Below are 57,671 nucleotides of genomic sequence, written 5' to 3'. Positions count from 1 at the left end.
TTTTAGAAGCTCTCTTCTTTCTTTTTCGTTCTGATGCACACGATCGATCTTTCTTCCTTTGTAGATGATCTCACCGGAGGTGGGTTCTTCAAAGCCGAGGATGATCTTGGCAGTCGTGGTTTTTCCACAACCGCTCTCTCCAGCGAGGGTGAAGATCTCTGCTTCGTTTATATCGAAGTTCACGTTATCCACAGCCACTATTCTCGTTCTGGAGAAGATGCTCCCTATGGTGAAGATCTTCGTCAGATTTTTTATCTCAAGAAGCGGCATTCTTTCCCTCCTCTACTAACCAGCATGCAACTCTGTGGCCCGGCAGGTATTCCTTGAGAGGGGGTACTTCTTTTTTACACCTGTCGAACGCATGTGGACATCTTGGATGGAAACTGCATCCTGGTGGAAGATCGGCGAGTGATGGAGGACTTCCAGGAGCGCTTTCTCTCCTTCCTTTGTCTCCAAACTTTGGAAGCGAGTAGATCAGATACTTCGTGTAGGGATGCATGGGGTTTTCAAAGATCTCTTCTGTTTTCCCTTCTTCTATGATCTTTCCTGCGTACATGATCGCTATCCTGTCTGTCACGTTCGCATGGACCCCCATATCGTGTGTGACAAGGATGATGGTGTTCTGTCTTGAAGATTGTATCTCCTTTAGAAGTTGGACCACACCTCTCTGAGTTACAACGTCGAGAGCGGTCGTTGGTTCGTCTGCTATGATCACCTTCGGTGACAGAACGGTTGCAAGGGCGATCGTCACCCTCTGCCTCATTCCACCGGATAGCTGGTGTGGATAGGCGTTCAGAATCTCTATTGGAAGCCCCAGCTCTCTTATGTGTTCTTTTGCCATCTCGTACGCTTCTTCTTTCGTCTTTCCAGTCGTGTGGCTTTCTATGAAATCCTTGAAGGTCTCTTTTATCTTCACCACGGGATTGAGAACGCTCATCGATCCCTGTGGAACGTAAGAAATGAAACTCCATCTGAGCCTTCTTCTCTCTTCATCGCTCAGGGAATAAACATCCACTTCTTTTCCGTTTTCTCTGTAGAGCACTTTTCCTCCCACTATTCTCTGTGGTGGTTCTATTGCAGCAAAGAGAGCTCTCAAAAGAGTGCTCTTTCCACATCCGCTCTCTCCTGCGATACCGTATATCTCGTTCTCCATGATCGAGATGTTCACGTCGTCCACTGCCTTCACTACTCTCTTTTTTCCGAATATGTCCAGAATGTAATAAGATTTGAGATTTTCTGTTCTCAACACTTCCACCGCTATCACCTCATGCCTGTCCTATTCTCTGTATCCTCATCCTCGGATCCAGATACTCACTGATGCTGATGGAAATCAAGTACAGCGCTATGAACAAAAAGATAGACGTTAAAACAGGAGTCAGCACCCACCACCAGTATCCTAAAAAGAGTGCTTGAAATTTCAACGCCCAGCTGAGCATTGTCCCAAGAGTTGGTATTTCAAGATTAGAAAGTCCAAGGACCCCTAGGGTTATCTCCATTCCAATTGCCCAGGACATGTTGCCTATGAGAGTGGCGAATATGAGCGGTATCAGAAACGGCAGGTACTCTTTGAAAACAATCGAAAGGGCTTTTGATCCAGAGAGAAGAGCGGTGTAGGTGAAATCTCTTTCCCTCAAACTCAAAACCTGAGACCTGATCACTCTCGCATCCCATGCCCAGCCAAAGACTCCAAGGAGAAGCCCAAGCATTGGAAGACTTAACTGGCCTTTTACTAAAGTTGCTACTAATATAATGATTATCAGCAATGGAATTACTATCAGACAATCTGTAAAAAACATAAGAATTCTATCCACAACTCGTCCCTTGTAACCTGCTATAGTCCCTATAGTGAAAGCTATCATTCTGGAGACAAACCCTGCTATAAATGCCATGGTGAAAGAATTTTTTACAGCGAAAGTGAGCCTCCAAAAAACATCTTGTCCCAAAGCGTTCGTACCCAGAATGTGCGGCCATTGAGGAGGAAGATTTTTAGGTGCTTGACTCCATTGAGATGAGTCGTACGGTGAAAAGAAAGACAGGATGGAGAGTGTCAAAAGTACCAGAAAAACTATGAAGCCAAATCTGAAACGTGTATCTCTCAACAGATCCTTCAACACCTGCATTCTTTCCACTCCCTTTTCATCTGTATCTCACCCTTGGATCGAATAGAGGATATAAAAGATCAACCAGGAGGATACTAGTTGTAACTAAACCAACTGAAAAAGTACTCACTCCCATCAAAAGGTTATAATCTCCCATAAATATAGAATTGTACAAAAGATAGCCTATTCCGGGGTAGGAAAATACAATTTCGGTGATTAAAGCCCCACCAAAGATACTACCTAAGGAAAGAGCAAGTCCTGTGATTTGTGGAAGTATAGCGTTTCTTATTACATACTTTTTAACTATTTTATTTTCAAAAATCCCTCCCGCTTTCGCAAATTTTACATAATCCTCGGACTTGACGTTCTGAACCAATAACTTCATGCTTTGAAACCACCCACAGATTCCAATGATTACTAATGATAGAGCAGGTAAGAAAGCATGTTTCAACAGTATAATAAGATTCTTTAAATTAAATGTAAACTGAGAACCTATTGCGAACCCCCCGCCTGATGGGAAAATGGGTAATATATACGCAAAGAGAATTAATAGCCCAAGAGCAAGAATGTAGTACGGCATCGGTCTTATAACCATCGCTATACCATCGAGTACTTTGACCCATTTTCTATTTGAGAAGTATCCAGCAAGACCTCCGAGTATGTTACCAACAATCCACGAAAAGAGAGTTGTTACTAAGAGTAACCCTGCGGTCCAAGGGAGGGATTGTTTTATCAATGTCATCACAGGAATTGGAAACTGCGAGAAGGAAGGCCCAAAATCGCCTTTTAATAATCGTCTCCAAAAATCTACATACTGCTCCCACAAACTTCCCTCTAAACCATAAAGTTTCTTCAACGTCGTTACCAACTTCTCATATTGTGACGGATCCAGGTACGCTCCCTGACTTGCGAGACGACCTATAAATTGTTGAACAGGATCTGTAGGAAGGAATCTTGGAATAAAGAATATCAAAGTTAGACCTACCCATATAACTAGGAAGTATAACAGTATCCTTGGCAGTAAGTATCCCCTAAGAAATCTCAAACTTTATCCCTCCTTGAACTAAATCAATATTAAAGCCGAGGGACCAAGCCCCCGGCTATAGATTACTTTTGCGTAGATTTCAAAAATGGGAGGACATACTTAAAGCAGCCATAGTTGTGGAAAGGAAACCAGTAGTAATTCTCAGCACTTGGATAATTGGTCCAATAGTATTCATCCCAAACTATTCCAACAAAAGTGTTGAAAGTTGGCACTATTGGCATTTCTCTCACCAGTAACTTGAGCCCCTCGAGCCCCAGCTCTATAAGCTTTTCAGTATCGTCGAGTGGTGTATTTTCGAGAGCTTCTATTATTTCGTCCATCTTTGGACTACTCCATCTTCCATGATTACCCCATGGAGCGTTTTCGCCAACTGGTACGACATATTTGGAGTGGAATGGTTTAAATACATTCAACAAGTCTAATCCTAAACCACTCCAGCCATTTGGCCAAGCTGTCGAAACATCAAAATCACCTGTAGGACTGATAACCCACATCATATCGGTTGAGTCTATGTTGACTTCTATACCGAAATTTCTCCAAGATTGAGCGGCAATGAGAGCACTTTCGTAGTTAACAGAACTAGGTGACGTTGCAAGAATTGTGATTTTCCAGAGTTCGCCACTAGGCAGGTGCCACTTTCCATCTTTGTCACGATAGAATCCATGTTTTTTCAATAACTTCTCCGCTATGTCCGGAGCGTACTTCCACCAACCTGGGCCAAACGTTCGCCTGATTTCTTCTGGATTGTTGGAAATCTCGTAACCCTTTTTCTTAGCAAGCTCTGCTAGTCTGAACCCTACTGTTGGGTCATACGGTTTAAATTTTTCACCATTCCCAAGGTCGAGTTCAAAGTTCTTAAGCCAATCCTCAAGTTTTGTAAAATATCCTTCATACAAAGGAGCAGTAAGCGCAATATGAATCGGATCAATCGTTGCAGCTCCATCTAATACAACATTGACACCATCTACAATATCTATTGCAAGAATGAGTGCCCACCTTACATCTGGATTGTCGAACGGTTTCCTCGCGGTATTGAAAGTCAATCCAAAGACACCTAAATCGACATTTGTTGGTATCCATGGAAAATGCCTAAAGAAACTCCTAGCAGTCTTTACCCTTTGTAAAATGGCTTTTACTGAATCAAATGGTACCCATGCAATATCCAATTGATGTTGTGCCATTGCTAATATCTGTTGCTCACTTGTACATAGTAATGTATGTCAAGATTTTTCGGAGATATTTCTATCAAAACTCTTGATTATTATGATATATACATGATAATATTTTGATTAAGGGGGTGTAATTGCCATGGAAAAGGGAAAAATTTTTAAAGAACTGGACGAGTTGAAGTTCGAACTTCCCTCCTGGGCGTTCAGCGATGCAGGAACGAGGTTTGCTGTCTTCCACGAAGAAGGAGCCGCCCGGAACGTCTTTGAAAGGATAGAAGACGCTGCTCTTGTTCATCGTCTCACAGGTTGTTGTCCTTCCGTTGCCCTTCACATTCCCTGGGACGAAGTGGAAAACTGGGAGGAACTGAAAGAGTTTGCTGAAGAGAAAGGCTTGAAGATAGGTGCCATCAATCCGAATCTGTTTCAGGATCCTGATTATAAGTACGGAAGCCTCACGAATCCCAGCGAAAAGATCAGAAAAAAAGCGATCGCTCACGTGATGGAGTGCGTGAACATAGCCGAAAAAACTGGTTCAAAGGTGATCAGTCTGTGGCTCGCGGACGGAACGGACTATCCCGGTCAGGACGATTTCCGCTCCAGGAAGAAAAGGCTCGAAGAGTCCCTGAGGTACATCTACGAGAACATGCCGGCCGACATGTATCTCCTCATAGAGTACAAGTTCTTCGAGCCCGCTTTTTATCACACAGACATTCCAGACTGGGGAATGAGCTATCTCCTTTCGGAAAAATTGGGAGAACGTGCTCTTGTACTCGTCGACCTAGGGCATCATCCCCAAGGAACGAACATAGAGTACATCGTTGCAACACTTCTGTCTGAGAAGAAACTCGGAGGCTTTCATCTGAACAACAGGAAATACGCAGATGACGATCTCACGATCGCCTCCATAAATCCGTACGAGGTGTTTTTGATCTTCAAGGAGATCGTCTTTGCATGGAGAGATCCTGAACTCTCTGATTCTGCAAAGAAGGTGGTTCTCATGTTCGATCAGGCCCACATCACAAAACCGAAGATCCTCGCAACGGTACAATCCGTCGTGATGGCCCAGGAACTCTTTGCGAAGGCACTTCTCATAGATGAAAATCGACTGAGAGAAGCTCAAAAAAAGTGCGATGTGGTGGAGGCCGAGGAGGCTCTGATGGATGCCTTCCGAACGGATGTGAGGCCACTTCTTAGGGAGTACAGAAGACGAAAGAACCTTCCAGAAGATCCGATAAAGGTGTTCAGGGAAGGAAATTACATGGAGAAAAGAAGGAGAGAGAGAAGATGAAGGAGATCGTGAAGGAAATTCAAAAGGTTGCTTACTGGCTCGCTGTAAAGGGTCTTTCTGAGGCGAACGCGGGAAACATCTCTGTCAGGATCGATGAAGTACCATCCAGTTATGAAGTGAAATCCATGGAGGCGTACGGTTTCGAGTACGACGGCCCTGAGATGTACCTTCTGATCACGGCTACAGGGTCGAGAATGAGGGAGATCTTCGAAGATGAAAGTAAGATCTGTCTTCTTCACATCCTTCCTGGAAGGTACTATGAAATCCTGCACGGTGAAGGAAAACCCACCAGTGAATTTCCAACACATCTCATGATCCACGCACGGTTCAAGGAGATGAACTCAGAGAAAAGAGCGATCGTTCACACACACCCGCTAAACCTCCTCACTCTGATGAACCTGAAAGATTTCCAGGAACTCCTTCCAAAGATGATGAAGATTCACCCTGAGGTTCTCATCTTCTTTCCCCAGGGGATTTCCGTTGTCGAGTTTGAAAAACCAGGGAGCGTGGAACTCGGTTTGAAAACCGTCGAAAAAGCTCGGGGAAAGGATGCCGTCCTGTGGGACAAACATGGAGTTGTAGCGTTTGGAAAGGACGTAGCAGAAGCCTACGACAGGGTTGAGATTCTGGAGAAAGCAGCAGAGATCCTTCTGAGGGTGCTCAGCCTTGGAAGGGATCCAACGGGTGTTCCGGAGGGATGGTTGTGAAGGTGCTCGCCGTGGATCTTGGTGCAACGAACGGGAAGATCTACGAGGTGGAACTGAGGGAAAAGTTGACGGTGAGGGAGCTGAAGAGGTTTCGAACGGAGGGGATTTTCCTTCCGGGAAGAGACAGAGATCACTTTTTGTGGAATCTTCCGAAATTCTATGAGGAAATAGAGAGTGTTCTTGAGACCTCCGACACGCAGTCGGTGGGAGTGGACACGTGGGGTGTGGACTTTGCGCTGTTTGACGAGAGGGGAAGGCTCATCTCCCTTCCGTACCATTACAGAGACATAAGAACAGAGGGAGTTATGGAAAAAGTCTTCGATATCATCCCAAAGAAGTACATATTCGAGCGAACGGGGATACAGTTCATGGAGATAAACACCCTCTATCAGCTCTACTCGATGGTTCTTTCGAAAGATCCTTTCCTGAAAGTGGCAAAGAAGATCCTGATGATACCAGACGTGTTCAACTTCTGGCTTTCCGGTGAGGTGGTGAGTGAGTACACGATCGCAAGCACTTCCCAGTGCTACAGTGTGCCGGAGAAAAGATGGGCGTTCGATCTTCTCGAAAAACTTTCCATTCCCACTGAAATCTTCCCGGAGGTGGTCTCACCGGGTACCGTCCTGGGAAAATGCAGGGTAAAAAGGGAAATGAACGTGATCGCCACCACCTGCCACGATACCGCATCCGCCGTTGTGGCCGTGCCGTTCGAAGAGGAAGGGATCTACATCAGTTCTGGAACATGGTTTCTTGTGGGAACGGAACTGGAGGAACCTCTTCTGACGGAAGAGGCGATGGAAAGAAACTTCACAAACGAAGGTGGATACGGAAAGATCAGGTTTCTCAAGAACGCAACCGGTATGTGGCTTCTTGAAGAGTGCAACAGGATGTGGAAAAAGAACTACTCAGAGATCGTGGAGATGGCAGAGAACGCACCTTCTTTCCAGGCGTTTCTCGACCCGGACAGAGAAGAGTTTCTTCACCCCGGGAACATGCTGGAGAGAATCAGATCTTATCTTGAAAAGACAGGACAGAGAACACTGGGGGGAATCGGAGAAATTTCCCGCCTCATCTTCGAGTCCCTTGCGTTCAACAGCAGGTGGATCGTGGATCAGATCGAAGAACTCACCGGCAGAAGGTACGAAAAGATCCACATAGTGGGTGGAGCCGTGAAGAACGATCTTTTGATGGGTTTCATTGCCGATGCAACAGGAAAGATCGTGGTGGCAGGCCCTGTGGATGCAACGCCCATCGGAAACGCCCTCGTTCAGTTCATCGCCATGGGTGAGATAAAAGATCTCGACGAGGCAAGAGAAGTTGTGAGAAAGTCCTTTGAGTTGAAAATCTTCGAGCCGAAGAATCCGGAGTTGTGGAGCGAAAAGTACGAAGAATGGAGAAGGTACAAGGAGGTGAGAGTGTGAACCTGAAGGATCTGGAAAACCCTGGAGTGTGGTACAGGCCCGCACCTTTCTGGAGCTGGAACGACAAACTGTGCGAGGAGGAACTTCTAAGGCAGATAGACGAGATGCATGAGAAGGGTTACGGAGGCTTCTTCATGCACTCGAGAGTGGGGCTTGTAACGGAATACCTCTCTGAGGAGTGGATGAGACTTGTGAGAAGCTGTGCAGAACACGCCAGAAAACTCGGGATGCTCGCTTGGCTTTACGACGAGGACAAATGGCCTTCCGGATTCGCTGGAGGAATCGTGCCCCTCGAAAAACCGGAATACAGGCACAAATACCTCATACTCTTGAAAAAGGATCGGCTCGAACCAGAAGATGAGATCCTGAAAAAGATAGAAAGAGACGGTGAAGAATTCTACGTGGTAAAACGCGTTATGAAGCTTGGTGATCCATGGTTCAACGGAACCTGCTACGTCGATCTGCTCTCAAGAGAGACCACAGAGGCGTTTCTCAGATCGACACACGAGAGGTACAAAAAATCGTGTGGTGATCTTTTCAGAGTCTCCATCCCCGGGATCTTCACCGATGAACCCACCTATCTGAGAGTGCATCACCCCAAAGAACCCACACTCCCCTGGACAGAAAGATTTCCAGAGGAGTTTTTGAGGCGAAAGGGATACGACATCAGAGACCACTTAGAAGAACTCTTCTTCAACACGAAGGACTACATGAAGGTGCGGTACGACTTCTTCGATGTTGCAACTGAACTCTTCATCGAAAATTTCACGATACCATATGCGAAGTGGTGCGAGGAAAACGGTATCTCCATGACGGGCCACTACATGGCCGAAGACACGCTCAGGGGCCAGGTCGAATGGATAGGTGCCGCGATGCCACACTACGAATACATGCAGATACCGGGAATAGACAAACTCGCCAGACACCTGGAACAGGTGGTCACGATAAAGCAGGTTTCATCGGCGGCAGAGCAGTTAGGGAAGAAATGGGTGCTCTGCGAAACGTTCGGTACAACGGGTCAGCACGTGAGTTTTCTGCACAGAAAATGGATAGCGGACTGGCAGGCGGTTCTCGGTGTCACGTACATAAACCCGCATCTCAGTCTTTACTCGATGAGAGGAGAGAGAAAGAGGGACTACCCACCGAATCTCTTCTATCAACAGCCTTGGTGGAAGAACGAAAGATTCCTGTCGGATTACTTTGCAAGACTGAACCACATCGTCACACAGGGAAAGAGAGAGGTCAAAGTGCTCATGATACATCCCATCTCCTCAGCGTGGTGTGTGTATTCTAAGTTCGATGACGAGATCGATAAGCTCAACGAGCTCTTCGATACGATCACAAAGGAACTCGTTGCGAACAAGATAGACTTCCACTTCGGCGACGAGATGATCCTCTCAAAACATGGAAGAGTGAAAGAGGCAAAACTGAGAGTAGGAGAGTACGAATACGAAGTCGTGGTGCTGCCACCGCTCCTGAATCTGAAAAGTTCTACTGTGGAACTTTTGAACTCACTGGCAGAAAACGGTGGTAAGGTCTTTGTTTTGAAGGATTTCAGGTACGGCAGGTTCTTCCCGGAAAGAGTGGAAGGAAAGAAGGGAAGAATCGAATTCCTCAAAAAGGCTCGTGTTTTTGAAACGCTCGAAGATCTCATCGAAGAACTCAAACCCTTCTTTTCTGTGGATGTTCTGGATACGAAAACGAAAGAGAATGCAAAAGCGGTGATCGCGCAGAAGAGAGTGCTGGAAGACGGATCTTATCTTCTCTTTCTTGCGAACACGGACATCGACCGGGAAGTGCACTGCCATCTGGAACTGAAGGAAAAGAGAAAACACACGTACGCGATAGACCTGTTCGATTTCAAATTGGTGGAGCTGAAGGAAAACGAGTTTGTCATGTTCCCAGCGTCGAGTGTTTGTATCTGGGTAACGGACGAGGAGGTTCCTGCGGAAGATGAGAAAGTGGTTTCAACAGGAGTTCTTCTGGAGAAAGAATTCGATTTCGAGACGGCACTGAACGATTTCGAAGTGAAGATGAACTCTTTCAACGTTCTTCCAGTGGACAGGGTGGAGTATTTTGAAGCGGGTGGAAGGGTTTTCAGGAACGAGTTCGTCTCGAAGATCTGGTACGAGTTCTACAGATTACCGGATGGTACACCGTTCAGGGTGGAGTACTCTTTCGAAATCAGGAAAAAGCCTCAAAAACTCTTTCTCGTCGTTGAGTGTGCGGAAAATCTCGACAGAATCACGGTGAACGGTCGAGAGGTGAGGTACGAAAGAAAAAGCTGCATTTTCAACGAGGAACAGAATTTCCTGGATGTGAACTTTGGAAAGATGGAGATCACAGATCTCGTCAGAGAAGGAAAGAACACGGTTGTTCTGGAGGGAAGAAAAGAAAACAACATCACAGGCCCGGGGTGTCACACGAGGGTGAAAGATCCAGAGAATCACAGGCCAACAGAGGTGGAGACGATATATCTTGTGGGAGATTTTTCACTTGTGAACGTGGACGAGACGAGGTACGTGATCGATGCACCCAAGGTACCGGATCACAGGGACATCACACGGGACGGGTACCCGTTCTATGTGGGATCCTTCACGCTCAAAAAGATATTTGAGTGTAAAAAAGACCCGGGGAAAAGATACTTCCTCAAGCTGAACGGTGTGGAGGCGGCCTCGGTCGAGGTGATTCTGAACGGGAAGTTCCTGGGCGTTCTTTTCTGGAGACCTTTCATGATAGATATTACAGATGCTCTGAGAAACGGAAAAAACGAACTCCAACTCGTCCTCACAAACACACTGTTCAACCTCATAGAGGCAAACCACAAGGCCGATGTGCTCGAAGAAACGTTCAGAAGACCGAAGAGCTTCATAGATTTCGAGCACCACACGGACAGATACATCCTGCTGCCCTTCGGCCTGGAAAACGTCGCCGTTCTCAGCTCTTCTTCACGATGAACTTCGGTTTTCTTCTGAACTTGAATATCTTTCTCAGAAAGAGCAGAAGGGGACATCTGAAGGCCATAGTCTCACTCCTTTCTGGCATCGACCACCTGAAAGGTGCGAAGTTTGTTGTTCTTCGATTCTCTCCACTCGATCTCGATGGGGAAGGCGAACTCCGGTTGAAGCCTTCCCTCCTTTATCCACTTTCTTGACTCTTCGTTCCTGTAGATCGCGGGACTGGCCAGAACCACGAGTTTCATAGGGCCATCGACCACGATGACCCCGTCTATCGTCTCTTCTGCGGAGAGCTTTTCGACGATCTCGTTCATCACCTTTTCTGGTGGAAGAGGTTTCACATTCACGAGGGCGATGTTTCTTGAAAGCGGCCCGATGATCTTCACGTTGGCGAGTTCCGGCTTGAAGCCATGTTCTTCGAGAACTCTGAGAAGGATCTCGTTTGCAGTAGAAACAGCTTTTCCGTGGTAATCCGGGTTTATGAGCATCTTCAGAAGGTGTTTCAGTTTGCATCCTTCTCTTCCCGCAGACTCACCGATCTTCTTCACTTCCAGTCCGAGGAACTTCAGCATCTCGTTTATCTCTTCTTTCCCGACCCTGTAGAGTGGTGAGTAGACACCGTCGAAGACCTTCAGGCCCGTTTTTCCCCAGCTGTCGGAGGCGTTTGCACCGCTCGCAACGAGGTGACCCTGAGCGTATCTCTTCACCAAAACGGTCTTCACGTCGCGGGTGCAGGCGTTGCAGGACGGCCCGTGTTTCCAAACCTTCTCCTGCATCCTGTTGGAAGGAATGAAAGTGTGCCTCAGGCCGTGTTTTTCTGCGAAGTTTCGAACAATCTCTCTCGATCTCTCGTAGGTGTAAGGGCTCCAGTCCACGGTGACGAGCTCCACCCTTTCTTCTCCGAGGGCCATCTTCGCCAGGATTGCCACCAGCGAACTGTCCTTTCCCCCGGAGAAGGCAACATAGAGCTTCCCGTCTTTCACGGTTTCTCTTATGTCCTCGACGATCTCTTTTACAAGGTCTTCAACTCGAATCGTACTTCACCCCCGTCCAGTTCAAGGACGGCGTAAGAGCCTTCAGCGAGGCTTCCCGGGTTCAGAAATCTCACACCCGATTTCACCGTGTCCTCCGGTTCGTGGGTGTGTCCGAAGAGGATCACCTGAGGTTTTTCGTTGAAGACCTTCAAAAGACGGTCTTTCAGATCCCACGGAGCGCCCCATCCGTGACACATTCCTATGGTGACGCCTTCTACAAGCAGGACTTTCGAGAACGGAAGGTGTTCTTTCACGTCTGGATAATCCATGTTTCCGTAAACTCCGTAGAACTCTTTAGAAAATTTCTCAAGAAGGATCACCGTGTCCAAATCCACATAGTCTCCAAGGCCTATCACGCCATCGTACTCTTTCAAAGAGTTCAGTATCTCATCTGGAAGACTGGCCATGCGCACGGGAACGTGTGAATCGGAGATCAAAAGGAACCTCTTCACGTTCTCACCCCAGGATCGTGTTATCTATGAGTCTCGCACTTCCAACCCAGGCAGCCACCGCGACGATCACCTTTCGATCGATCTTCTCAACCGGCTCCAGAGTCTCCTCGTCCACGATCTCCACGTAGTCTATCTTCACCTTATCGAACCTGGAAAAGTGCTTTATCATCTCTTCTTTTATCTTTTCTGCGTCTCTTTCACCGTTCAGATAGAGATTCTCTGCTATCTTCAGGGATTGATAGAGCGACAGCGCCTGCTGCCTTTCTTCGGGCGACAGATACACGTTCCTTGAGCTCATCGCGAGGCCATCCGGTTCTCTCACGATGGGACACTCGATCATTTCCACGTCCATGTTCAGATCTCTCACCATCCTCCTCAGAACCCTGAACTGCTGTGCATCTTTTTGACCGAAGTACGCCCTGTGAGGTTTCACGATGTTGAAGAGCTTCGTGACCACGGTGCACACTCCACGGAAATGACCAGGACGGGATCTACCACACAGGTGTTTTGAAAGTTTCGTTTCTTCAACGTAGGTGGAAAAATCGGGAGGATACATCTCCTCGACTGATGGGTGGAAGATGCAATCCACGTTTTCTTTTTCGAGGAGCTTTCTGTCTCTTTCGAAATCCCTCGGGTACCTCTCGTAGTCTTCGTTGGGACCGAACTGGGTGGGGTTCACGAAGATACTCACCACGACCACATCGTTTTCATCCCTTGCTCTTCTCACAAGAGACAGGTGCCCTTCGTGGAGGTATCCCATGGTGGGGACGAATCCTATCGTTTTTTTCTTCTCTCTCATTTCCTCGGAGAATTTCTTCATTTCCTCTACGGTTTCTATGATTTTCATTCTTTCGCCTCCCCGATTTTGCAGAAAACATCATCACAGAATTTCTTTTCGATGAGATTCCACACGGTTTCTCCAACAGGATTTCCAACACCTGCCAGGTAATCCGCCAGGTGAAGGTGGAGGCACTTCACTTTCGAGAAATCTCGAATACCACCTGTTCCTACCTTTTCCAGAATTTCGCGGAAGGGATGTTCCCCAGTGAGGAGCCTTTTCCTTCTTTCTATCACTTCCAGGTGTGCCTTCCTCATCTTTTCTCGAAACTCCACATCGGACGCTATTCGATCTTCGAGTTTCTTTATGAGCCCTGCGCTCTCGAGTTTGGATACTTCTCTTTTCAAGTGAAGACAGGTGAGCCAGTAGAGAGTTGGAAAGGGCTTTCCATTCTTGATGGGCAGACTTTCGATCACAACCGGATAGCCGTATGGACAGCGATAAGCCACCCGATTCATGTTCGTGATCTTTCTTCCAATCTGCCACTCTACGATCTTTTCATCACGAGAGTTACCCATTCTCTCTCCTGCTTTCTCTCCAGAACGTTCCATCCGTGTTCACTGGCCTTTCTTTTCACCATGTCTTCTTTCCTGTCAACGATCCCTGAGAGTATGAGCATGGAATCTCTGTGTGTGACACGATTCACATCTTCGAGTAGCTTCACGTGAATCTCAGCCAAAATGTTGGAGACCACAATATCGAAAGTACCCTCCACCTCTGAGAGAAGATCCGACCATTTCACCAGCACGTCGACATCGTTCTTTCGAACGTTCTCTTCAGCCACCTCGACGGCCTGCTCATCTACATCGACCGCTACCACCCGAGATGCACCGAGTTTTTTGGCAGCGATGGCGAGTATTCCCGTTCCACATCCAACGTCGAGCACAGTGTTTCCTTCCTTCAGATACTTTTTCAAGAAGAAGACGCTCATTCTCGTGGTGGGATGGAGCCCTGTGCCAAATGCCACACCGGGAGACAGTTTTATCACGATCGCATCTCTTCTGTTTATCTTTTCAGTTGGATCTATGAATATTCCTTCGACGATTTCAAAGGGTTCGAGCTCAACTATCCAGTCTTTGGGAGTGGTGATCTTCTCGTCAACAATCTCCCAATCTTTCAAAAAATCGGGAAGGGGTTCGCCCTCCCTAAGGTAGATCTTCAACACCTTCTTTCCCTTTTTGTCCTCTTCTATCGCAAAATTGAAGAAACCCTCTTCGTAAAATTTCTCTACGAGTTCTTCCTCTTCGATTTTCAAAGGAAGTATCAGCTCTTTAAACCTCATCGATCTTTCTGATTCTCCTTTCGTGCCTTCCTCCATCGAAGGGTGTTGAAAGGAAGGTATCCACTATCCAGAAAGCGAGCTCTGCTCCGATGAGCCTTCCCGGAAGAACGAGGATGTTTGCATTGTTGTGCGATCTCGCGAGTCTTGCCATGTCCGGGAAAAGACAGAGAGCTGCTCTTATGCCCCTGTACCTGTTTGCAGCAATTGACATCCCGAGCCCTGTCCCACACAAAAGGATTCCAAAATCCGCTTCGTTCGACAGAATGGATTGAACAACTTTTTTTGCGTAGTCCGGATAATCAACGGATTCCTCGGAATAGGTACCGTGATCTTCCACTTCTATTCCCTTGCCCAGAAGGTAGTTCTTCACCTTCTCTTTCAGTTCAAAAGCTGCGTGGTCCGATGCAATAGCGATCTTCACTTTCTTCGCACCTCCTCCATGGCCTCCGATATCGTATCGTATATCTTCACTATGCGATCCAGATTCGTCAGAGAAAGGACTCGCTCTACCTTCTCGTTTGGAGACACCAGTGCAAAGAAACCACCACTGCTGCTGATACTCTTCAAGATGTTTACAATGACACCCAAACTGAAGCTGTCTATGCTCTCCACATCCGAGAGGACCAGAAATATCTTGTTGTAACCCTTGTTCAAAAACTCGTCAAAAACCCATTTTTTGAACAGATGCGCGTTCTCTATGTTGAGCTCTTTGTTCGGCATCAGTATCACCACGTCATCCACAATCTTGTAGGGAAACATTTTATCCCCCCTTAGAGTTTTCTGAAAACTCCCACCACTTTACCCAGGATTTTCACCTTTTCCGCCCTGAAAAACATCGACGACATCTCTCTGTTAGCGGGCCTCAACTCTACCGTATCACCCCTCTGATAGAACTTTTTTAGCGTCACCTCTCCGTCAACCATCGCCGCCACGATATCCCCGTTCTGCGCCCAATCCTGTCTTCTCACAAGAACTAGGTCCCCATCACAGATGTGTTCTTCTATCATGCTTTCTCCTTTTACCTTCAACAAAAAGTGATCGTAACCGCTCGAAAGAAAGCTCTCGGGAATTTCTATGTAATCTTCCAGATATTCGATGGCTTCTCTTTTTTCACCTGCACGAATCTCTCCAATCAGAGGTATTTTGTTCCTTATGCTTTTCGATATCCTCAGTGCCCGCGGTTTGCCGTTTTTCCTTTCGATGTAACCCTTCTTCTCCAGAGCGATCAAATGGAGAAGAGCGCCGCGCGGAGTGATCCTGAAGCGCCGCGCGATCTCCCTCACCGAGGGGGGATATCCATTTTTCTCTATGAACTCTTCTATGAACAGAAGCACCTTTCTCTGCCTTTCCGTGAGATCTTTCAAGTATCGAACACCACCTTCGTTTTCAGAACATCTCCATCACGCTCGAACTTCAGAAGATGGTATGTGAGAGCTTTTATTTCGGTTCCCTCTTTTTTTCTGATCTTCCTGAAAGTTACTTTTAACTCATTCCCTTCCCTTTTAATCCTCCAGGGAGCCCATCCTTTCGATATCTCAAGAATCCAGTCGTTCACCGTGTCAAAAAAAGCGTCTTCCGTCTCTTCAAGAGGATACATTTTCTCTTTCTCTTCGGTGTCGAGGACAATCCCTTCTTCTTCGAGAAGGATGTTTCTCGCCTCTTCCAGAAGTTCTTCGTAAGAGTTCCCGGATATCTCGTAAGCGATATCGGCGGTATGTTCTATGGGTTTCCTCAATCTTTCACCACCGCCACCTTCGATATGGTATCGTCTCCAAGTTCGATGAGTTTCACACCTTTCGTTACACGACCGATGACACCGATTTCAGACACGGGAAATCTGATCATCATACCGTTTCTTGTGACCACCACTATCTCTTCGTCGCCCCTCACGTACCTCACAGCTACTACGTATCCCGTTTTGTTCACATCGGAGATGTTTCTGAGACCCGTTCCTCCCCTTCTTTGAATCCTGTACAGCTGAACGGGTGTTCTCTTGCCGAATCCCTTCTCTGTCACGGTGAGAATCTCTCCTTCCTCACCTGGAGGTATCACGTCCACACTCACCACTTCGTCTCCTGGCTGAAGCTTTATCGCCTGAACTCCGGCCGCATTTCTTCCCATTCTGCGAACATCACTCACCGGAAATCTGATGGCCATACCCATCTTCGTTGCCACTATGAGTGTTTCTTTTTCGCTGTTAACAACCCTGGCGCTGACGATCTCATCTCCAGGTTCTATCTTTATGGCTCTGACACCGCGATTGCTGGTGGCGTTTTCAAACTCTTTGAGGGCGGTCCTTTTGATCTTCCCGGACTTCGTAGCGATCACAAGATCCCTTCCTTCACCGTTCAGAGAAGCGAGTGCCACGATCTTTTCTGTGTCTTCGAGATTCAGAAACGCGGTGATGTGTCTTCCTCTCGTGTTTCTTCCGGTAGTTTCCAGCTGATAATTCTTGAGAACGTACGCCCGCCCGAGGTTCGTTATAAACAGGGTCGATGAGGTGTTCTTCGCGACCACAACGAACTCGACCTCATCATCTTCAGAGAGTTTCGAGACGGTGATACCTTTACCTCCACGCTTCTGCGATCTGTAGCTGTTCAGCGGTGTGCTCTTCAGATAACCCTTATGACTCAGTGTGATCACCACGTCCTCTTCGACAATGAGTTCTTCTTCGTTGTATTCGATACTTTGATCTGTTACTTCTGTTCTTCTGGGATCTCCGTATTGCTGCTTCAGGTAGAGGAATTCTTTTTTCATTATCTCCTTTACTTTTTCGTCCTTCTCGAGTATTTCCTTCACTTCTGAGATCTTCCTGACCAGATCGGAGTATTCGTTTTGAAGGTTCTCTATTTCGAGGGAAGTCAGCCTCGAAAGTCTCATGTCGAGAATGGCTTTTGCCTGTTCTTCGGTGATCTCGAGTGTTTCCATGAGCGATTGCCTCGCACTTTCCACATCTTTGCTGTTCCTCACGATGTCCACAACAACACCTATCGCTCTTGCCGCTTTCAGGAGACCCTCGACAACGTGTGCCCTCCTTGTGTACTGCTCGTATTCGTACCTTGCTCTTCTTCTGATGACTTCAAAGCGGTGCTCAAGGAAAGCTTCCATCAATCCTTTCAGATTCATCAACCTGGGCCTTTTGTGTTTGTCTATGACCAGCATCTGAACGTTGAAGTAATCCTGAAGAGCGGTTCTCTTGTAGAGATTGTTTATTATGACCTCTTCGTTTGCGTCTTTTGGAATTTCTATGACTATTCTCATTCCGCGTTTGTCAGATTCATCTCTTATGTTCCTGATTGGGAGTGATTCGTCGTCTTTTGCAATCTTCGCTATTTGCTCTATGAGACCCGCTTTACTGACTCCGTACGGAATCTCCGTGATGACGATTCGCTTTACTCTCTTTCCATCCTCGACGTGCACCTTCCCTCTGACGATGATCCTGCCTCTTCCCTCTTCGTAAACCTTCTTCAACTCAGAAGCGTTCACTACCACGGCTCCTGTGGGGAAATCCGGCCCCTTTATGAACTGCATGAGTTCTTCAACCGTAGCTTCTGGATGATCGATCAAATAAATCAGGGCATCCACGGTCTCGGAGAGATTGTGTGGAGGTATGTTCGTGGCCATTCCCACCGCTATACCGGAGGCACCGTTTATTATGAGATTTGGCACTTTGGATGGGAGGACTTCAGGCTCCTTCAGCGTGCCATCGAAATTGTCGATCATGTTCACCGTGTTCTTTTCTATGTCTTCGAGCATTTCTTCTGCGAGCCTCGTGAGTCTCGCTTCCGTGTACCTCATCGCGGCTGGAGGGTCTCTGTCTATGGAACCGAAGTTTCCCTGACCCTCTATGAGTGGATACCTCATCGTGAACGGTTGAGCCATCCTCACGAGGGCATCATACACGGGTGCGTCGCCGTGAGGATGGTACTTACCCATCACTTCACCGACGATTCTCGCACTCTTCTTTGTGGGTGAGTTGTGCTTGAGGCCGAGTTCGTACATTCCATAGAGAATTCTCCTCTGAACGGGTTTGAGGCCGTCCCGAACGTCCGGAATGGCCCTTCCCACTATGACGCTCATCGAGTACAGAAGATAAGACTCAACAAGTTCATCCTCTACGGGTTTGTTTATCAGGATCTCTGGCATTCACATCCCTCCGTCAGGACACCTTCGCACCTGGTGTGATTTCTCCATCTACCGTCAAAAGTCTCAAGGTATCGCCGGACTTTGCAGCGAGGAGCATTCCCTGAGACTCTATGCCCATGAGTTTCGCGGGTTTCAGATTAGCGACAACGACGATCAGTTTTCCTACGAGTTCTTCAGGTCTGTAGTGTTCTGCAATTCCCGCCACTATCTGTCTCTTTTCCGTTCCAAGATCGATTATCAATTTGAGAAGTTTTCTGGAATTTGGAACCTTCTCCGCTTCGAGGACCTTTGCGATTCTGAGGTCTACTTTGGAAAAATCATCTATTGTGATCACGTTCTGATCGACCGACACTGTCTCCACCACCTTTTTGAAGTCTTTCGTGTCGATTTTCTTGAAGAGAGGTTCACCGTGGATTACAGTGGAACCAGACTTCAGAACTCCCCAGTTTTCCAGATGCTCCTTCGAAGGCTTTTCTTCAAAGGACACTCTCCTGAACACTTCTTCGGAGGTGTCTGGCATCACCGGGAGTGTCATCAGAGCCACCTTGAACACGGCCTCCAGTGAGTTGTACAGCACCGTTCCGAGCCTTTCCATATTCCCTTCTTTTCCAAGTATCCAGGGCTTCGTGTCGTTGAAGTACTTGTTCACGTCCGCTATGAACTCCCATATCTTGTCCAGGGCTTCTGTGAGCCGGTAGGAATCCATGAGTTCATGGTAAGCGTCTTTTGTTTCGAAGAATCTCTCCTTCAGCCAGCTGTCAAACCCTTCCTGATCGGAAGGAGAAGGGAGTCTTCCGTTGAAATACTTCTTTATCATAGCCGTGATCCTGTGAAGGAGATTTCCGTAGTCGTTCGCGAGATCGGAATTCAATCTGTGGACGAGTCTTTCCTCCGAAAAGTCACCGTCTTTTCCGAACATGATATCCCGTATCAGGTAGTACCTCACCACATCGTTGCCGTATCTCTTCACGAAGAACCTGGGGTCTATAGCGTTGCCGAGAGACTTGCTGATCTTCTGGCCGTTCACCGTGAGCCACCCGTGTGCGAACACCTTCTTTGGAAGTGGGAGTCCAACCGACATGAGCATCGCAGGCCATATGATGGAGTGGAATCTGTTTATTTCTTTTCCTATCAGATGCAAATCTGCGGGCCACCATTTGTTGAACATCTCATCGTTCCAGCCGTACCCTATAGCGGATATGTAATTTATGAGAGCGTCCACCCACACATAGATCACGTGTTCCGGATCGTCCTTCATGGGAACGCCCCATTTGAAGGTCGTCCTGGTGATGCTCAGGTCTTTGAGACCACCTTCGAGGATCTTCAACATCTCGTTTCTTCTGAAGTCCGGTTCCACAAAATCGGGATGCTCCTCGTAGTACTTCAGGAGAGGATCTCTGTATTTCGAAAGTCTGAAGAAGTAATTCTCTTCCTCGACCCATTTGACGGGTCTTTTACACTCCGGACAGAAACGTTCTTCTCCTTCCTTTATAACCTCGTCCTCGTTCCAGAACGTCTCACAGGGAACACAGTACCATCCCTTGTAGATGCCCTTGTAGACGTCTCCGTTCTCCTTCATCTTCGCAACGAATTCCTGGACAGTTTTCATGTGCATTTCGTCTGTGGTTCGGATGAAATAATCGTTCGTGATCTTCAGTTCTTTCCAGAGCCGTTTGAACTTTTCAGCCAGTTCGTCACAGAATTCCTGCGGGTCCTTTCCAGCCTGCTGGGCTGCCTGCAGTACCTTCTGGCCGTGCTCATCTGTTCCCGTGAGGAAGAACACATCGTAACCCATGAAACGTTTGTAGCGAGCGATGATATCGGCTACAATAGTAGTGTAGGCACTTCCTATGTGGGGCTCAGAATTCACGTAGTAGATTGGGGTGGTGATGTAAAATTTCAAAGTGTCACCTCCTTGTTTTCCCTATCTATTCAATGATACCACACACCGGAGGTGAGATTTGTGAGAACTAACAAAGACAGACTCGTTCGAATTTCGGTTGTTGGAGAGATCGCTCCAGCGAAAATGAGGTCTCCTTACAGTGTAACAACCGAAGGGACAGTGAGGGTAATTCCAGTGCTTGGAGGCATCACCTACAACGTGAAGGTGGGTGACAGTGCTTACGGATGGGCAGGAGACCATGTAGAACCGGGTGTGTCTGTCATGGCAAGAAGAAAAGAAGAGGAAATACCGCTGATGACTCTCTCGTGTATAGGAAACGAAGTGATCGTGATGTCTGGAGACGCGAAGGGAAGCAGAGGATTCGTCACGGGAAAACACGGAGGTGTGAACCACGTTCTCGTTCACTTCGAGGAAGAAGTACTCGGAAAGCTCATGGTTGGGGATAAGATATTGATAAAGGCCTGGGGGCAGGGGTTGAAGCTTCTGGACCATCCGGATGTGAAGGTGATGAACATCGACCCAGATCTCTTCGAGAAACTTGGGGTACAGGAAAAGAACGGGAAAATCCATGTACCTGTTGTTACAAAGATCCCAGCGCACATGATGGGATCCGGGATCGGCGCTTCGAGCAGTGCTTCCACCGACTACGATATAATGGCATCGAATCCTGAGGATCTTGAAGTAGCGGATCTGAAACTTGGAGACATCGTCGCAATTCAGGACCACGACAATTCCTATGGAGTTGGAAAGTACAGAAAAGGGGCAGTATCGATAGGTGTTGTGGTACACTCTGCCTGTGTTTCAGCAGGACACGGTCCGGGTGTGGTTGTGATCATGACGGGAGACGGATCGAAGATATTACCGGAAGTGGTGGAAAGGGCTAACATATCTGATTATCTTGTGAGGTGATATCGTGTTTCCTCTTTACGATGTTCTCCCAAGTAGAAAGAAGCCTTACGTGACGATAGCTTTGATTTTGATAAACGTGGTTGTTTTCGTGTATGAACTCATGTTAAACGACAGAGAACTTCTCCTGTTCATGTACAGATATGGTCTTGTGCCGGCTCGTTACACGGTTGAGAGAGTAAAAGAAGCACTCGGCTTTTCCCTTCTTCCTTTCATAACTCACATGTTTCTCCACGGAGGGTTCTGGCACATCTTGGGTAACATGTGGTTCCTCTGGATATTCGGAGACAACACAGAAGACGAGATGGGCCACGTTGGCTACACTCTGTTTTATCTATCCGCTGGTATTTTTGCCGCACTCACCCAGTTCGTTTTTACGCTTCATTCAACAACTCCCATGGTTGGGGCATCTGGAGCGGTGTCCGGAGTTATGGGAGCTTATTTCGTGCTGTTTCCGTACTCGAGGATCGTGACTCTGTTTCCGATTTTCTTCTTCCTCACACTCGTGGAAATACCGGCGTTCTACTACCTGATGATCTGGTTCTTTATCCAGGTTCTGAACGGCCTTGTTGGATCCTACGGAATAGCGTGGTGGGCACACATAGGTGGATTTGTATATGGAATGCTTTGGGGATATATTTTAAGGATGAGAAGGATTCACAGATACAGATATTGAAGGTGAGGGAGTTAACAGTATGTCAAAAAAACAGAAAAGCAAGTACATCGTGATATTCGGCTGTGGAAGACTTGGATCGCTGATAGCCAATCTCGCCTCTTCTTCAGGGCACAGTGTTGTGGTCGTGGATAAAAACGAATACGCGTTTCACAGGCTCAATTCCGAGTTTTCCGGTTTCACCGTGGTGGGAGATGCCGCGGAGTTTGAAACTCTGAAAGAGTGTGGTATGGAGAAGGCAGACATGGTGTTTGCGTTCACGAACGACGACAGTACGAATTTCTTCATCTCGATGAACGCAAGGTACATGTTCAACGTAGAAAACGTGATCGCCAGGGTCTACGATCCTGAAAAGATAAAGATTTTCGAAGAAAATGGAATAAAAACCATCTGTCCCGCCGTTCTCATGATAGAGAAAGTAAAGGAGTTCATCATAGGGAGTGAAGAAGATTGAAAGTCATAATAATCGGTGGAGAAACGACGGCCTACTATCTTGCTCGCTCCATGCTGTCGCGAAAGTACGGTGTAGTGATCATAAACAAAGACAGGGAACTCTGCGAAGAGTTCGCCAAGAAATTGAAAGCAACGATCATACACGGAGATGGAAGTCACAAAGAGATACTCAGGGATGCCGAGATTTCGAAAAGAGACGTGGTGGTGATCCTCACTCCAAGAGATGAAGTCAACCTATTCATCGCACAGCTTGTTATGAAGGACTTCGGGGTAAAGCGGGTGGTGAGTCTTGTTAACGACCCGGGAAACATGGAAATATTCAAAAGGATGGGTATCACAACCGTCCTGAATCTCACCACTCTCATAACGAACACGGTGGAAGCTCTCATCTTCCCAGATGAGTTCTCCAGCATCATACCGCTGGAACAAGGTATTGAGTTTCTAAGTGTGAACGTGGAAGAAGACAGTCCAGTCGTGGGAAAGAAGTTAAAAGATCTTCCGCTTCCAAGGGATAGTATCATCGCTGCCATCGTCCGCGGAGGAGTGCTTGTGGTTCCGAGAGGAGATACGGAGATTCTCTCCGGTGATAAACTGTACGTGATCGCAAGTGCAGAAGCCAAAGAAAAAGTGGAAGAGACACTGCTTGGAAGGTGAGAAAAATTGGAAGACATAATGGCCAGTACCAAATACAGACTCAAGGTGATTTTCTGGTACGTAGGTCAGCTTTTGATATGGTTTCCTGCGATCCTCCTTTTGCCAACAGTTTTTGTGATTTTCTATCCTGAAGAATGGGTATACATAGCGTCTTTTCTTGTTCCTTCAGTGATTTCTTTTGTTTCCGGTGTTGTTCTTAAAAAAGTTTCAAAATTGAACGAGACTCGTGTAGTGGGGTATCAGGAAGGAGCGGTGATAGTTGTCACAACGTGGTGTGCTGCGGTGGTCCTTTCAGCACTTCCGTTCGTCATGGCGGGTCTTTTGAATCTCCATCAGGCAATATTCGAGGCCACAAGCGGATGGACCACAACAGGGCTCACCATGTTTCCTGACGTGGAGAGTCTTCCACACGTGTTTCTGGTGTGGAGAAGCGTCATGCAGTTCATTGGGGGTGCGGGATTTGCTGTCATAATGCTCGCCACGTTGATCGGACCTCTCGGAGCCTCCCTTTACAGTTCCGAAGGAAGGGTGGACAACATACTCCCAAATGTGACCCACTCCACGAAGGTGATCATGGTCATATACGTGGCGTATGCCGCCGCTGGCGTGTTCCTCCTTCACATGGCCGGTATGCCTTGGTTCGATGCCTTTAACCACTCTCTCACCGCTCTCGCAACGGGTGGTTTCTCGGTAAAGAACGCGAGTATTGGATACTACGGCAGTGTATCGATAGAAGTGATAACCATCGTTCTCATGCTGCTCGGTGGAACGGGTTTTGGAATCCATTACACCCTCTGGAAAGGAAATCTCAAAGCCTTCGTCAAGAACGGGGAACCCTGGCTTATGGGATCCACCATTGTCATCGCATCGCTGTTTCTACTGCAACCAGCCAGGAAGGTTTTTCACGAAAAGGCGCTCAGGTACGTGATATTTCAGGTGGTCTCCGCAATAACGGGTACCGGGTTCTCCAACGCCGATCTTGTTCCATGGGTCACTCTTCTTCCGATCGCTGTGTATCTTCTCACCGTTATCATGATGCTCGGTGGAATGATGGATTCAACGGCTGGCGGTTTGAAACAGTTCAGAGTGTTCGTCACACTGAAATTGATATATCGATCTATCATCAATTTCATGGGACCGAGGCGAAAGGTTGAAAAGATCATAGTTTGGAAAGGAGAAAACAGGAGAACCATAGACAACGGAATCATAAAGGACATGTTCGTCTTCTTTGGTGTCTACGCCCTGACCTATCTGGTGGGAACTTTGATCCTCATGAGTTACGGATACGATCCACTGGTTTCCATGTTCGAATTCTCCTCCGCAATGAATGGAGTAGGTCTCTCGGTGGGGCTCACCAGTCCGAATCTTCCGGTAGGTGTAATATGGACCATGACGGTGGGCATGTTCCTTGGAAGACTGGAATTCCTCGTCGTCTTTTACGCGATTGTGAGAATCATAAGAGATGTGAAGATTCTTCTCGAGGAAAGAGGAGGTGTGAATAGTTGAAGTACAGAAGGATAAAGGGAACAAACGATATCTTCGGTGAAGAGATATGGTACTGGAGGTACGTCGAGGAAACCTTCAGAAATGTGTGCGAAAGCGCAGGAATAGAGGAGATCAGAACTCCCATATTCGAACAGACGGAACTTTTCGTTAGAAGTGTGGGGGAAGAATCAGACATCGTTCAGAAAGAGATGTACACCTTCCAGGACAAAGCGGGAAGGAGCATCACTCTGAGACCAGAAGGTACCGCGCCCGTCGTCAGGGCTTTTCTGGAGAATTCTCTGATAGATAGGGGGTTTCAACAGAGATACTACTACATAGGTCCCATGTTTCGATACGAAAAACCACAATCGGGGAGATTGAGACAGTTTCACCAGGTGGGTTTCGAGATCATCGGCCCCGAATCTCCAAAAGCGGATTTCGAGGTGATCATGCTGGTTGATACCTTCTTGAGAAGGCTCGGACTCACGAAATACAAGATTCACCTGAATTCCATAGGCTGTCCGGTGTGCAGGAAAAACTATCGCGAAGCCCTCAAAGAGTATTACGGTCAAGTTCTGGACAATCTCTGTGACGACTGCAAAAGACGTTACGAGACGAACATTTTGAGACTGCTCGATTGCAAGGTGGACCACGAATACTCTCTGAATGCACCAAAAAGCGTCGACTATCTCTGTGATTCCTGCAGGGCACACTACAAGAAGTTGAAAGAGTACCTCAACACTTTCGAGATCGAATACGTGGAAGATCACACCCTGGTCCGCGGCCTCGACTACTACACCAGAACGGTTTTTGAGGTGAGGCACGAAGGTCTTGGAGCCCAGAACGCCATCGCGGGTGGTGGAAGGTACGATGGCCTCTTTGCGGAGCTCGGGGGCTCTTCCGTACCCGCCCTTGGTTTTGCAGGTGGTATAGAGAGAATTATACTCGCTTTAAAAGCAGAGGGGATAGAAATCCCGATGAAAAATGTTCATCTTGTTTACATCGCAACTCTTGGTGAAAAAGCCTTTGTGGATGGTGTTCGGCTTGCGGGTGAATTGAGAAAGAAAGGCCTGAGTGTGGATGTGGACATCATGGATAGAAAGCTCTCCGGTCAGCTTAAGCACGCCAACAGAATGGGATCGAGGTACGCGGTCATTATTGGTGATGAAGAACTGGAAAAAGGAATCGTCATTCTCCGCGACCTCGAGACGGGAGACCAGGTTGAAATCGATCGGGACTTCGCTGCTGACTACATCGCTGAAAGGGTTTCAAAAGATTGATGCTATACTTGAAATGGGTGGATCGAGTTGAAAATTCTGGTTGGATCACCCGTATCTCTTGAGGAGTTTGAAACAATAGATCTCTTCGTATCCTGGCTGGATGTGATTCCAGACAACGCCAGATTTTCCATCGTGGGTACCAGCAAATTTTTCATCATCGGAAAGAACGGAAGGGAATGGAAGAAGGGTTACGAATTCGGAATCGTAGATGCTGGCATAAAGATTTTTGTGGTGGGTGGGGATCTCGCTCTCTACCCGGAAGTCTTTTACATTGCAAAAGAGAACGACGCAAAACTGGTGGTCGGTTTCTGCGAGATTCACAATTTCATAGATTTCAATTTTGTGAAGGCAAAATTCTGGGCGCATACACAGGAAACATCTCTGGCCTCCATAGTCTTGTTGAATTTCCTAGGAAAGGTTCACAACAACATCTACTTTCCCCTCGAAAAAACAAAGAACCAGACGGGGGTCGTGGCAGAGGGAGTAGCTCCTGTTTTTCTGGAGTTGAAAAAGAGTTTCTTCTCTTCGGAGGAAACCAAAGATGTTTGAGAACATTCTCTGGAAGATGGTGAAAAAAAGGTTAATCCCGAAAAGAAAAATCTCAAGAGTGCACCGAATCAGAAAAGGTGTAAAAAGGGTAGTGTGCGTCGCGTTTCCTCTGGACCAGATGTTCAAATCCGCGGACGATTTCATAGATGCTCTGATGGAAATCTTACAGGAGGACCTTTCTTTTGTGGACCTTCTGATTTTCCCAAGACTGACAGGAAATCTCCTCGCCGGGGTTTCTCCGATAAGAATAGAGAATTTTGAAAAACTCGATCCATTTTACACAGAACTGCTTCGATACATCTCGAAAGGACTGGACGTACCGATCGTTGCTCCAGGTGTGGAAACCTTCAAGACATCTCCAGATGTGCTGGTGATAGAAAACGGTGAGGTGGTACATCGATACACCCTCAGAGAAAGGTTCGCAGTTGCGGATTTCGGGGAATGGTACGCCGCGGTTCTCAGAAAAGAAGACACACTCTCCTCAAAGGCTCTGAGGCCGCTCGTGGAAAAGAACGTCTTTACTTTCATCCACTTCGATTTGGAAACGGAAGAAAACGACTGGTGGAAAGAGAAAAAAGGTCTATGGGCACGTTCCCAGAGTCTCGAGGTTTTTGGAATCAAAGTTTCTCCAAGAGGAACCTTCTTTGGAAAAACTTACCGAGGGAAAAGCTACGTGAGCGCTCCTATCCCGCTCACCCCGAACCTGACGGGTTTTCTGCGGCAGGATTGTGGTGTGAAAATGTCCGTGGATCTCGAACTGGATCTTCTAAAGGGAAAGAGGCACAGGATAGATACGGTGAAACACATTCTCTTCAGAGGGTAACAGATCAGCAGAATCCGAAACATGGAGGTGCGGTAGAGTGCTGGTGAACGCGATCAGGCAAAAGGTGTCCGAAGTCATCTCTAAAGCGTACGGTTCAGAAATCGAATTCGAGGTCGAAATTCCACCCAGAAAGGAATTCGGAGATCTGTCCACCAACGTTGCCATGAAGCTCGCAAAAACTTTGAAGAAAAACCCGCGGGAGATAGCTCAGGAGATCGTAAAAAGTCTCGATGAAGATCCCTCGTTTGACAGGATAGAAATCATGGGACCCGGTTTCATAAATTTCTTCCTGTCGAACGAACTGCTCCGTGGAGTGGTTAAAACCGTGCTGGAGAAAAAAGACGAGTACGGGAGAGAAAACGTTGGAAATGGAATGAAGGTGCAGTTCGAATACGGAAGTGCAAACCCAACGGGACCATTCACCATTGGGCACGGTAGACAGATCATCATAGGTGACGTGCTTTCCGAGGTCTACAAAGAACTCGGTTACGATGTGACGAGGGAAATGTATATAAACGACGCCGGAAAGCAGATAAGGCTTCTCGCTCAGTCGCTCTGGGCAAGGTACAATCAGCTCCTTGGAGTTGAAAAAGAAATTCCCGAAGGGGGCTATCGCGGGGAATACCTCGTGGACATCGCGAGGGATCTGGTGAACGAAATCGGAGATAGATACAAAGATCTGTGGAACGAAGAAGTGGAGGAGTTTTTCAAACAGACAGCGCTGAACAGAATTCTCTCCTCCATGAAGGATACCCTTGAAAAGATTGGTTCTTCGTTCGATGTGTACTTCTCAGAAAAGAGTTTGATAGAGGATGGGACTGTCGAAGAGGTGCTGAAACTCCTCAAGAACAAGGACGTTGTTTACGAAAAAGACGGTGCTGTGTGGTTGAAAGTCTCTGCCTTCATAGATGAGGAAGACAAGGTTCTTGTGAGAAGCGACGGCACATACACGTACTTCATGACGGATATCGCGTATCACTACAAGAAATACAAGAGAGGCTTCAGGAAGGTTTACGACATCTGGGGCAGTGACCATCACGGTCACATACCAAGAATGAAGGCAGCGATGAAAGCCCTCGACATTCCCGACGATTTCTTCAACGTTATACTGCATCAGTTCGTTACTCTGAAACGTGGTGGGGAAATCGTTCGCATGTCCACGCGAGCGGGAGAATTCGTCACTCTGGACGAACTTCTCGACGAAGTGGGAAGAGACGCCACCCGATATTTCTTTGCGATGGTGGACCCCAATACCCACATGGTGTTCGATATCGATCTGGCGAAGGCCAAATCCATGGACAATCCAGTTTACTACGTTCAGTACGCACATGCCAGGATCCACAATCTCTTCTCCAACGCGGAAAAGAAAGGTGTGAAGTTTGAAGAGGGAAAACACCTTGAACTGCTTGGAAACGAAGAAGAAAGGGTTCTGATGAGAAACCTAGGTATGTTCAACACCGCTTTGAAAGAAGTTGCGCAGATGTTCGCACCAAACAGGCTCACGAACTATCTCCAGTCGCTTGCTGAGTCCTTCCACGCATTCTACACCAAACACGTGATAGTGGATCCTGAAAATCCCGAACTTTCGAACGCGCGACTCAACCTTGCCCTCGCAACGGGTATCGTTTTAAGAAAGGGTCTGAAACTCATAGGAGTTTCCGCACCAGAGAGGATGTGAAAGATGCTGGAGCAGGTGAGGATACAGAAGATGGTCAACGGAGGTTACGGCCTTGCCCATCTTTCAAACGGCAAGGTAGTTCTCGTAGAAGGAGCATATCCCGGTGAGGAAGTCCTGATAAAGACCTACAGAGAGAAAAGGGATTTTTCTTTTGGAAAGGTTGTTTCCCTTCTGAAAGAATCCGAAGATCGAACAAAACCACCCTGCAGATACTTTGGAAGATGCGGTGGCTGTCACTGGATGGATGTGAAGTATGAAACCCAGCTTCGTTACAAAAAGGAGGTATTGATCGATCTTTTCGAACGCTCAAATCTGAAGGTAGAAGTGGAAGATGTGGAGCCGAGTGATCTTGTTTTTCACTACAGGACGAAAATGGAGTTTCATTTTCAGGGGAGAAAATTGGGTTTGAAAAAGAGAAACTCCAATTTTGTGATTGACATAAAAGACTGTGAGGTGGCACCGGAAGGCACGGGTGAGATTCTGAACACTGTAAAAGAGGCCGTTCAGGTACTCAACATTCCTGTTTACAACTGGGAAACGAGGAAGGGAGTGCTCAAGCACCTCGTGATCAGGTACGCATTCAGCACGGACCAGTTCATGGTGATCTTTGTGACGAAGACGGAATCCTTTCCCTGGGGAAGAGATCTGGTTCGCGCTGTGTTAAAGAGATTTCCAAAGATTCACTCCATCATTCATGTGATGAACTCTAAAGACTCTGTGGTCCTAAGGGGACCGTACAGAACCCTCTACGGTGAAGGAGTAATTGTGGAAGAGTTCGACTGGGAAAGGTTTCAAATTCCACCGACCGCCTTTTTCCAGAGCAACTACTCCATCACATCCAAACTGATAGATCACGTGTACAGAGAACAGGCACTTCAGGGTAACGAGGTGGTGCTGGATCTGTACGCGGGTATCGGTACGTTTTCTGTGAGGACTTCCTTTTCGGCAGCAAGGGTGATCTCCGTTGAATCCAGCAGGGTCGCTGTGAAGGCTGGAAAGGCTAACGCGAACATAAACAGCAGAAAGAACATAGAATACGTGGAACAGGATGTGCTGGACTTTCTGAAAAACTACAGCGGAAGGGCAGACAGGATAATCCTGGACCCACCGAGATCAGGTGCAGGCCCAGAAGCAATGAAAGAAATAGTGAGACTTTCACCTGAAAGGATCGTTTACGTTTCCTGTGAGCCTTCTACTCTGGTGAGAGACCTCAAGGTGCTGGTGGAAAACGGCTACTCTATTGTCAGGGTGAAGCCCTTCGACATGTTTCCTCAGACTTACCATGTGGAAACTGCTGTGACTCTCGTGAAAGGGGATCGATGATGTTAGGCCTGGGACTTTCTCTGATCTTCGCTGTTCTCTCGTGGAAAGACAGTGCTTTTGTATCGATACTCGCTCTTGTTGCTTCTGTTATTTTCTTCTTCACCAGAAGTGAGAGAGAAAAGACCCTGTTTCATGTGAGTCTGATCTTTCTCCTCGTCCTCGAGGGGTTCGAATATTTGAAAGGGACAGATTACGATCGAGCCGAGTTGTTTCTGGTGCTGTCCTTCTTTCCTCTGATCGCCACCAGTTTCGCAAAGAAAAAAGCCGTGAACATACCTCTCAAATCGCTTTTCTGGCTTCTCGTTGCAATGGCGTTGTGGAAGGTAGCGAGCATTAAATATCCAACGGCTTCTTATCTTGTTTTTCCTGTTGTTGCGCTCGTGTTCACGAGAGATCTGTTTGGGAGGGAAAAAGATGGTAGAAAGGTATTCGCTGTCACCGATGAAGGATCTCTGGACGGAGGAAGCGAAGTACAGAAGATGGCTGGAAGTGGAACTGGCAGTGACGAGGGCGTACGAAGAACTGGGAATGATTCCGAAGGGAGTGACAGAGAGGATAAGAAACAACGCTAAGATAGATGTGGAACTGTTCAAAAAGATAGAAGAGAAAACAAACCACGATGTGGTAGCGTTCGTCGAAGGAATCGGCTTGATGATAGGAGAAGACTCGAGATTCTTCCACTACGGTCTCACCTCGTCAGATGTTCTCGACACCGCAAATTCCCTCTCTCTCGTGGAAGCGGGGAAAATCCTGTTAGAGTCTCTAAAAGAGTTCTGCGACGTGCTCTGGGAAGTCGCGAATCGGTACAAACACACTCCCACCATCGGAAGAACACACGGAGTCCACGCGGAACCCACCTCCTTTGGCTTGAAGGTTCTCGGATGGTACTCCGAGATGAAAAGGAACGTTCAGCGCCTTGAGAGGGCGATAGAGGAAGTTTCTTACGGTAAGATCAGTGGAGCTGTTGGAAACTACGCAAACGTACCACCGGAGGTGGAGGAAAAAGCGCTTTCGTACCTGGGCTTGAAACCTGAACCCGTCTCCACACAGGTTGTCCCGAGGGATCGTCACGCTTTCTATCTGTCCACGCTCGCGATCGTGGCAGCGGGGATAGAAAGGATCGCTGTTGAGATCAGACATCTTCAGAGAACGGAAGTGCTCGAGGTGGAAGAACCGTTCAGGAAAGGTCAGAGGGGCTCGAGTGCCATGCCCCACAAGAAGAATCCCATCACCTGCGAGCGACTCACGGGACTTTCCAGAATGATGAGGGCGTACGTCGATCCTTCCCTTGAAAACATCGCGCTCTGGCACGAACGAGACATTTCTCACTCCTCCGTCGAAAGATACGTTTTTCCCGACGCCACGCAGACTCTTTACTACATGATCGTCACGGCCACAAACGTGATGAGGAACATGAAAGTGAACGAAGAAAGAATGAAGAAGAACATAGATCTCACGAAAGGTCTCGTGTTCTCCCAGAGAGTCCTGCTGAAACTCATAGAGAAAGGACTCACGAGGAAAGAGGCTTACGATATCGTCCAGAGGAACGCTCTGAAAACCTGGAATTCCGAAAAACACTTCCTCGAGTACCTCCTCGAGGATGAAGAGGTTAAGAAACTGGTTACCAAAGAAGAGCTCGAAGAACTCTTCGATATCTCTTACTACTTGAAACACGTGGACCACATCTTCGAACGCTTTGAAAAGGAGTGAAGCGAATGAACCGTGTTGTGGTGGGTCTTCAATGGGGAGACGAAGGAAAGGGCAAGGTGGTAACGTATCTTTCCAGATATCACGATATCGTGGCGAGATTTTCAGGTGGAGCGAATGCCGGGCACACTGTGAATTACGGAGATTTCAAGGTGATACACCACCTCCTCCCTTCGGCCGATTTCACAAAAAACAGAGGAATCGCCATAGGAAGCGGGGTTCTCCTGGATCCTCAGGTGCTGACAGAAGAATTGAGGGAATTGAAAGAGAAATTTCCCGATTATTCAGGTGAAATCTTCATCTCTGAGAGCGCACACGTGGTTCTTCCAGTGCACAAAGAAATGGACAGGATAATAGACGAAGTGTTGAAAATAGGCACTACGAAAAGAGGAATAGGTCCCGCTTGTGCTGACAGGGTTATGAGGGTGAACGTGAGAGTTGCAGAGCTCGGCAACGAAGAAAAACTCAGATATTTCCTCGAAAAGAATCTCTCTTTGAAGAAGATCTACGGGGTGGATTTCGACGCAGAGAAAATGATGGGAGATCTTTCCACCTTCTATGAGACAATAAAAGACTTCGTCGTTTCACCGGTCCAATTGAAAAGAATCCTCGAAGAGAAGAGCGTTCTCTTCGAAGGAACACAGGGGGTCCTTCTAGATCTGGACGTGGGAACGTATCCGTACGTCACGAGCATGAACTGTTCCTCCTCAGGCGTGAGTGCGGGAATGGGCTTTCCTGTGGAAGTAGATGAAGTTTTAGGCGTCTTCAAGGCGTACACAACACGAGTCGGAGAAGGTCCCTTCCCGACGGAGCTCACAGGAGAAGAAGGAGAGAAGTTGAGAAAAGCGGGACACGAATACGGTTCCACGACCGGTCGGCCGAGGAGATGCGGCTGGCTCGATCTGCCGCTCCTCAGGTACGCCATTGAGATCTCCGGTGTCGATTCTCTGGTCATGACCAAGGCAGATGTGCTGAACGGTTTTGAAAAGATCAAGGTCTGCGTGCGCTACTCCGATGGAAGAGATCTCGTTTCACTCAGAGATCTGGAAAAGAAAGAGCCCGTCTACGAAGTCTTCGATGGCTGGAAATCTCTGGAAGACAAGAACTTCGAGCGCTTTGTTGATTTCATAGAAAGAGAGACAGGAAGACCGGTAAGGTACATATCCACAGGTGAAAAACTCGAGGATATAGTGGAGGTGTGAAGTGTGTCTGTGAATCTGAAAGGGAGATCTCTTCTCACTCTTCTTGATTTTTCTCCTGAAGAGATCAGATACCTTCTCGATATCTCAAAGCAGGTGAAGATGGAGAACAGATCCAAACTGAGAACCGAAAGGTTCAAAGGAATGACCCTCGCTATGATCTTCGAGAAACGATCAACGAGAACGAGACTCGCCTTTGAAACCGCTTTTGCAGAAGAAGGAGGACATCCGATCTTTCTTTCACCGAACGACATACACCTTGGAGCAAAAGAATCTCTCGAGGACACCGCACGCGTCCTTGGAAGAATGGTGGACGCCATCATGTTCAGGGGCTACAAACAGGAGACTGTGGAAAAACTGGCTGAGTACTCCGGTGTTCCCGTGTACAACGGACTCACCGACGAGTTCCACCCAACACAGGCGCTCGCCGACCTGATGACCATAGAGGAGAATTTTGGCAGATTGAAGGGTGTAAAGGTTGTTTTCATGGGGGACACCAGAAACAACGTTGCGACCTCTCTCATGATCGCCTGTGCGAAGATGGGGATGAATTTCGTGGCGTGTGGTCCCGAAGAACTCAAGCCCAGATTAGACGTATTCGAAAGGTGTCAGGAGATCGCGAAAGAAACCGATGGGAGCGTTTCTTTCACATCGAATCTGGAAGAGGCACTCGCGGGTGCCGATGTCGTCTACACAGACGTGTGGGCATCCATGGGTGAGGAAGACAAAGAAAAGGAGAGAATGGCTCTTTTAAAACCTTATCAGGTGAACGAGAGAGTGATGGAAATGACGGGTAAATCGGAAACGATTTTCATGCACTGCCTCCCCGCGGTGAAGGGCCAGGAGGTCACCTACGAGGTGATCGAAGGAAAACAGAGCAGGGTCTGGGACGAGGCGGAGAATAGAAAGCACACCATAAAAGCGGTCATGATAGCAACACTGCTGTGAGGTGAAGCCGTGAGCGTTCTTTACTCAATAATAGCCCTTGCTTTGTATCTTGCGTTCATGTTTTCTATAAATCTCTTCAGGATACGCCGATTCGAGAAGGCGATCTTCTATCAGTCCCTGCTGGGACTCGCCGGCGCTGTGACGGTGTGTGTGGCCTTTCGATACGTTCCAACGTTCAGAGTAAGCTTTGTCGATCTACACTGGTTCCTGATTCTCCTCTTCGTGAACGTGTTTTTCTTAGGAGGCAGTGAAGTTCGATTTCCACCCTTCATGAACCGCTTCATCGTGATGGTTTCGGTGGTGTTTCTGTCTCCTTTCTCGGAAGAATTGTTCTTCAGGGGAGTTTTTTTGAAACTGAACGGAAACGACATATGGACCAACGCACTCGTTTTTTCTTTCCTTCACCTCTTCAACGTGATCGTGGGCTTCGAAAGATTTTCCTTTGCGAACCTCGTATACAGATTCGTCGTTGCACTCATATTCGCTCACAGCGCAGCCGTCAGTGGTTCTCTGTTTCCCGCTGTTCTGTACCATACCACCAACAATCTTGTCGCCTTCATCCTTATGACCAGGAGGGGAAGGAATGTTCATAACGTTCGAGGGAATAGACGGATCCGGGAAGAGCACACAGATCCAACTTCTGGCTCAATACCTGGAGAAGAGAGGAAAGAAAGTGATCTTGAAGAGAGAGCCGGGCGGAACGGAGACGGGGGAGAAGATCAGAAAGATTCTTCTGGAGGAAGAAGTGACTCCCAAAGCTGAGCTCTTCCTATTTCTCGCCTCAAGAAATCTTCTTGTGACAGAAATAAAACAGTACCTTTCCGAAGGATACGCCGTTCTTCTTGACAGATACACGGACTCCAGTGTTGCATACCAGGGTTTTGGAAGAAACCTGGGAAAAGAGATCGTGGAGGAACTGAACGATTTCGCTACGGATGGACTGATTCCTGACCTGACTTTCTACATAGACGTGGACGTCGAAACGGCCCTCAAAAGAAAAGGAGAACTCAACCGCTTTGAAAAAAGAGAGTTTCTCGAACGTGTAAGGGAAGGCTACCTCGTGCTCGCCAGAGAACATCCCGAAAGGATCGTGGTGCTGGATGGAAAACGCTCCATAGAGGAAATCCACAGAGACGTGGTGAGGGAAGTTAAAAGAAGGTGGAAACTCGATGTTTAGAATAGCCATTGTGGAACTGAAGAGGATCTTGAAGAAAAGATCTTCACTGATGATGATAATCGCTGCACCTGTTCTGGTTGTGCTGATCTCTCTTCTCTTCATGCAGGGGTACAACCTTCAGACGATGAAGCTCGGAATATACAACGAAGACAACAGCATCTGGTCTTCCCTCGTCATGAGATTCATTGGAACCATCCTGAGACAGGAAAACATAGTGAAAGTCGATCAGAACTACGAAAAACTTCTGAAGGAAGGAAAGCTGAACGCGGTCATAGTGATTCCAAAGGGCTTCGCGGCGAAACTGTATTCCAAACAGCCAACCCAGATGATCTTCATCCCGAGTCCCATCGATCTTCACCTCGCCGCCGCGATATACAACGTTCTCGATTCTGTTCTGGCGGATTTCCAGGGGAGTGCCTTCTTCGATCCAAAGGTGCTCCGGTACATATTCACAGAGTCCGATTATCCCGTACCCAGATTGAAATTGAAAGACTCAGAACTCAGATTTTCTGATCTCATCTCCCCGTTCGTCGTCTTCTTCACGGCGATTTTGATAACCGTATCACTGGCGAGTGTCTCCACCTTTCTCGACAGAGAGAAGAACCTGCATGAGATGTTCCTCGTGTACAACCTTCCGGCATGGAAATACGCCTGTGGGAAGATACTCGCTTACACCATCATTGGAGCATCCGTTTCTTTCATAGCCTACTCCCTGACGGTGATACTGACCGGAGACAGCCTGGATTTCTTCATTACGTCTGTTCTCATCCTTCTCAACGCCCTTCTTCACACGTCTGTAGGTTTTCTGGTTTCTTCCATTTCTCCCGACAAGAGTCTTGCAAACATACTCGGTGTTTCTGTTATAGGAATATCCCTGTTCTCAAGCGGTTTTGCCATTCCTATAAGTAACTTGCCAGATATCCTTCGAAGAATCGCCATGTCAACGCCCGTGTTCAGAACCATGTACGCCCTCAGGGTGTACCAGCTGGAACATACCGTCGATAATCGCTCGATCTTTGTCGTCTTGCTCTGGACAGTTGTTTTGTTCTCCATTTCCATTCTATCGGGAAAGTTCGTTATCAGGAGGGGTTGACCTTGAGAATTCTTGTGATCTCGGATACCCACGGTTCACTTTCTTGCACAGAGAAAGCTTTGAAAAGTGCGGGGAATTTCGATGAAATCTGGCATCTTGGTGATGTTCTCTACCACGGCCCCAGAAATCCGCTTCCCGAGGGATACAGTCCAAAGGAACTCGCATCACTTTTGAAGAAACACCGTGTGAAGTACATACGCGGAAATTGTGATGCGGATGTGGACATAAGGGTTCTGGAAATTCCGGAAATGCCCAGGATCGGGATGGAATTCCTGGGAGATGTGAAGATACTCCTTGTTCACGGCGACCAGTTCGAATACGAAGGAGGAGATCCTGTGAGCCTGGCACAGGCTCATGGATGCAGTGTAGTTCTTTTCGGTCACACTCACGTTCCTCTGGCAGAAAGGTGCGAAGGGGTGCTGCTTTTGAATCCGGGATCGGTTTCTCTTCCAAAATCTGAGGCCGGTCCGACTTTTGGTATCATCGATATGGATGAGAAAAAATTCTACCTCTGCTCGCTGGAAGGTGATGTTTTGAAAGAGGTGATGCTCGTTGAACGAGAGTGAGAGAAAGATCGTGGAGGAGTTTCAGAAAGAAACTGGAATCAACTTCAAGAACGAAGAACTTCTCTTTCGGGCTCTGTGTCACAGTTCTTACGCGAACGAGCAAAATCAAGCGGGAAGAAAGGACGTGGAATCGAACGAAAAGCTGGAGTTTCTGGGGGACGCCGTTCTAGAACTCTTCGTGTGCGAAATACTATACAAAAAGTATCCAGAAGCGGAAGTGGGAGACCTGGCCCGGGTGAAATCCGCAGCGGCGAGCGAAGAAGTTCTCGCCATGGTTTCCAGGAAGATGAATCTTGGCAAATTCTTGTTTCTTGGAAAGGGAGAGGAAAAAACTGGTGGACGTGATAGAGATTCCATACTCGCCGACGCGTTCGAAGCGCTTCTGGCTGCCATATACCTCGATCAGGGCTATGAGAAGATAAAGGAGCTATTTGAGCAGGAATTCGAGTTCTACATAGAAAAAATCATGAAGGGTGAAATGCTCTTCGACTACAAAACGGCTCTCCAGGAAATAGTTCAGAGCGAACACAAAGTGCCACCAGAATATGTACTGGTGAGAACAGAAAAAAACGATGGTGACAGGATTTTTGTTGTGGAAGTGAGGGTGGATGGGAAGACCATCGCCACAGGCAAGGGTAGAACAAAGAAAGAAGCGGAAAAAGAGGCCGCAAGAATCGCCTACGAAAAGCTTTTGAAGGAGAGATCATGAAGATAATTCCCGTTTTTCTTCCATACGCGGGTTGTAAGAAAAGGTGCGTCTTCTGTGACCAGATAAAAGCCACGGGACAGGCAAAAGTCCCGTCTCTTGATGATATTGCACGAATCATAGAAGAGTACTCCAGAACGTCGAATGAATACGAACTGGGATTCTACGGAGGATCGTTCACCGGTCTTTCAGAGGAAAAGATGGAAGAGTACCTGAGATTCGTGAAGAGATTCCCTGTGGTGAAGTCGATCAGAGTCTCGACGCGCCCGGACGAGATAAACGAAAGAAAACTGAAGATTCTGAAGAAATACGGTGTGAACGTGATCGAAATAGGAGTACAGTCTTTCTTGGATGAGGTGCTCGAGAGGTCGAAGAGAGGTTACACCTCCGAAGAAGCTGAGAGAGCCTGCAAACTCATCAAGAAGAACGGATTTGTTCTCAGTGTTCATCTGATGGTAGGACTTCCGGGAAGTGATCGAAGAGGGGAAATTCTGTCCGCGCTGAGGACCGTAGAATGTGGAGCGGATATGGTGAGAATACACCCGACACTCGTTTTCGAAGGGACAGAACTCCACAGGATGATGGAAGAGGGAGAGTACACACCTTTGAATGTCGAAGAAGCGGTAGATATCTGTTCTGATCTCGTCTGCATTTTTGAGGGCTGGGGGACAAAAGTGATCAGAATAGGATATCACGTTCCCGTTGAGCTGCGAAAGTACGTGGTCGCGGGTCCCCTCGATCCATCTCTCGGTGACAGGGTGAGGAAAACAACGATGAAGAAGGTAATTGAAAGTTTGAAACCATCGAGAATTGTTGTTCCGAAGAATTACCTCGTCTGGTTCGAAGAAGCAAAAGTAGAAGTAGGAGATGAATTCAGATTCGATGACCTTTCTTACGCGGACGCTCTCTTCTTTACCGGAAAAGAGGTGGTCGAGAGGTGGCTGAACGGTTGACCCTTCTTCTTGTCCTGATTGGGCTGTTAGGAGTTCTGATCAACAGAGATCTGATAAAGAAAATCATCTCGCTAGATATCATGGGAACGGGTGTTGTCAGCTTCTTTGTCCTCATCTCCAGAAAGCAGGGGGAAGCTGTTCCGATACCGTTTCAACAGAACTCGGCCGACCCTGTCCCACAGGCTCTGATCATCACATCGATAGTGATAGGGTTCGCCACCGTAGCGCTCCTTGTCACCACTGCGAGCGTGATCGCTTCCAAGTACTCTTCGGTCTCTTCCGACAGGCTCGACAGAGAAGGGGGAAAGAAAGAGTGATCTTTCTCGTTTACAATTTCCTCATTGTATCGCTTGGGATTGTCTTTTTCTTCTTGAAGAGGAAAGTTCCTTGGTGGGCAACACTGGTGAATCTTCTTTTCGTAGTCACGATGATGCTTTTAGGATATCGTTTCGATCTTGTTTTGACCGGAAATTTCGGCGTTCACCTTCTGTTAGATCAGACATCGTATTTCTTTCTCATCCTCACAGCTGTGGTTCTTCTTGCAGTTTTCACGAAAGACCTGAACGTCAGTCTTTCGAACCTTCTTCTGATACTTCTTGGAGCGTTGAACCTTGCGTTCGTGAGTTACGATCTTTTCAACATATACGTTACAGTTGAGGTGATATCCCTCATTACCTTCCTTCTCGTCGTGGAGGGAAAAAAGAAGATTCAGTACTGGTCCGCTTTCAAGTATCTGATCCTGGGGACTGTTGGTATGAATTTGTACCTGATAGGAATCGGTGTTCTATACGCGGAAAACGGCACACTCTCGATCTCTGACATCTTGAAGGTTGATTCGTTTGCTTCCGCTCTCGTTGCGGTTGGACTTCTTTTGAGAGCTGGTGTGTTCCTCTTCAGTATGTGGCTTCCACAGGTTCATTCGGAGGCAGAAACACCCGTTTCAGCGGTTCTATCCGGTGTCGTTGTGAAGAGTGCCGTGTACGCGCTCGTTCGGCTGGAACACGTGGTGAATTGGAATGTGGTGAAGATCTTTGCCATTTTTTCGGCGCTTTCAGGTGTTTTGTTTGCCTTTCTTTCGAAAGATTACAAGAGGATTCTTGCTTACAGTACCCTTTCACAGATAGGGATCGTCCTTGCGTCACCGGTTACAGCCCCAGTTTACGCCCTCGCACATGGAATTTTTAAATCCTGGCTTTTTCTTTTGAAAGATGAACTTCCAGAAAGGGATGTGACGAAGTGGAAAAGGCTCGATTTCTGGGCGTGGCTGTCACTTTCACTGGCAAGTCTTTCGATCATGGGACTTCCCGGCCTTGCGGGTTTTTCGAAGAATCTGGTTCTCGAACAGCTTCACGGATGGGAGAAGATCTTCATGGAAGTTGTTTTCGTTGGCACCGCGGCTTCCTTCTGGAAATTTCTTCTGAAACCTTTTGAATTCAAAAGAAAGAAATTACCAGGGGTGTACAATCTCGTTCTGTTCATTGCTTCTCTGACGATAGGACTCTACTTTGCAAATTGGGGAAAGGCTCTTGAAAGCTGCCTCTTAATGGGTGCGGGGGTTCTGGTTCATTTTCTCTTCAAGAATTTGAAGATAGAAAAATATCCGCTTGAAGACTTCGAGTCCATGCTCGGGGTCTATCTTCTGGGGGTGGTGGCTTGTCTTTTCTTGTCGCTGTGATAACGGGAACCGTTTTTTTCATGGTTTTGTCTCAGAAAGCGACTCTGACAACAATCGTACTTGGAAGCTTGATGAGCGTTGTCACGTACATCTTCACAAGGCCCATCCACTTTGAGAAGTTTCCCTTTCTTGTGTTGAAACTCTTCTACAACGTTCCAAAAGCGGTTTTTGAATCGATCCTGGTTTTGCTCTTCCACAACGAGGCTAAAAAGGCTTACGAAGTTCCGGTGAAAGATGAGTGGGAGGAACTCGAAAAAACACTCACTATCACCCTCACTCCGAAAACACTGGTGATCGTCTCAGAGGAAGGTTATATGGTGGTCCATCAGGTGGGAGAGAGAAAACCATGAGATGGCTTCTCATTTCTCCGTTGATCCTGAGCGTTCTTCAGGTGCTTCTGGGGAAAAACCAGTGGGAAAAGCTCCTGGGGATTTCGTCGCTTTCAACGAAGGTCGGTGTTTTTATCTACGCCCTTTCGTACCTCGTTCCGGGGCTATCTCAGGCAAGGGATGTCGCGGTGTTCTATCTGCTCGCCGGTGGAAGCGGAATTATTCTGTTCTCCTACTTTCTGAGGAGGAACAGAGGATGATCTACATCGGTTTAGTTTTGATGTTTCTCGGCACTCTTCTTTCGCTTTTGAAAAAAGACTTCTTTCTGAAGATTCACCTCATAGGAATCTCAGACACAATGGGCTCCCTTTTCATCGTACTCAACTTCTGGGAAGACGCTTCGAGAACAATCCTCATGGTGGTACTCCTTCTTGTATGGGGGCCTTTCGTTTCACACGTTATAGCGCGCATGTACACGGAGGGATCGTCTTGATAGAAAATCTGGTACTGATTCTGATGGTCTCTGTCTCTCTGTACACGATCTTCACCTCGATAAGATTGAACGCAGTCATTGGAAGAACGGCTTTGAGCGTTCTGGCGGTTCTTTTGTACACACTCTTTTCTTCTCCCGATGTGGCCATAGCGGAGGCACTTCTTGGGGCACTTCTCACCACTCTTGTTTATCTGATTGCTCTAAAGTCGAGGGATCGAGTGAGGATCGGTTTCACACCTGTCAGACTCCTGTTCGAGAAATTGGGAGAGGCGTTTATGGGTTTCGAATATGAACTTCTGAAGAGATTCTGTGAGAAGTACGACTACAGATCAGAGTTCGTCGAGTTTTCTTCTCTGGAAGATCTCCTTGAAGCTTTGAACAACGGAAGGGTAGATGTTGCCTGTGGCGGAGTGTTCAGTGAAGACAGAAAAGGCTATCTGGAAACAAAGATCTTCTACCTCGAGGATGAAAAACTCGATCTGCTGAGGTACACAGAGAGGGTGTACAGAGGCGAGCAGTTGAATCACGTTTTACACAGAGATGGTAGCTACCACATTCTTTTCGCGGACGAGGAATTGAGAATGAGATTCAGAGAATTTCTCAGAACCGAAAAGGAGTTCGTAGAAGAATTGAAAAAGAAATACTTTGGGGAGGAGATCGGATGAAATGGATGTGGATCACCATCTTCGTTGTTTTTTGTTTTGTTGTTCTGTTGAACGGAAGTTTCGAAAAGGTTCAAGTGAACTTTGAAAACCCCGTGGTGAAAAATCCCATCACCCAGATCTACCTTCTGAACAGGGTGTACGATACTGTCTTCGAGGTTCTTGTTTTCTCGCTCGCAGTGCTTGGAGTTTCTCTCCACATGGCCTACCTTCCTACTCCAGAGGAGATAAAAGGCATATCGGACGTCACTATCAGGATCTTCGCCAGATTCATAGCGTTCTTTCTCCTCGTGGGATCGCTGTACCTTGCCCTCGAAGGCCATGTGAGTCCAGGCGGTGGATTCTCTGCTGGGGTTGCGGGTGGAACGGCGCTCGCTCTGATCGCCATGGTGGAAGATTTTGAAAACTTCGAGAGGAAGTTCGAAAGAACGCAAGCGTACTTTCTGGAGAAGTTCATCATGATCGTTTTTCTTTTCCTCGTTGTTCTGATACTCCCGGGAAGAAACCTCATAGTTCCGGCGAACATGGTGGTGTACCTGAAAGTGATGCTGGGTAGCTGGATCATCGTCTACTACTTCATAAAACACAGAGGGCTACTCTGAGATCCCAAGATCATAGATAGTGTCTCCTATTGTTACGGAGAATACCTTCCCTTCCTGTGAAAAGTGAATTTCCTTTTTTGTTTCTATCAGGTAGTTGTTTCCCTCTCCGCTCAGACCGAAACGAACGATTTTGTACAGGCCGTCCTTGAACATCACAAGGTAAGAAATCTTTCCGCTCTTTTTATCGTAGTTCGCGTTAAAAATCAAACTGTTCAATGTGACAGAAACAGAAGAAGACGCCGCGGCTTTCACCTCGTATTCGTGTCTCATAAAATCCACCGCGTAGAATTCGTCGGTTAGAAGATCGATGTCGTAAACGAGGCGGGCGCGTGTTTTCATGGCAAGAGACAGGGAGAAAAGACCTACCATCACAACCGTGCAGATGCAGAACATGAGGGCTAACGTTTCAACGAGGGAGTAGCCAGAAGAAAAATGCACCACGCACCCACCGTCGACTTCTCCGGACCGGGGCGTGCGTGATCGGAAAGCTCCGACCGGGCTCCCCCACGGCACACGGAGACACCTGCTTATGGCTGCTCCCTTCCGGGCCTGACCAGGTTCACAGGGCCCCGTTGCGTGGGACCCGGTCTTCACCGCCCCCGAGTCACGCCGTTTCCCGACCCGAAGAGCCTCGGGTGGGAATTCGGCCCCGCGTACGGCGGATTTCGGGTACAGGGGACCGCCAGCCCCCCGCCTAGCGTGGTGCATCAGTATTCTACAACACTTTCCGGAAGGTTTCAAGTTCAGAAGAGGTTGTAGTGCTTTCTGACTGGCTCTATAACCTTCCACCTGCACCTCAAACCTTTCGGGAAGGTGACAAGGTCACCCTTCTCTATGACGTACTTTTTTCCATCTTCTGTTATGACTTCCACCTTGCCTTCCAGTATGTAGCAGGTCTCGTTTGTGTCGTAGTACCAGTTGAACTCACTGACCTCTTTTTCCCAGATGGGCCATCTCTCCACACCGAGTTCCTTGAGTTTTTCAGGGGTGGGCTTTTCTATCTTCACTTCCACGCCTCTCACCTCCCGTTAAAAGTCTACCAGTTTTTATTGTTTTTTCATTAAATACTCATTGAAAATTTCTTCCAATTTCAACCCTGTTTCATTCTTTTGAATAGAGTTTGAAACGTAGGAGGAGGTACCGTGAGAAGGTGGGGATTGGGAGTTTTCATTGTTTTTCTTTTCGCTCTTTCTTTTTCTACAACGATATACAAGTATAACAAAGAACTCAGAAGATGGGAAAAAGAGATCAAGGAAGACGTGTTCGTTCTCCCATCTGCTCAGAGACAAACCACAGGGAGTGTTGTTGAAATGAACTCTTATCGTGGAAAGGGTCAGTGGTATTACTACATGGAATACGAACTGGGAGATGGGGAGAAACTTTTCAGCTTCTGGGCAGGTCAGGACACGGTGGTGGGAACCGTCACCGTCTGGAACGATTCAGAATATCTCTACGTCAGAGTGGATATCAGCGATGAGTGGAATCTGGAAGAAACACACCTCAACGTTCTTTCCGAAGAGCCCGATGGGAATCAAGCGCCTGGTCAGTTTCCGTTCAAGGAAGAGTTTGACCCACCCGTGAGCATCTACATCTTCAAAGTTCCTCTCTCTTTTCTCTTCCAGAACAGTTTCACCAGGTTGAACAGGTTGAACAACAAATACTACATTCTCCTTCATGGAGTTGTGAGTAGCAGCAGTGGGAGAGAAGAAACCGCATGGGGAGGAAGGTTCTCGCAGTGCCTAGAGATCCATCTGAGCGGTACAAAGGTCACTTGGTTTGTGAAGAAACCCGGCGTGTACGTCGCGAAAGTGCTGGAAGTTGAAGCAAACACATACCTTTCAATCTACGTGAATTTTCCCGATCCTTCGAACGAAAAAGATAGTGTGGATCTGAAAGTGGCCTATGGTGACGAGATTCCCACAGAGTGGTTTGATGACCTCAGTTTTCTGGAAGACAGATTTTCTCTGTGGCAAAAAATCAATGTTCCAAAGACTCTGTCAACGAACATCTACACCAGCGCGGGCGTTATAACCTTCACCATCAACAACTCTAAACTGTACGTCGATACCTCACCATAAGGTGAGTAGAAGGAGGGGTTTGTATGAGAAAGTTACTTTGGTTAGTTCTTATGGGAGCACTGTTTTCTTTTGTACTGGCACAGACACCACTCGAAGTTTGGAAGTACGAGGATGGCCAGTATATCAACCTGCCAGCAACAAACGATCTGGCAAGAGCTTTTAGTGCGTTCCCTAAGGATGGATCTTGTAACAAACCTGAGTGGCAGATTGAATTCACAACAGAGGTTCAGGTTGCTCAATGGCTCGAGTGGAGTCTGAACGCAACGAAATGGACCTGGTTTGTGAGAAAACCTGGAGACTACTACGCAAACGCTATCGTGGGGACCGTTGCCAGCAATGGAGATGTTTTGGTGACTTTCAGCGGCTTTGATGACCCAACCTACACAGGAACAAGCAGTGTCAACCCGGAGATTGAAGCGTACTACACCGTTATGATCGATGAAGGAATACCAGATCCTGAAAGCTGGGTAAGAGCACCTGAGGTGAACAATCTTTCCTACACGCTGACAGACAGCCAGGAACTCCACAATGGTATGACCTTCTATCTGTGGAACAGGATCAAGGTAGTTGAATGTAACAGCGCATCTACCTACAGGGACACCGGGTATATCTATCTCACACTTCAGAATCAGAAACCATGGATCGACGAAGAAGGAAACTACGTAGAAAATCTGGAAAATTACGTGACCAACGAAAGGTAAGTTGGTAAAGTGTTACATCGCGAACAATTGAGGAGGGGATTGATATGAGAAGACTTCTGTTGATAACGATGGTTTTGATAGTGGGTTCTTTGTTTTTTGCCCAGCAAGAAGTACCGGTTTACGCATACGAGGGTAATACTGACAACGCAAGAGCGTTTATCAGTGAAGGAATGAGCGGAAGTTGTAACAGGCATGTATGGGAAATTCCCATGACTTTGGAAGTTCAGGTTGCCCAATGGGTGAAATGGAGCCTCACAGGAACGAAGTGGACCTGGTTTGTGAGAAAACCTGGAATCTACGTTGCCAACTGTATAACAGCAACTCTTCAGAGCAACAGCGATCTTGAGATCAGATTCAGTGGATTTGATCACTTGAAATACGCAACGGGTACAAGTGTTGACGACACGATCGAAGTGGACTACGCGTTCGGGCCACAGCTTCCCATACCAGAATATATATGGACACCCGCTCCAAATCTCAACGACGTGACCCTACTGGTACCTGACAGCCAAATTCTCCATAACGGTGCGACCTACAAACTCTGGAATAGAATTCATGTTGAAAGGTGCAACAGTGCATCCACTTACAGAGATAGCGGCACAATTATACTCACGCTTAAAAACCAGAAACCTTGGATCGACGAGGAAGGAAACTACGTGGAAGATCTTGAAGAATACGTGAACAGACAGAGATAAATCTTTCAAAAAAGGAAGGCGAGGGGCTTCCCTCGCCTTTTATTTTTTATGGGAGAGTGATGGGGATGAGAAGGATAAGTTTAATTGTTCTGATTCTGATGAGTAGTGTTTTTCTCGCGCAGGGTATCTCCGTTCGAATGGATCCCATTGTGGTGAGTAAAACCGTGAACCCGGGAACGAGTTTCAGCTACGAAATTTTCCTGGAGAACGACAGCGAATTCGAATCCATCACACTGAAAGCGATGGTGATGGACATAACAGAAACTGAGGATGGAGCGTACGACCTGAAACAGCCGGGAAGCACAAAATATTCAATCGCAAGATGGGTGAAGGTGGAACCCGACACGATCACCGTTCCTCCCCAAGAAACCAAAACGATCATCGTCACGGTGAACGTTCCAAGGGGTGCTTCTGGAGGACTCTACGGTGCTGTTACCTTTGAAATCCAAACACCTCAATCGCAGGAGACACAACGACCCGCTGAAGAGGGAGCATATGGTGAGATCGAATTCAAATACAGGATGGCGAGTTTTTTAGAAGTTGTTGTCTCCGGAACAAGTCAGAGGGTGGAAGCATTTCCCGCTTACTTCAAAGTGGAAAGATCAGATGACATTCCTTCAATAAGGATGCAGATTGGAAACGGTGCCCTTGTCTTCACGCTCGGTGTTTTGAACAAGAGCAACGTTCACATCGTCGCGAAAGGCACACTCACGATAAAGACAAAAGAAGGTCGAACAATAGCGAAGATGCCGCTTGGTGGGGGAAGAGGTATTGTTCTCCCCGACAGCACGGTTAATATGAGAACGATCACAAGAAGATTCTTCCCTCCCGGAGAATACGTCGCAAGAGCCGTTGTCGATTACGGTGGAAGAAGACCGATCGTGGCAGAGACCACCTTCACAGTAACTTCAGAAAAAGTGGAAACCGAAGAAGGGAAGAAGGAAGCAAATCCTGTGATGATCACAGTAGATCCAGCAGACATCGAAATCAAAGCTGTTCCAGGATCTTACCGATCATCGATAGTGAAAGTATCGAATCTGGGAGAAGAAACCCTTCAGGTGGAAGGAAAGATCTTGCCTCTGGTTTACGACCTCTACGGAGAGATCCTTCCGGAAGAAGAAAGGGGTACTCCTCCTGACTGGATCAACCTCACTCCATCTTCTTTCAGCTTGAGACCTGGACAGTCCAGGAACGTACGTGTCGCCGTGAGAATTCCAAAAGATTTCACGGGAGGTTACTACGCGGATGTGGTCTTCAAAACAGAAGGCGATTTACAGACGGAAGTGGGGGCAAATCTTCTTGTGTTCGCTGGAAGAGACGAAGATATAACTAAAGAAGCAAGCGCCGATCTGGTTTACACCGTGAAGGAAGATGGTATTTACGCGGACATCGTCTTTGAGAACACGGGGAACTATCATCTTCTGCCAAAGATCACTTTCGGTTTGAACAGGATCACGTCTCAGCAGGTGACGGACGAAGGTCTCATAATACCGAAGAAAGTGGAAAGTCTCATTCAGGAAGAGTTCTCGTCAACGAATCCTGTGCTTCCAGGAACGAAGAGGATCTTCAGCATCTTCATACCAGTTGTGTTGGAAGAGGGACAGTACGAACTGCTCGCGAGGTGCGACTACGGTAGGGCACCGATCGTTTTGAGAAAGTCTTTCCGGATGGAAGGGAGGAATGGGGAATGAGAAAACTCGGTTTCGCTTTATTTGTGTTGATAACAGCGGCGATGGTGGCACAGGAGGAACCCTTAGTGAGCAACATATTCCAGGATACCTATATTCTGGATGCCCTCGCTGATATATCTGCACAGACAGGAATCCCGATCATAGCGGACACAACCGTGACTGGTTTCATCACTATGGAACTCAACGAAGTACCCTTAGAGCAAGCACTGAAGATGATCCTCATGCCTGGAGGATACGTTTTCAAAAAGATGGATGGCTTTTATTTTGTGGGATCACCGGACCCGGCGAATCCCGCATTCAGATACCTTGCAGTTACAAAGACCTACAAGCTGAAATACATAACCACAGCCGACGCCCAGGAACTTCTACCAGCAGTTTACAGGAGTTACGTCAAATTCAACGAGAAGAACAACATGGTAACCATCACAGCACCTGAAGAGATCACGCAGGAGTTCGAGGAAGATCTCAAGAAGATAGACATCCCGATACCACAGGTGAAGATCAGCGTGATCGTCACAGAAGTTTCCAAAGATTACTCGAACGAGCTGGGATTGAACAGTTTAGATTACTCCTTCGGTTCTGATCAGGAATTCAACGAGAACTGGGCGGCTACTCTCGGTCTGGTAACAGGACTCATCAATATTCAGACGGATGTCTTTGGTCAGATCCTAGCGAAGCTGAAACTTCTCGAAGAGAATCAGAAAGCAAAGATCACAGCAGACCCCTGGATCATCGTGAAGAGTGGAGAAAAGGCTTCTCTCTTCTTGGGAGAAAGACAGGTGGTTCTCCTTGAGGCTGAGGGAGCGGTGAGCAGGATCGAGTCCATAGACGTTGGAGTGAGTATCGACATTCAACCACGTGTGATGGACAAAGAAGAACTCGAACTCACACTCTCGCCAAAGGTCAGTCACTTCGCGGGAGAAAAACTCGGAACATTTGCCGTAAAACAGAACGAACTCTCTACAACACTTCTCCTGAAAAACGGACAAACCGTTGTGATCTCCGGTGCCACCATCGAAGACAGCGCCCAGACCAGCTCCGGAGTGCCCATACTGAACAAGATTCCACTCATAAGATACCTCTTCGGTGGTACGACGAAAAAAGATTCCCAAAAAGAACTCTACATATTCATCAAGGCGGAAATCCAGGGAAGTGAGTGATCATGAAATGGTCGCTGATGATCTTTCTGATTCTCGCTGTTGCAACGGTGTTCTCAGAGCCCATGATCATGTACCAGTTCGTGATGGCAGAGGTGAAAAAAAGCACTGGAACCGGTGTTTCTCTGGAGGAGCTCTATCTCAGTACCGATGAGTCCAGCGAGGGTTCGATACACTACTCGAGTGATACGGTAGAGTTGAAGCTTTTTCCACTCTCTATAAAGATGAAATTTCCCGTGATACGCGATTCCTACAGAATTCTTTCAAAACCCTGGATCCTCACTGTCCTCGGGAAACCTGCCGTTGTACGTATAGGAAGGGAGGAGATCCTTACAGCAACACAGGGAATGACAACGGTCCAGGAGATGTACCTTTCGATAACACCACAGCAGTTGGATAAAAAAAGCGTTCTATCTGATATCGAAATGAAACTGGATGGTGCGCATCTTCGAACAAAACTCTGGATCTCCCAGGAAGATTTCCAGCCGATAGCCTACTCCAATTTCAAAACGGACGAGAAAGAACACAGGATGATCGTTTTCTGCAGGGCTCTCGTTGTAGAAAAACCTCCTGAAGAAAAGGTCTTCGTTGCGGGAAATGTTTCTGGACTTGAGGAGTTCATGGGTAAAGAAGAAGAAAGATCTGAAGAGAGTTTCATACTTCTTTCCTCTCATCCAGAAGCCAGAATAAGTCTCTGGTTGAACAAAAACATCCATTTTTCCGCTTCTTTTCCCGATGGACTTTTCATAGAAACGAAACTGTTTGGAGAAGAATTGAAACTCGGGGCCATCTACTGGCGGTTCAGATATTTGGGAGTAGGATTTTCAGATCGTACCAGTGTGGGAAACCTTTCACTTTCAGCCGGTGTGTACGCACTCTTCGATTTCACAAAATTCTCTGGAATACTCTGGTGGGGTAGGGGGGATCTGAAACTCAGCAGATTTTCTGTGAGCCTTTCTTTCAGAAGTCACTGGACACTCGAGGAAACGCCGTGGGAAGTGTCATTAAGTGCAGGGTACGATCTTAGCAAGAATATAACTGTTCTTTTAGGAGTAACATATGACTCTACAAACTACAAGATTTTCGTTGGGGTGAGGTACTCATTTTGATCCTTCTCTATCCCCATTTCTCCCGATACATTCATTAACCACATTTCTTTGAGCGTCGCTGCTTCAAATGCGAGGCAGCGGCGCTATTTTTTGATCTGTGTTTTCAGGAAATTTCGTACTGACCTTTCTTCACTCCAACTTTCTCAAGAGCGTCTACCACACGTTTTTCCATTGTTGGACGACGCTGTTCGGGACAGTGGAAGAGAATTCGGATAGTTTCACCTGAGAAGGTAATCACGTCTCCCTTTCGAAGCTGAGATGCTACCCTTTGGGAAACATCTTCAGTGCTGATACTCTTATCTGTCAGTTTCACCTCGACGAGGACAAAGGATTTTTCTCTTCTTCGACTCTCCAGAAAGAGGAATCTTTCAAAGAGCTTTTCATCGACCACCACTGCTTTGTTACCGTTCAGCATGAATTCTGAATCTCTTTTGGAGAGAAAGTCATCGAATTTCAATCGAGGCTTGATCCCTATCTCCATAAGATGACTCGAGAGCTTGTCGTATACACGTTTTGCCCTTGTGATATCACCCTTTTTCAAAAGAACTTCAATGGCTCTGTAGTACATATCCTCGTCGTAAGGCTCTCTCTGAAAATAAGCGTTTACCATCTCGAGAGCGGCGTCGTAATCTTTTTTCGATAGATACAACTTGAAGAGCTCTTTTAGAACATCTGAGTACCACGATTCGTAGATTTCTCTGATTTCCTGCACCCATTCTGCGAAAATGTCTTCGACTAGAAATGGTCCTGTGTAAATCTCGAACATCCTCTTAAGGAGTTTTTCACGTTCAGCATCTGATGTGGCTTTCATCAGATTTCTGTGACACTCTTCGAAAATATCTGCGTCTATGGTGATTTCACCTCCCGGGAAGAAACAGCAGAGGTCTCCCTTCACAAAGAGTTCTTCGCTCGTTATTCCGGTAGTTTTCCTTATGATATGGAGTGTGGTGTTCAGATTGGATTTCGCGAATGTGTCGTCCATGTCTTCCCAAAAGAGGTTGTAGATCTCTTCGACGGACACTTCTTCGTTCCTTCTGAAAATGAGATACCTGAACAGGGCAAACGCTTTTTGTGATGGCCAGTCTCTTGCGTTCACGATATCATTGTCTTTGATAACCCTTGTCCCGCCAAAGGTTTTCACAAAAATGCTCATAATCCCCCCTCCCATCTATTTAAAATAATTTGAAATTTTTTAGAGTTATTTTACTATCATTATATCATAGATGCCTCTATTGTACCAGTCAAATAATCAAAGTAACTAGAAAACAAAAAGAGCAACCTTCAAGAGGTTGCTCTTCGTTTAAAAAGATCGATTTTTAAATCGAAAGTCATACAAAAAAAAATCACTTATTATTACTTTGCAACGCCTGAGAGATCCAGCTTCCCTGGGACTGAAGCTGAGAGATCACTTCCTCCATGGCCGAAAACTTCCTCCAGAGTTCCTGTTCTCTCTTGGAGAGCCTTTCAATCCAGCTCGCTATCTGTGTGGCGAGGAATCTCTGTTCTCTTTCTATTCGACCGCTTATTCCCGCGACCTGGTCGATTCTACCGTTGAATTTCACCAGTTCCCACAGATAATCGTCGAGCTGTGTGGCAAAACCGTTCTCCCCACCAAAGAATTCCCACACCTTGTCCGGATCCTCTTCCACTATCTGTCTCAGTTTCTCCTCATCCACTTCGAGATGACCCTTCATCATGTTCTCGTATCCGGTTCCTATGTCTCCTGTGCTGATCCCAAGTTCCCAGAGGTAGTTTATGTCTCCTTCAGCTTTATACGTGATGAATCCTCTGAGACGAGAGAAGATCTCTTCTAACAGATCGTCTCCTTTCAGAACCCCTTTCATCTTCTCTTCTTCTGTCATCTCTTCTTCGGATTTATCGGTTATCGGCTCTTCTGTGAGCTTTTCGTTCAGATAATCCATCGTTTCGTTCCATTTATCCACGAATTCTTTTATCTTTTCAACTATCGCATCCGTGTCGACTCTCACATCAACGGTGATCGTCTCGGATGTCATTCCAGAGATGTGGAAAGTGACACCGTTGTACTCCACGTCGTTCGTATCTGAATACACATCCACCCAGTTCGTGCCGTCCATGCTGATCTGAAGATGAGCCTTCTGACCCACATAGAGACTGTGATTTTCTATTCCAAGAAGCGAGAACAAACCGGTACCGTCCGTGTCTTCCAGAGTGATGGCCTCGGGACCAGACGTTTTTGAAGTGATCACAATTCTGTTCGCATGATAATCATAACTGGCGGTAACCCCGGCTTCGCTGTCGTTTATCTTCTCTATAAGAGAAGATAGTGTGTCGTTCTGATCAACATCTATCTCCACACCGTTTATCTTCACCTTTCCGCTTATTATGGTCTTTGAAGTGTACGTGGCAATCTGCTGAAGAGTTTTCGCTGTGGAAAGTCCGCTCACAGAGGCGGTGCTGGTGAGAGAATAATTTCCTCCACTGTAGTTCAGACTGGCTTCATCCAGATGAAATACCTTCGTGAAGTTTCCTGTGATGTCAACGAGGGAGAAATTCTTATCGGAAGTGATGCTGAGCTTGCCGGTGTTGGTATTGTAGCTGACACTTCCTGTTATTCCAGCAGAAGAAAGAGCGCTGTTTAACTTGCTGACAATATCGTCTATGGTATCTGTGGAGAGAACCTGGACGTCCACATAGTTTCCCGTTTCGTTGTTGTACAGTCTCACAGTTCCTTCCTGGGGTGTGTACATGTAATCGAGTTCCGCAAACGTCTTCGTTGAATCGGGAGGTGGAACAACTTCACTCGCTCCGACTAGTGTGGTGTAAGTTGCAGTCTGAACGATCTTCACATGGTATACACCCGTGACGGCTACAGAGGAAGCCTCAGCTGAAAGAAGAGAGCTGGAAGAAACGGCTGTTTTCTGGACAACGGTACTCTGGAGTTTGAAACTGTAGACCAGATCTCTGAATTCTCTGAGTTTGGTCTTCACTTCTGTGTAAGCTTTTTGCATGAGCTCGTACTTTTCGTACTTTTCTGTAAGATTCTGAAGCGGCTGGCTTTCTGCTTCGAGAATAGCGTTTATGATGGACTGGGTGTCGAGTCCGCTGACAGCTCCCCCCACCTGGAAACCACCCAGCTGTGAGTAATATCTCATATTTATGGTGCTCGCTATTTTACTCAGGTCCATACGATCACACCCTTTCGTCTACGAGGATCCCAAGCAGCTCGTTTATGCTCTTTGCGATCTTCACCATCACCTCTGGAGGGATCTGTCTTATGATCTCTCCCGTTTCGGTGTCTTTTATCTTCACAATCACCATGTTCAATTCGCTGTCGTATTTGAATTCAGCCTCTCCTCTGAAGATCTTTCTCAGTTTTTCCAGCTTCTTCGAAAATTCTTCTATGGCTTTCTGAACGTCCTCTTCCTGCTGTTTTTTCATCTCAGCGACGGGTGTCGACTCGTTCTCTTTCACATGTAGCTCCCTTCTTGTTATTTCTCTATGAAGCACCTCGTTTCCTTTCCCATCCGTGGGATCGATTCTCATCGTGGATCCCTCCGTTTGACATTCTCCATAATTTTATATCGACTCGAAATTGAAAATTTTAGTACTCTATGTACTCTATGAGGAGATACTGCCCTTCAGAAATTGACCCCGAAGACCTATGGGAATTCATGAGTGGCACGGAAAAGCTGACTCTGGTTTGTCCTTCAAACGGTGTTAGAACACCGATATGAAAAACAACGATTTTTCTTGGTTTGTCTTTGGCAGAAAAGGTTTTCACGATGAATGTTGCATCGGAAATGTCATCAGAGAGGTATATTTTTTCCCCATCGGAACACTCGAAAATCAGTGAATTTCCTTCCCTGTACAGTACACATTGATTGCCCAGTGGTGGGTAAGTATCCACCGCTGTGGCATCCGATGCGAACAGAAGCAGGTTTGTGATCCTGCTTTTCATCGTGCTCAAAAGGTAGGAATATTCTCCAAAGTCTTTCACGATATTCAGAGTTCTTATGGAGTACGTTGAAACAATGAAAAATATGCCCAGAACAGCTATCAAAACGATGAAGGAAACAAGTATTTCGACCAGCGTATAACCGCTTCTCATCAGTCCTTCCCCCATTCGATGATTTCGAAATCGACACTGGATTCTCCGGAAACTTCCACAGGAACGGATTGGGGTTCTACGAATTCCACATTGTTCGACAAACTTACATCATAGGCCACAACAGATCCTTTGAAACTCGCATTGTTACTGAAAGTTACATTTGCACCGGGCGCGTAAATGTACAGGTTTTCCATGACGGAATTGTTGGAGAATGAAATTTCAACGTTATCTTTATCAGATACGATGAAAACCTTTCCACCATCTGATGTCTTCAACTCTGCATTGTTTGAAAAGGTAACTTTTTGATCCACATAGATAATAAGGTTGTTCGATCCTTTAACCTCGATTGTTCCATTATTATCGACATTTAACTCTCCTACTCTCAAAATAACATCACCGTTCGATGTATCGACAATTAATTTGCCCTTTTCTTGAACTTTTACGGCACTGTAGCTGTAAGTACCTGATGTGAGAGTTTGTTCTCTATGCCAGAGAACCAGTTCTCCGCTTGGTGAAGGAAGATTATCTGGAATTTCAGGTGGAGGAAAGTCGGGAGGATTGGAAAAAGTGAGGTCATCCTGGTTTGCAAAAATTTGACCAGATATCGTTCCGGAATTCTCTACATTTCCACCTGCATAAACGTCTCCGTACAATTCTGAGTTGTTATTCAAAACAACTTTCCCTTTTACCTTCACAATGGAAGGTTTATCAGGACTTCCAATACGGGAATTGTTAGACATGGTGAGGTTCGAGTTCTGAACCTCTACGTTTCCAGTTATTACTGCATTGTTAGAAAGTTCTAGTTCAGCCTTCTCAACGATTAAATTGCCTTTGAGAACGAAATTGTTTGGAACAGAGAGCTTTTCTTCCCCTTTATACAGAACATTCCCGTGAATTTCTGCAACATTAGAAAGATGCAGATTTCCAAGAGCGACCACTGCGTAAGAAAAAAGAACGCTTCTTCTTCTGAAAACGATCGCTTGAGTGTCGGTAAACTCATCCAATACGGAGGTGCAGGTTAGCTTGTAATTGTTCCCTCCAATTTCAGAGAGCACAAGCTTCACTGTCCCGGGAAACTCTTTCAACTCCGCTTGAAATCCACCGAGATACGACTGCAATTCACCGGGATTGGCTTTGAGGTATTCGTAAACTGTCCCCAGAGTGCTTCGTGTAACGTTGAAAACCATGATTTTTTTCAGTTCGGTGATGTAGTCCCTTTCCACTTTCTTATAAACACTCAGCGTAACGAGAAGAACCGATGTCATTAAAATCATAATCAGAAGGACAAAAACCAGTGCGTTCCCCTTCACACTGGTCACCTCATTTTGCATACGTGAAAACAAAGACCGGATTTTTCTCACTCGATCTGTAAAGAGTTATGCTCAAAGTTTCCGAATCACCGTTCTTTCTCAAAACGAGAGTAGAATTGACTTCTTCAAAGCCGTCGCGCGATTCCTCTGTTACAAATATCTCATCCAGTTTTTCTTGGATCTGGAAAATTTTTGTTATTTCCACATAGTACCTCATGGATCTTTCAACAATCTGGTTGAGAAAAAGAACGAAAAACGCAAAAACAACTCCTACCAGAACAAGTGCCACCACGTTTTCCATCAAACTCATATTCATTCCTCCTCACTCATAGGGCCATCCGAAACTGAAAGAAGCCCCATGCGGAAGCTTTTTGCCGTTCTTTGTGATCTCAAAGAACGCGTTCACAATCTCTTCTTCGTATATGTAAAGAGTAGAGGTTGAAACGAGGGTATAGCGGTCGAATCTCTCAGAAAGGAAATTGCTTGAAAGATCAAACTCGAAACTTATCTGAGTGAAAGTAGATGGTTCGCTGTGCACCTCATCCCACTGCACCGCGTTGTCAGTCAGGAATTTTCTCCACAGGTTGGCACCAGAGATGTAGATTATTTTAGAATAAACGTTATCGATATTTTCCATGACTCTGTTCTCGATGAAAACTGCTTCTTTCAAAACATAGGAAAGCATCAGAGATATGATGGTGGCGAAAAGCATGAGTACGATAGTGTGTGCTATATCTTTAAAAGGGCCTGCTCCGGGATCTGCTGATATTTCCTTTGTTTTATACACGTTCACTGCCGCAACTTTACCAGAAACAATCCTTGTTACGATGTTTTTAGAGTAAACAGCTCCCCACGCCGATTCTGGATGCTGTGAATTCCAAGTTTGCAGAGGGAACTCTTTGTGAAAACTTCCTGAGAACAGCAAAGATGAAATCACCAGAAGATAGATCATGACAGAAAACCTCATGACAACCTCCCCTTTCAACGGATCTCTGTTCAAACTTTACCAGAAAAATGTGGCAAAACTGTGGCAAGTGGTAGAATTGTACAGTAGGAGGTGAGATGATGGTTATCTCAGAAAAAGTGAGAAAAGCGCTCAACGATCAGTTGAACAGGGAAATCTACTCTTCCTATCTCTATCTTTCGATGGCAACTTACTTCGACGCTGAAGGATTCAAGGGTTTTGCCCACTGGATGAAAAAGCAAGCGCAGGAAGAGCTTACTCACGCGATGAAGTTCTACGAATACATCTACGAAAGAGGAGGAAGAGTCGAACTCGAAGCCATAGAGAAGCCACCTTCGAATTGGAACGGAATAAAAGACGCCTTTGAAGCGGCTCTGAAACACGAAGAATTCGTCACCCAGTCGATTTACAACATCCTGGAACTCGCTTCGGAAGAGAAAGATCACGCCACCGTGAGTTTCCTCAAATGGTTCGTTGACGAGCAGGTAGAAGAAGAAGATCAAGTGAGAGAAATCCTCGATCTTTTAGAAAAGGCAAATGGTCAGATGTCTGTGATCTTCCAGCTAGACAGGTATCTTGGACAGAGAGAGTGAAGGGGCACTGCGCCCCTTTTTCTCATCTGGAGGTGGGAACGTGATCCTGGTTCTCGGTGTGTTCAAGATAGAAGTGGAACCCATGCTCAAAGAGATGGAAGTCCTGGAAAAAGGACGTCTCTTGAAAAGATACTACCAGCGGGGAGTTGTAGGAAGAAACGAGGTGGTCGTGAGTTACGGTTTCATCGGGAAGGTCGAAGCCGCGCTCGTTACTCAGGCTTTTCTGGACAGGTTCAACATAGATGCTGTTTTTCTAACGGGAAACGCCGGTGGTCTGGAAGGTGTTGAAGTTGGGGATGTCGTGATAGGAGATTCCTACGTTGAGTACGATTTCGAAACGGCCCTTGGTGATGAAGGAATCATCGTCTCGGGCAGTGAGGATCTTGAAGACAAGGTGATCGCTTATTCAAACAGAGAGATCAAAACGGGATTGATAGCAAGCGGGGACGCCTTTGTGACAGTGAAGGAGAAAGCCGAGGAGATAAAAAGAAGAACGGGAGCCCTCTGTGTCGATATGGATTCCGCCGCCGTGGCAAAGGTGTGCCACGAGAACGAGAAGAAGTTCCTCGCCATAAAGACGATCGTTGACATATGTGGCAGAGAAACGGAAGAAGAGTTCAGAAAAAACTACGAGAGATACGGCTTTCTCTCCAACCTGATCCTCCTCGATGTTCTGAAAAAGTGTGTCTTCTAAGCGAAGACCGCCGAGAGGGCTATGGAATAAAACTTCGTTTCTTCCGAGTCTGCACGTGATGTGAGAACTACAGGGACTTTCCCACCAAGAATGGTAGACGCGGATTTCGCTTTAGCAAGAAAAACCAGAGCTTTGTACAGAATGTTCGCCGCCTCTATATCTGGCAGTATCAGGATGTCGGCCTTTCCCGCCACAGGGCTTTCTATCCCTTTCTTTCTCGCCGCTTCTTCTGAGACAACGTTGTCCAGTGCGAACGGCCCATCGACGATACATCCCTTTATCTGTCCTCTCTGGTTCATCTTCGAAAGAATGGC

63 protein-coding genes, 1 other RNA gene and 1 pseudogene (2 of these 65 running past the window's edge) are annotated in these 57,671 nt (G+C 46.9%); 38 read left to right on the top strand and 27 right to left on the bottom strand.

From position 1 onward, the window contains the following. The 5 genes from T2812B_RS08840 to T2812B_RS08820 form a co-directional block, all read right to left on the bottom strand. Window positions 1-270 carry the 5' end (the start) of an ABC transporter ATP-binding protein gene (locus tag T2812B_RS08840; RefSeq protein ID WP_039454694.1) on the bottom strand. 693 nt of this gene lie to the left of the window's left edge, so only the first 270 of its 963 coding nucleotides appear in the window; its start codon is at window positions 268-270; the stop codon falls past the left edge of the window. Then, on the bottom strand, window positions 257-1,264 hold the full coding sequence (locus T2812B_RS08835; RefSeq protein WP_038051426.1) for an ABC transporter ATP-binding protein: 1,008 nt from the start codon (window positions 1,262-1,264) through the stop codon (window positions 257-259). The genes T2812B_RS08840 and T2812B_RS08835 overlap by 14 nt, the downstream gene beginning before the upstream one ends. Before the next feature lies 1 nt (window position 1,265). Continuing rightward, window positions 1,266-2,120, bottom strand: a complete 855-nt coding sequence (locus T2812B_RS08830) for an ABC transporter permease (RefSeq protein WP_008195732.1) — start codon at window positions 2,118-2,120, stop codon at window positions 1,266-1,268. A 16-nt stretch (window positions 2,121-2,136) separates the two neighbouring features. Beyond that, complete coding sequence (locus tag T2812B_RS08825) at window positions 2,137-3,144, bottom strand: ABC transporter permease (RefSeq protein ID WP_008195730.1); 1,008 nt, start codon at window positions 3,142-3,144, stop codon at window positions 2,137-2,139. Between the two features lie 62 nt (window positions 3,145-3,206). Further along, window positions 3,207-4,334: an ABC transporter substrate-binding protein gene (locus tag T2812B_RS08820; RefSeq protein ID WP_255347109.1), complete on the bottom strand. Its 1,128-nt coding sequence runs from the start codon at window positions 4,332-4,334 to the stop codon at window positions 3,207-3,209. Between the two features lie 118 nt (window positions 4,335-4,452). On the opposite strand from T2812B_RS08820, the gene rhaI reads away from it, so the two are divergent. Genes rhaI through T2812B_RS08800 form a run of 4 tightly spaced genes read left to right on the top strand, consistent with a single transcriptional unit; the run spans window position 4,453 to window position 10,686 of the window. After that, entirely contained in the window at window positions 4,453-5,601 is a 1,149-nt protein-coding gene (rhaI, locus tag T2812B_RS08815; RefSeq protein ID WP_008195725.1) for an L-rhamnose isomerase, read from the top strand. Further along, window positions 5,598-6,308, top strand: coding sequence for a rhamnulose-1-phosphate aldolase (gene rhaD / locus T2812B_RS08810; RefSeq protein ID WP_008195723.1), 711 nt, complete (start codon window positions 5,598-5,600; stop codon window positions 6,306-6,308). Before rhaI ends, rhaD begins: the two co-directional genes overlap by 4 nt. Beyond that, window positions 6,299-7,729, top strand: coding sequence for a rhamnulokinase family protein (locus tag T2812B_RS08805; protein WP_038051088.1), 1,431 nt, complete (start codon window positions 6,299-6,301; stop codon window positions 7,727-7,729). The genes rhaD and T2812B_RS08805 overlap by 10 nt, the downstream gene beginning before the upstream one ends. Then, a complete protein-coding gene (locus T2812B_RS08800; RefSeq protein WP_008195720.1) occupies window positions 7,726-10,686 on the top strand; it encodes an alpha-L-rhamnosidase in 2,961 nt (986 codons plus the stop codon). Before T2812B_RS08805 ends, T2812B_RS08800 begins: the two co-directional genes overlap by 4 nt. Window positions 10,687-10,757: 71 nt before the next feature. On the opposite strand, the gene T2812B_RS08795 is transcribed toward T2812B_RS08800, so the two are convergent. The 11 genes from T2812B_RS08795 to metG are packed head-to-tail and all read right to left on the bottom strand — an operon-like array spanning window position 10,758 to window position 20,341. Further along, window positions 10,758-11,669, bottom strand: a complete 912-nt coding sequence (locus T2812B_RS08795) for an ATP-dependent sacrificial sulfur transferase LarE (RefSeq protein WP_008195718.1) — start codon at window positions 11,667-11,669, stop codon at window positions 10,758-10,760. Between the two features lie 29 nt (window positions 11,670-11,698). Beyond that, on the bottom strand, window positions 11,699-12,172 hold the full coding sequence (locus T2812B_RS08790; protein ID WP_008195716.1) for a metallophosphoesterase family protein: 474 nt from the start codon (window positions 12,170-12,172) through the stop codon (window positions 11,699-11,701). A 4-nt stretch (window positions 12,173-12,176) separates the two neighbouring features. Further along, entirely contained in the window at window positions 12,177-13,019 is an 843-nt protein-coding gene (panC, locus tag T2812B_RS08785) for a pantoate--beta-alanine ligase (RefSeq protein WP_008195715.1), read from the bottom strand. Further along, the gene (locus tag T2812B_RS08780; RefSeq protein WP_038051086.1) at window positions 13,016-13,528 is read right to left on the bottom strand and encodes a DUF501 domain-containing protein; all 513 of its coding nucleotides are present in this window, start codon (window positions 13,526-13,528) and stop codon (window positions 13,016-13,018) included. Before T2812B_RS08780 ends, panC begins: the two co-directional genes overlap by 4 nt. Beyond that, complete coding sequence (locus T2812B_RS08775; protein ID WP_004080406.1) at window positions 13,498-14,292, bottom strand: 50S ribosomal protein L11 methyltransferase; 795 nt, start codon at window positions 14,290-14,292, stop codon at window positions 13,498-13,500. The genes T2812B_RS08780 and T2812B_RS08775 overlap by 31 nt, the downstream gene beginning before the upstream one ends. Then, window positions 14,282-14,713 carry a ribose 5-phosphate isomerase B gene (rpiB, locus tag T2812B_RS08770; RefSeq protein WP_004080405.1) on the bottom strand — a complete coding sequence of 144 codons (432 nt, stop codon included), beginning with the start codon at window positions 14,711-14,713 and terminating at the stop codon, window positions 14,282-14,284. Before rpiB ends, T2812B_RS08775 begins: the two co-directional genes overlap by 11 nt. Further along, complete coding sequence (locus T2812B_RS08765; RefSeq protein WP_004080402.1) at window positions 14,710-15,051, bottom strand: anti-sigma factor antagonist; 342 nt, start codon at window positions 15,049-15,051, stop codon at window positions 14,710-14,712. Before T2812B_RS08765 ends, rpiB begins: the two co-directional genes overlap by 4 nt. 11 nt (window positions 15,052-15,062) lie before the next feature. Next, on the bottom strand, window positions 15,063-15,656 hold the full coding sequence (gene lexA, locus T2812B_RS08760) for a transcriptional repressor LexA (RefSeq protein WP_004080401.1): 594 nt from the start codon (window positions 15,654-15,656) through the stop codon (window positions 15,063-15,065). Then, window positions 15,653-16,027, bottom strand: coding sequence for an archease (locus T2812B_RS08755; RefSeq protein ID WP_004080400.1), 375 nt, complete (start codon window positions 16,025-16,027; stop codon window positions 15,653-15,655). Before T2812B_RS08755 ends, lexA begins: the two co-directional genes overlap by 4 nt. After that, window positions 16,024-18,438 carry a DNA gyrase subunit A gene (gene gyrA, locus T2812B_RS08750; protein ID WP_004080399.1) on the bottom strand — a complete coding sequence of 805 codons (2,415 nt, stop codon included), beginning with the start codon at window positions 18,436-18,438 and terminating at the stop codon, window positions 16,024-16,026. The genes T2812B_RS08755 and gyrA overlap by 4 nt, the downstream gene beginning before the upstream one ends. Before the next feature lie 13 nt (window positions 18,439-18,451). Further along, window positions 18,452-20,341: a methionine--tRNA ligase gene (metG, locus tag T2812B_RS08745; RefSeq protein ID WP_008195706.1), complete on the bottom strand. Its 1,890-nt coding sequence runs from the start codon at window positions 20,339-20,341 to the stop codon at window positions 18,452-18,454. A 60-nt stretch (window positions 20,342-20,401) separates the two neighbouring features. Here metG and T2812B_RS08740 point away from each other — a divergent pair, with 60 nt between their 5' ends. The 26 genes and pseudogenes from T2812B_RS08740 (at window position 20,402) to T2812B_RS08615 (ending at window position 42,275) form a co-directional block, all read left to right on the top strand. Continuing rightward, window positions 20,402-21,250 carry a DUF4438 domain-containing protein gene (locus T2812B_RS08740; protein ID WP_008195705.1) on the top strand — a complete coding sequence of 283 codons (849 nt, stop codon included), beginning with the start codon at window positions 20,402-20,404 and terminating at the stop codon, window positions 21,248-21,250. A gap of 4 nt (window positions 21,251-21,254) precedes the next feature. Further along, window positions 21,255-21,923 (top strand): rhomboid family intramembrane serine protease, encoded by a 669-nt coding sequence (locus tag T2812B_RS08735; RefSeq protein ID WP_008195703.1) that lies wholly within the window; start codon window positions 21,255-21,257, stop codon window positions 21,921-21,923. Window positions 21,924-21,942: 19 nt separating this feature from the next. Further along, window positions 21,943-22,374, top strand: a complete 432-nt coding sequence (locus T2812B_RS08730; RefSeq protein ID WP_004080386.1) for a TrkA family potassium uptake protein — start codon at window positions 21,943-21,945, stop codon at window positions 22,372-22,374. Further along, on the top strand, window positions 22,371-23,027 hold the full coding sequence (locus T2812B_RS08725; protein ID WP_008195696.1) for a TrkA family potassium uptake protein: 657 nt from the start codon (window positions 22,371-22,373) through the stop codon (window positions 23,025-23,027). Before T2812B_RS08730 ends, T2812B_RS08725 begins: the two co-directional genes overlap by 4 nt. Window positions 23,028-23,045: 18 nt before the next feature. Beyond that, window positions 23,046-24,533, top strand: a complete 1,488-nt coding sequence (locus tag T2812B_RS08720; RefSeq protein ID WP_038051096.1) for a TrkH family potassium uptake protein — start codon at window positions 23,046-23,048, stop codon at window positions 24,531-24,533. Beyond that, window positions 24,530-25,792: a histidine--tRNA ligase gene (hisS, locus tag T2812B_RS08715; RefSeq protein ID WP_008195692.1), complete on the top strand. Its 1,263-nt coding sequence runs from the start codon at window positions 24,530-24,532 to the stop codon at window positions 25,790-25,792. The genes T2812B_RS08720 and hisS overlap by 4 nt, the downstream gene beginning before the upstream one ends. Window positions 25,793-25,819: 27 nt before the next feature. Continuing rightward, the gene (locus T2812B_RS08710; RefSeq protein ID WP_008195691.1) at window positions 25,820-26,341 is read left to right on the top strand and encodes a hypothetical protein; all 522 of its coding nucleotides are present in this window, start codon (window positions 25,820-25,822) and stop codon (window positions 26,339-26,341) included. Further along, window positions 26,334-27,164, top strand: coding sequence for a hypothetical protein (locus T2812B_RS08705; RefSeq protein WP_039454685.1), 831 nt, complete (start codon window positions 26,334-26,336; stop codon window positions 27,162-27,164). The genes T2812B_RS08710 and T2812B_RS08705 overlap by 8 nt, the downstream gene beginning before the upstream one ends. A gap of 37 nt (window positions 27,165-27,201) precedes the next feature. Continuing rightward, window positions 27,202-28,842, top strand: coding sequence for an arginine--tRNA ligase (gene argS / locus T2812B_RS08700; protein WP_008195687.1), 1,641 nt, complete (start codon window positions 27,202-27,204; stop codon window positions 28,840-28,842). 3 nt (window positions 28,843-28,845) lie between these two features. Continuing rightward, the gene (gene rlmD / locus T2812B_RS08695) at window positions 28,846-30,165 is read left to right on the top strand and encodes a 23S rRNA (uracil(1939)-C(5))-methyltransferase RlmD (RefSeq protein WP_008195686.1); all 1,320 of its coding nucleotides are present in this window, start codon (window positions 28,846-28,848) and stop codon (window positions 30,163-30,165) included. A 414-nt stretch (window positions 30,166-30,579) separates the two neighbouring features. After that, complete coding sequence (gene purB, locus T2812B_RS08690; RefSeq protein WP_008195684.1) at window positions 30,580-31,875, top strand: adenylosuccinate lyase; 1,296 nt, start codon at window positions 30,580-30,582, stop codon at window positions 31,873-31,875. Window positions 31,876-31,880: 5 nt separating this feature from the next. Next, window positions 31,881-33,074, top strand: a complete 1,194-nt coding sequence (locus T2812B_RS08685; RefSeq protein WP_004080356.1) for an adenylosuccinate synthase — start codon at window positions 31,881-31,883, stop codon at window positions 33,072-33,074. A 3-nt stretch (window positions 33,075-33,077) separates the two neighbouring features. After that, window positions 33,078-34,019, top strand: coding sequence for an ornithine carbamoyltransferase (gene argF, locus T2812B_RS08680; RefSeq protein WP_008195681.1), 942 nt, complete (start codon window positions 33,078-33,080; stop codon window positions 34,017-34,019). A 57-nt stretch (window positions 34,020-34,076) separates the two neighbouring features. After that, window positions 34,077-34,559, top strand: a pseudogene (locus tag T2812B_RS09910) (CPBP family intramembrane glutamic endopeptidase); the annotation flags it as partial. Window positions 34,560-34,602: 43 nt separating this feature from the next. Continuing rightward, window positions 34,603-35,196, top strand: a complete 594-nt coding sequence (gene tmk / locus T2812B_RS08670; protein WP_004080341.1) for a dTMP kinase — start codon at window positions 34,603-34,605, stop codon at window positions 35,194-35,196. Continuing rightward, window positions 35,189-36,289 (top strand): ABC transporter permease, encoded by a 1,101-nt coding sequence (locus T2812B_RS08665; RefSeq protein ID WP_008195674.1) that lies wholly within the window; start codon window positions 35,189-35,191, stop codon window positions 36,287-36,289. The genes tmk and T2812B_RS08665 overlap by 8 nt, the downstream gene beginning before the upstream one ends. A gap of 2 nt (window positions 36,290-36,291) precedes the next feature. Continuing rightward, window positions 36,292-36,855 carry a phosphodiesterase gene (gene yfcE / locus T2812B_RS08660; RefSeq protein ID WP_004080337.1) on the top strand — a complete coding sequence of 188 codons (564 nt, stop codon included), beginning with the start codon at window positions 36,292-36,294 and terminating at the stop codon, window positions 36,853-36,855. Continuing rightward, entirely contained in the window at window positions 36,842-37,564 is a 723-nt protein-coding gene (gene rnc, locus T2812B_RS08655; protein ID WP_008195672.1) for a ribonuclease III, read from the top strand. Before yfcE ends, rnc begins: the two co-directional genes overlap by 14 nt. Continuing rightward, window positions 37,561-38,514, top strand: coding sequence for an elongator complex protein 3 (locus T2812B_RS08650; RefSeq protein ID WP_008195670.1), 954 nt, complete (start codon window positions 37,561-37,563; stop codon window positions 38,512-38,514). Before rnc ends, T2812B_RS08650 begins: the two co-directional genes overlap by 4 nt. Further along, window positions 38,499-38,831: a sodium:proton antiporter gene (locus T2812B_RS08645; RefSeq protein ID WP_081502028.1), complete on the top strand. Its 333-nt coding sequence runs from the start codon at window positions 38,499-38,501 to the stop codon at window positions 38,829-38,831. Before T2812B_RS08650 ends, T2812B_RS08645 begins: the two co-directional genes overlap by 16 nt. Then, entirely contained in the window at window positions 38,828-40,189 is a 1,362-nt protein-coding gene (locus T2812B_RS08640) for a cation:proton antiporter (RefSeq protein WP_008195668.1), read from the top strand. The genes T2812B_RS08645 and T2812B_RS08640 overlap by 4 nt, the downstream gene beginning before the upstream one ends. Next, the gene (locus T2812B_RS08635) at window positions 40,168-40,539 is read left to right on the top strand and encodes a Na+/H+ antiporter subunit E (protein WP_008195667.1); all 372 of its coding nucleotides are present in this window, start codon (window positions 40,168-40,170) and stop codon (window positions 40,537-40,539) included. The genes T2812B_RS08640 and T2812B_RS08635 overlap by 22 nt, the downstream gene beginning before the upstream one ends. After that, entirely contained in the window at window positions 40,536-40,778 is a 243-nt protein-coding gene (locus T2812B_RS08630; RefSeq protein WP_008195666.1) for a hypothetical protein, read from the top strand. The genes T2812B_RS08635 and T2812B_RS08630 overlap by 4 nt, the downstream gene beginning before the upstream one ends. Beyond that, window positions 40,775-41,011 (top strand): monovalent cation/H(+) antiporter subunit G, encoded by a 237-nt coding sequence (locus T2812B_RS08625; RefSeq protein ID WP_008195665.1) that lies wholly within the window; start codon window positions 40,775-40,777, stop codon window positions 41,009-41,011. The genes T2812B_RS08630 and T2812B_RS08625 overlap by 4 nt, the downstream gene beginning before the upstream one ends. After that, on the top strand, window positions 41,008-41,676 hold the full coding sequence (locus tag T2812B_RS08620) for a Na(+)/H(+) antiporter subunit B (RefSeq protein ID WP_008195664.1): 669 nt from the start codon (window positions 41,008-41,010) through the stop codon (window positions 41,674-41,676). Before T2812B_RS08625 ends, T2812B_RS08620 begins: the two co-directional genes overlap by 4 nt. Beyond that, window positions 41,673-42,275, top strand: a complete 603-nt coding sequence (locus tag T2812B_RS08615) for a Na(+)/H(+) antiporter subunit B (protein WP_008195661.1) — start codon at window positions 41,673-41,675, stop codon at window positions 42,273-42,275. Before T2812B_RS08620 ends, T2812B_RS08615 begins: the two co-directional genes overlap by 4 nt. Here T2812B_RS08615 and T2812B_RS08610 read toward each other — a convergent pair. From T2812B_RS08610 to T2812B_RS08605, 3 genes are all read right to left on the bottom strand, one after another. Next, window positions 42,267-42,713 (bottom strand): hypothetical protein, encoded by a 447-nt coding sequence (locus T2812B_RS08610; RefSeq protein WP_008195660.1) that lies wholly within the window; start codon window positions 42,711-42,713, stop codon window positions 42,267-42,269. The genes T2812B_RS08615 and T2812B_RS08610 overlap by 9 nt on opposite strands. Next, window positions 42,713-42,978: signal recognition particle sRNA large type (ffs, locus tag T2812B_RS09610), an RNA gene on the bottom strand. The genes T2812B_RS08610 and ffs overlap by 1 nt, the downstream gene beginning before the upstream one ends. Window positions 42,979-43,018: 40 nt before the next feature. After that, window positions 43,019-43,288: a cupin domain-containing protein gene (locus tag T2812B_RS08605; RefSeq protein ID WP_008195658.1), complete on the bottom strand. Its 270-nt coding sequence runs from the start codon at window positions 43,286-43,288 to the stop codon at window positions 43,019-43,021. A gap of 129 nt (window positions 43,289-43,417) precedes the next feature. Here T2812B_RS08605 and T2812B_RS08600 point away from each other — a divergent pair, with 129 nt between their 5' ends. From T2812B_RS08600 to T2812B_RS08575, 6 genes are read left to right on the top strand one after another with little or no spacing between them, the layout of a single operon-like run. Further along, window positions 43,418-44,353 (top strand): hypothetical protein, encoded by a 936-nt coding sequence (locus T2812B_RS08600; RefSeq protein WP_008195656.1) that lies wholly within the window; start codon window positions 43,418-43,420, stop codon window positions 44,351-44,353. A gap of 23 nt (window positions 44,354-44,376) precedes the next feature. After that, on the top strand, window positions 44,377-45,054 hold the full coding sequence (locus T2812B_RS08595; RefSeq protein WP_008195654.1) for a hypothetical protein: 678 nt from the start codon (window positions 44,377-44,379) through the stop codon (window positions 45,052-45,054). A gap of 44 nt (window positions 45,055-45,098) precedes the next feature. Beyond that, window positions 45,099-45,749 carry a hypothetical protein gene (locus tag T2812B_RS08590; protein WP_008195652.1) on the top strand — a complete coding sequence of 217 codons (651 nt, stop codon included), beginning with the start codon at window positions 45,099-45,101 and terminating at the stop codon, window positions 45,747-45,749. A gap of 59 nt (window positions 45,750-45,808) precedes the next feature. Then, entirely contained in the window at window positions 45,809-47,440 is a 1,632-nt protein-coding gene (locus T2812B_RS08585) for a hypothetical protein (protein WP_038051084.1), read from the top strand. Continuing rightward, window positions 47,437-48,600 carry a type II secretion system protein GspD gene (locus T2812B_RS08580; protein WP_008195649.1) on the top strand — a complete coding sequence of 388 codons (1,164 nt, stop codon included), beginning with the start codon at window positions 47,437-47,439 and terminating at the stop codon, window positions 48,598-48,600. The genes T2812B_RS08585 and T2812B_RS08580 overlap by 4 nt, the downstream gene beginning before the upstream one ends. Window positions 48,601-48,602: 2 nt before the next feature. Further along, entirely contained in the window at window positions 48,603-49,706 is a 1,104-nt protein-coding gene (locus T2812B_RS08575; protein ID WP_008195647.1) for a hypothetical protein, read from the top strand. Between the two features lie 103 nt (window positions 49,707-49,809). On the opposite strand, the gene T2812B_RS08570 is transcribed toward T2812B_RS08575, so the two are convergent. The 7 genes from T2812B_RS08570 to T2812B_RS08540 form a co-directional block, all read right to left on the bottom strand. Beyond that, entirely contained in the window at window positions 49,810-50,859 is a 1,050-nt protein-coding gene (locus tag T2812B_RS08570; RefSeq protein WP_008195646.1) for a BTAD domain-containing putative transcriptional regulator, read from the bottom strand. A 190-nt stretch (window positions 50,860-51,049) separates the two neighbouring features. Continuing rightward, complete coding sequence (fliD, locus tag T2812B_RS08565; RefSeq protein WP_008195645.1) at window positions 51,050-52,873, bottom strand: flagellar filament capping protein FliD; 1,824 nt, start codon at window positions 52,871-52,873, stop codon at window positions 51,050-51,052. 4 nt (window positions 52,874-52,877) lie between these two features. Further along, a complete protein-coding gene (locus tag T2812B_RS08560; RefSeq protein WP_008195643.1) occupies window positions 52,878-53,231 on the bottom strand; it encodes a flagellar protein FlaG in 354 nt (117 codons plus the stop codon). A 58-nt stretch (window positions 53,232-53,289) separates the two neighbouring features. Then, on the bottom strand, window positions 53,290-53,796 hold the full coding sequence (locus T2812B_RS08555) for a hypothetical protein (protein WP_008195641.1): 507 nt from the start codon (window positions 53,794-53,796) through the stop codon (window positions 53,290-53,292). Continuing rightward, the gene (locus tag T2812B_RS08550) at window positions 53,796-54,881 is read right to left on the bottom strand and encodes a hypothetical protein (RefSeq protein WP_231556577.1); all 1,086 of its coding nucleotides are present in this window, start codon (window positions 54,879-54,881) and stop codon (window positions 53,796-53,798) included. The genes T2812B_RS08555 and T2812B_RS08550 overlap by 1 nt, the downstream gene beginning before the upstream one ends. Window positions 54,882-55,116: 235 nt before the next feature. Further along, window positions 55,117-55,416 (bottom strand): hypothetical protein, encoded by a 300-nt coding sequence (locus tag T2812B_RS08545; protein ID WP_008195638.1) that lies wholly within the window; start codon window positions 55,414-55,416, stop codon window positions 55,117-55,119. 12 nt (window positions 55,417-55,428) lie between these two features. Continuing rightward, the gene (locus T2812B_RS08540) at window positions 55,429-56,073 is read right to left on the bottom strand and encodes a hypothetical protein (RefSeq protein ID WP_008195636.1); all 645 of its coding nucleotides are present in this window, start codon (window positions 56,071-56,073) and stop codon (window positions 55,429-55,431) included. 98 nt (window positions 56,074-56,171) lie between these two features. On the opposite strand from T2812B_RS08540, the gene T2812B_RS08535 reads away from it, so the two are divergent. Together T2812B_RS08535 and mtnN are read left to right on the top strand one after the other, a co-directional pair. Further along, complete coding sequence (locus T2812B_RS08535; protein WP_004080283.1) at window positions 56,172-56,663, top strand: ferritin; 492 nt, start codon at window positions 56,172-56,174, stop codon at window positions 56,661-56,663. A gap of 40 nt (window positions 56,664-56,703) precedes the next feature. Next, window positions 56,704-57,357 (top strand): 5'-methylthioadenosine/S-adenosylhomocysteine nucleosidase, encoded by a 654-nt coding sequence (gene mtnN, locus T2812B_RS08530; protein WP_008195634.1) that lies wholly within the window; start codon window positions 56,704-56,706, stop codon window positions 57,355-57,357. On the opposite strand, the gene T2812B_RS08525 is transcribed toward mtnN, so the two are convergent. Beyond that, window positions 57,354-57,671, bottom strand: partial view of a phosphate acetyltransferase gene (locus tag T2812B_RS08525; protein ID WP_008195633.1) — the end only. The gene runs 567 nt beyond the window's last position; 318 of the gene's 885 nt are visible here — the last part of the coding sequence; the start codon falls outside the window, past its right edge — the gene reads right to left on this strand; the stop codon is at window positions 57,354-57,356. The two genes, mtnN and T2812B_RS08525, sit on opposite strands and share 4 nt — an antisense overlap.

It is taken from the genome of Thermotoga sp. 2812B (genome assembly GCF_000789335.1).
GTDB lineage: Bacteria > Thermotogota > Thermotogae > Thermotogales > Thermotogaceae > Thermotoga > Thermotoga maritima.
Note: the sequence above shows the minus strand (reverse complement) of the source record. Positions and strands in the feature narration are given on the sequence as shown.

Coding starts and splice junctions, on each gene's coding strand:
- T2812B_RS08830 (WP_008195732.1), bottom strand. CDS start 2,120: ATGCAGGTGTTGAAGGATCTGTTGAGAGATACACGTTTCAGATTTGGC.
- rhaI (WP_008195725.1), top strand. CDS start 4,453: ATGGAAAAGGGAAAAATTTTTAAAGAACTGGACGAGTTGAAGTTCGAA.
- rhaD (WP_008195723.1), top strand. CDS start 5,598: ATGAAGGAGATCGTGAAGGAAATTCAAAAGGTTGCTTACTGGCTCGCT.
- T2812B_RS08805 (WP_038051088.1), top strand. CDS start 6,299: ATGGTTGTGAAGGTGCTCGCCGTGGATCTTGGTGCAACGAACGGGAAG.
- panC (WP_008195715.1), bottom strand. CDS start 13,019: ATGAAAATCATAGAAACCGTAGAGGAAATGAAGAAATTCTCCGAGGAA.
- T2812B_RS08780 (WP_038051086.1), bottom strand. CDS start 13,528: ATGGGTAACTCTCGTGATGAAAAGATCGTAGAGTGGCAGATTGGAAGA.
- T2812B_RS08775 (WP_004080406.1), bottom strand. CDS start 14,292: ATGAGGTTTAAAGAGCTGATACTTCCTTTGAAAATCGAAGAGGAAGAA.
- T2812B_RS08765 (WP_004080402.1), bottom strand. CDS start 15,051: ATGTTTCCCTACAAGATTGTGGATGACGTGGTGATACTGATGCCGAAC.
- gyrA (WP_004080399.1), bottom strand. CDS start 18,438: ATGCCAGAGATCCTGATAAACAAACCCGTAGAGGATGAACTTGTTGAG.
- T2812B_RS08730 (WP_004080386.1), top strand. CDS start 21,943: ATGTCAAAAAAACAGAAAAGCAAGTACATCGTGATATTCGGCTGTGGA.
- T2812B_RS08720 (WP_038051096.1), top strand. CDS start 23,046: ATGGCCAGTACCAAATACAGACTCAAGGTGATTTTCTGGTACGTAGGT.
- T2812B_RS08705 (WP_039454685.1), top strand. CDS start 26,334: ATGTTTGAGAACATTCTCTGGAAGATGGTGAAAAAAAGGTTAATCCCG.
- rlmD (WP_008195686.1), top strand. CDS start 28,846: ATGCTGGAGCAGGTGAGGATACAGAAGATGGTCAACGGAGGTTACGGC.
- purB (WP_008195684.1), top strand. CDS start 30,580: ATGGTAGAAAGGTATTCGCTGTCACCGATGAAGGATCTCTGGACGGAG.
- T2812B_RS08685 (WP_004080356.1), top strand. CDS start 31,881: ATGAACCGTGTTGTGGTGGGTCTTCAATGGGGAGACGAAGGAAAGGGC.
- tmk (WP_004080341.1), top strand. CDS start 34,603: ATGTTCATAACGTTCGAGGGAATAGACGGATCCGGGAAGAGCACACAG.
- T2812B_RS08665 (WP_008195674.1), top strand. CDS start 35,189: ATGTTTAGAATAGCCATTGTGGAACTGAAGAGGATCTTGAAGAAAAGA.
- T2812B_RS08650 (WP_008195670.1), top strand. CDS start 37,561: ATGAAGATAATTCCCGTTTTTCTTCCATACGCGGGTTGTAAGAAAAGG.
- T2812B_RS08630 (WP_008195666.1), top strand. CDS start 40,536: ATGAGATGGCTTCTCATTTCTCCGTTGATCCTGAGCGTTCTTCAGGTG.
- T2812B_RS08625 (WP_008195665.1), top strand. CDS start 40,775: ATGATCTACATCGGTTTAGTTTTGATGTTTCTCGGCACTCTTCTTTCG.
- T2812B_RS08615 (WP_008195661.1), top strand. CDS start 41,673: ATGAAATGGATGTGGATCACCATCTTCGTTGTTTTTTGTTTTGTTGTT.
- T2812B_RS08595 (WP_008195654.1), top strand. CDS start 44,377: ATGAGAAAGTTACTTTGGTTAGTTCTTATGGGAGCACTGTTTTCTTTT.
- T2812B_RS08590 (WP_008195652.1), top strand. CDS start 45,099: ATGAGAAGACTTCTGTTGATAACGATGGTTTTGATAGTGGGTTCTTTG.
- T2812B_RS08585 (WP_038051084.1), top strand. CDS start 45,809: ATGGGGATGAGAAGGATAAGTTTAATTGTTCTGATTCTGATGAGTAGT.
- T2812B_RS08580 (WP_008195649.1), top strand. CDS start 47,437: ATGAGAAAACTCGGTTTCGCTTTATTTGTGTTGATAACAGCGGCGATG.
- T2812B_RS08575 (WP_008195647.1), top strand. CDS start 48,603: ATGAAATGGTCGCTGATGATCTTTCTGATTCTCGCTGTTGCAACGGTG.
- T2812B_RS08570 (WP_008195646.1), bottom strand. CDS start 50,859: ATGAGCATTTTTGTGAAAACCTTTGGCGGGACAAGGGTTATCAAAGAC.
- fliD (WP_008195645.1), bottom strand. CDS start 52,873: ATGGACCTGAGTAAAATAGCGAGCACCATAAATATGAGATATTACTCA.
- T2812B_RS08560 (WP_008195643.1), bottom strand. CDS start 53,231: ATGAGAATCGATCCCACGGATGGGAAAGGAAACGAGGTGCTTCATAGA.
- T2812B_RS08555 (WP_008195641.1), bottom strand. CDS start 53,796: ATGAGAAGCGGTTATACGCTGGTCGAAATACTTGTTTCCTTCATCGTT.
- T2812B_RS08545 (WP_008195638.1), bottom strand. CDS start 55,416: ATGAGTTTGATGGAAAACGTGGTGGCACTTGTTCTGGTAGGAGTTGTT.
- T2812B_RS08540 (WP_008195636.1), bottom strand. CDS start 56,073: ATGAGGTTTTCTGTCATGATCTATCTTCTGGTGATTTCATCTTTGCTG.
- T2812B_RS08535 (WP_004080283.1), top strand. CDS start 56,172: ATGGTTATCTCAGAAAAAGTGAGAAAAGCGCTCAACGATCAGTTGAAC.